This window comes from Ornithinibacillus scapharcae TW25 (assembly GCF_000190475.1).
Taxonomy (GTDB): Bacteria; Bacillota; Bacilli; order Bacillales; family Amphibacillaceae; genus Ornithinibacillus; species Ornithinibacillus scapharcae.
Map to the genome: position 1 here is coordinate 115,344 of NZ_AEWH01000050.1, position 57,671 is coordinate 173,014.

The following is a 57,671-nucleotide window of genomic DNA, read 5'->3' on the forward strand; positions in this document are numbered from 1 at the left end:
AACTAGCAGTTTCTTCATTACTTGCCTCTCCTTTTAATAGATTATAGGTCATACAAATTGGTTTATTTGTTCTTGGATCCTTGCTGATAACAGCATCAATATGAAATACTTTTCTTAGGACATTACTATTAATCACTTCTTCAACCGTCCCTGTTTTAACAATTTCTCCATCTTTTAAGGCAATAATATGGTCTGCAAATCGTGCAGCCTGATTGATATCATGGAGTACCATCACAATGGTCCTTCCTTCATTCTGATTCAGCTGTTGTAATAACTCTAGCACCTCTAATTGATGTGCTATATCTAAATATGTAGTTGGTTCATCTAGGAAGATAATTTCTGTCTCTTGAGCTAATGCCATGGCAATCCACACTCTCTGACGCTGTCCACCTGATAAGGAGTCTATCACTTGATATTTAAAATCAATCGTTCCTGTTTTCTCCAGTGCCCAATCGATCACTTCTAAATCCTTTTTTGTTAATCGTCCAAATCCCTTTTGATAAGGAAAACGCCCGTATGATACCAATTCTCCAACTGTTAATCCAGTAGGAATCGTATTGGTCTGTGGTAAAATTGCTAGTTTCTTAGCTAGTACTCTTGTATTTTCCATTGAGATACTTTTACCATCTAGGATTATCTCTCCAGACTGATGGGAAATAATACGTGTTAAGGCTTTCAATAATGTTGATTTACCACACCCATTTGAACCAATAATGGTTGTGATTTTTTTATCAGGTATCTCAACCGATAAATCTTTAATAATCGTACTATCACCGTAACCAACTGTTATATTTTCAGTCCGTATTCTATTCATAACTCCCCTCCATCCTCAAAAGAATATGTAATCTAAAATCAAGACGAATACATCCTGCCAAAAATTTGTTATCAAATATTAAAAATGTATTGATAATGATTCTCAATATCGTTTACAATGAATAATATAAATGAAAATGATTCTCATTGTCAACTGTATATTTGTAAAATTTAAAATTACATGGCGGGAGTGGTGTAGCATGTCATCAAAGGAATTGTATGATATTACAATCATTGGTGGAGGGCCAGCAGGTTTATTCGCGGCCTTTTATAGCGGATTAAGAAATATGAAGACGAAAATAATCGATTTCCAACCACAGTTAGGTGGAAAAATACATATCTATCCTGAAAAAATGATATGGGATGTTGGTGGTTTAACACCTGTTTCAGGTGCTCAGTTAATCAAACAAATCGTACAACAAGGTCTGACCTTCCATCCAGAGGTCGTCTTAAACGAAAAAATAGAATCCATTGCTAAAACAGTTGATAACTATTTCGTATTAAGAAATTCCTTAGGGCAGGTTCACCTTTCTAAGACCGTAGTCATCGCAACTGGTAGTGGCATTTTAAAACCCCAAAAGATTAACATTGAAGGCGCGGAACGATTTGAAATTTCTAATTTGCATTATACTGTTAAATCATTGAAGCAATTTAAGGACAAAACGGTAATTATCTCAGGTGGAGGCAACACGGCAATCGATTGGGCGAATGAACTAGAGCCAATCGCTAAAAAAGTGTATCTCGTTTATCGAAAGGGACAGGAAGACTTAACTGGACATGAGTCCCAAATCTCCCAGCTGTTATGGAGCTCGGCCACTTGTTATTTCCATTCTTCGATTACTAGACTTATAGCTGGAAGCAACCAAGATAAAATTGTGTCTGTAGAATTAAAGGACGAAAAAACAGATGAATACTTCAAACTAGATGTTAGTGATGTTGTAATTAGTCATGGATTTGACCAGGATATTTCTTTAGTAAAAAATAGTAGCCAACTAAATATAACGTTAATCGATGACTTCTTTATCCAGGGAACCGCCATGAGTGAAACCTCCATACCAGGGCTCTATGCTGCTGGGGACATTCTAAAGCATGAAGGGAAATTGCATCTTATTGCGGGTGCTTTTCAAGATGCTGCTAACGCTGTAAATAAAGCTAAAAGCTATATTGAGCCTGATGCAGGGGAAACAGCGATGGTTTCCTCTCATAATGAAATATTCGATGAACGGAATAAGACATTAATTAGGGAGCTTGTATAGCGTTATATCATAATTTAAAACGCCGAGAATATCTCGGCGTTTTCATGAATTATATTTTAATTTTCTCAATATCTTCTTGAAATCTTTGTGCTAATTTGTATATTCTCTCACTTGTACCAGAATTCTGTAATTACCACCCTTTGATACTTTCTGGCAATTAATAGGCTATGGCTTTTGAAGCCCTATTCGGTTATTAATCGATAGGGCTCTATTGTAACTTTTATATCATTGTTTTTCTATTTGGTTTCTACTTCAAAAATAAAAGAAGCTTCTCCATTTGGCCATTTCGCTACCACTTCATAGATATATATCCCTGCTTCTGATTGGACAGTAATTTTATTATCCTTAATCGTTATTTCTTTAACTTCTCCTACATCATTCCATTCATTAACTGTAAGGGAGGGGTTATCCTCTAAAATAATTTCTATTGATTCGTTCTTTTCAACGTTAAGTGTATCAAATCCCTCAGCAATTTCATAAACTGATTTATCTTCTAGGGTACTAATTTTCATCGTTTCTCCACGATAAGTGTATTTTCCTGGCATCATCTCGTATTCCGTTTTGCCCACTACTATACTTCCTGAGGTTGGTATTTGTTCTTCTATAGAGTTGTTCGTTATACTACATCCAGTTAGAATTAGGACTAAACTCAGAAGTAGTAGCAACATATATTTTTTCAAGATTACTCCTCCCTAACCTATTTTTATTTCGTTAATAAATCTATTTTATTACTAATCTAAAATTAATATAATTATTTTCTGTAAATTCTATAAATAGATTACTGTGTAATGATATAATTTATTTTGTTGGTAAAGTTACAGGTTAAATGTTTGATGGCTTACATACTATATAAAGAATGGGGGAAGCAAATGAAGAAAATCACAATTATGTTTATATTATTTTATCTATTGGCACTGACATTTTATTTCATGCCATCTATCAAGTTTCCAGACGTTACTATGAATTTTACTAACATGTTCATTACTGTACTTTTTTTAGTAACCTTAATAACTCTCTCAGTTTTAGTGAAAAACAAAGGAATAAAGTTATTTTTAATTACTGGCACAATTGAGGGAATATTAGTTTTTCTTATAAACAAACTTGAAAGTTCTTTTTTCGAGAATCTATTTTATGAAGTTATAGCATTCTTACAATATCCTATTTATATAGTATTCATCACACCATTCTTTGGTGGAAATAGCATATTACATGTCAATTATGGTTTATATTCATTGCTAGTTGCAGCTATTTATTTGATTATCTTAATTCTCCATAATAATACATCTAAAGTAATTCAAAAATAATCGAGCAGATTCCCACATTATAGGGATTCTGCCTTTTCAATAGCCTAACTCTTGAGAATTATAGACCTTCTATTTTTAGTTGATTCCCGCATTTGCCCCCCTCGTTTCTTTCACATTACTAACACGTTTAACTGATAGATATGTTACAGTTTTTTGGAAAATATATAAAAAAATAGTTCATGAAAAAGTAAAAGCCGTTTAGCAACCAACTAAACGACCTCTTCTCAAATGAACTAAATGAATAATCTATATAATTATTTCCCTCCTGCTATCCACTTATTTCCGCAATTCATACACCCATTTACAATATCGCTTCTTCCAATAAAACCACGAATGATAGCAACAGGAAAACCGATATAGAACAGGATGAATCCAATAATGTTTAGATTTCCAGGTCCCTCTACATTATCAAGGGAGGGGAAGAAGATAGCTAAAGCAAAACATATTATAATAGTAATAAGTAATGAATTGAACATTTTGCGGAAACTATATCCTCTCTTATTCGCCACAATTTGATTTGACTTACACTTTTTGCATAGGACTTTACCTTTCTGGTTTTTCATATTACGTGTTTGATGTGACTGTTCTAATGCTGTACTCATAATGACCTCCAAATAGTCCAGTTATATTTAATATAGGACTAGTTTACCAGACAATTAGACCTATTTCTATAACCTTTATTTCATAATATCACCTGTACCATTCCCTTAAAAACAACCACCTCTACTTTATAAAAAGTTGTACCATACTAGAAAAGTCCTTTTGGTATTACCTATATTAATTAGAAAAGCCTTCCGATATGGAAGGCTTACACACTTTAAATCTCAATATTTTTTCTTACCAGCATTGCCACACACTCCACATGCATCGTATGCGGGAATAAATCAACTGGCTGAACTTCCACAAGCTCATAGCCAAATGGCTCCAGTTCCTTTATATCAACTGCAAAGGTATCTGGGTTACAAGATACATAGACAATACGCTCTGGTTGTGCACGACCAATACGGCGCATAACTTTACCACCTGCACCAGAACGTGGTGGATCTAGAAGTAATAGTTCCGGTATACCAAAGCTCTCAAGTACTTCATCAATTCCACGACGCGCATCTTTTGCTAGGAAGTAAGTGTTAGATAAACCATTATCCTTCGCATTACGCTTCGCAGATTCAATGGATGTTTCGACGATTTCAATTCCGGCTAGCTTCCCAACTTTACTTGCAAAAGGTAGCGAGAAAGTACCGACACCACAGAATAAATCTATCATTTTTTCCGTTTCTTTTGGTTTACCCATTTCCAGTGCTAATTCCACTAGCTTCTGGGCTTGTGTTGGGTTCGTTTGGAAGAACGTATCAAACCAAATACGATAGCGATAGCCAAGCATTTCATCATAAATGAAATCACGACCTGCAAGTAAATGTGTTTCCTCTGCTTGAGTACGGTCTGCCCAATCTTCATTTTTTAACCAAAGTAAGCTCTTCACTTGAGGAAACTTATTCGTAATCCGCTCAGTTAAATCCTTTGCTGCAGATGCTAGCTCACCATTAGGAGCCTCTGTCGCAAAAAGACCAAGCATAATTTCACCTGTCTCAAATGATTGACGAACCATTAAATGGCGCAGTAGACCTTCATGGGTATCCTTATCATAACCAGAAAGATTATGCTTCTTAGCCCAATCTGCAACTTCCATTGTCGCTTCAACCATTTCCTTACCAGCTATTAAACAAGTTTCCAATGAAATAATTTTTCTAAAGTTTCCTAGTTCGTGAAGACCAAGCTCTCCGTCTTTTGAAAAGGTAAATTCCATCTTATTACGGTAACGCCATGGGTTGTCCATGCCAATCGTGTCATGAACAAGATTGCTATCAAATTCTTGCTCCTCTAAAACTTTCTTTACATGGTTCGTTTTTTCATTTAACTGACCTTGATAACTCCAATGCTGCCATACACAACCACCACAACGTTCAAAATGTGGACAAAGTGCATCTACACGTTCTGGATGTGCTTCCACTATTTCCTCTGGCATCACTCTCGTTCTTCTTTTTTCTGGTTGTCCAACGGTTACACGTACTTTTTCACCAGGCAATGTTTGAGGAATCGTAAGCTTTAATTTACGGGGATTTACCTCCCCAATATCACGCCATACAACCGCACGACCAGAACCTTTTTTATCTAAATCATTAATCGTTGTAACGTATGTTTCACTTTTTACTGTCGTCAAGATTGTCTCCTCCTCCCATAAGTTGCTATCTATATCACTCTATAGTATCAATCTTAACAGTTTTACATCCATGCATACTTTCCTATTATAGCGGAACAAAGTATAATTTGGAATTACCTTATATAGATAATCTATAAATCATGAAATTCTTCAAGATATAAGTCACATACAATTTCAGCTAATTACAAAATAGCCTAATACCCTCCTTACAAGACTGAGGAATTAGGCTAATATTCTTAGAAAATTTTTATACTTTTCTAGCTTCCAATAAAGTAATTTAATTCTTATCAAAGTATTGGATACCTGGATCATTTGTATAGCGTTGGTGAGGAAACAATATTTTTTCTAAATAAGGTGTGGAGATATTATGAAAAAGATAACTTGCTTCCGTTTCTGCCATAAAGTACTTAGCTTCGTCTGCTGTACGTTTTCCAGTCACAATTTCGTGGAATAAATTTATAGATAAAAAGTTCGCTTCTTCTTTATCACAAATAACAGTTACTTCGCCTCTTGTCCGGTCAGGGTAACAACTACCATCAAAACGAGCAATTTCTTCAAATTTTCCGATTGGTGTTCGATAGTCAACCGTTTGTGCTAGAAAATCCATATGATTAACAGGTAAGTTATGTGGTACAGCATCCCTCATTACAACCGTTCGTTTCCATGGTCCATTGTTATACCAAATTAATCTGCTGGCAATGGCCTCTTGAGGATAGCCATACTTTTTTATTATCTTAAGGGCTCCCTCACGTTGTTGCTTATCCCAAGTATTTAATATCTGTTCAATATAATGTTGGTAATCACTATTCATCACATTACCTCCCGATTTTTCCATCTTTAACAATATACACGGGAGCCTATAAATACGTTACACCATAAACTTCACTTTAGATTCCATTCATTTGATATTCTATTTAATTCATCTGCTTCAGACCTATTAAAAATGATTTTATTACTAGATTCAGACTATCATCCTTCTTTAAAGGCATTCCAAATCCACCTTTTTGTTCTAAGGAGGAGAAACCATGGAGAATACTTCTAAATCCTCTTACAGCGTGAAGCGCATTTTCTTCTGATAATTGATACGATCTTAATGCCTCAATAAGAAGATTTATTACTTTGTTACCTTCTTGATCAATTTCCTCGTCCCTTGGCTGAGGTAATGCAATTGTGAACTCATATAGGCCAGGGTGCTCTCTTGTAAATTGAAGATAAGAATTAGCAAGAGCAAAGATGGCTTCATCTCCAATCATTCCATTAGAAGCAACTTGCATGCTTTCATGTAATTTTTTAACTCCATAAAGAGTAAGTTCTCTTTTCACTTGAGCAAACCCTTTTACATGATTAAACAGCGATGGAGGACGGACCGACAGTTCTCGAGCAATTGCTGCCATTGTTACAGCTTCAGCCCCTTGCCGATCTGCAATATCCGCTGCAGTTTGAATTATTTGATTTAATTTTAGTCCTACTCTAGGCATGTATTACGCTCCCTTCATAACATTGTTTAGATTTTCCTCAGCCTCTTTAATTGCCTTTTCAATAGGATCAATAGGTTTTTCAATCATATTTCCGTGTCCCACAGCTAATAAAGAAGGCTTTAAGCTTATTATTCTTCTAGCACTTTCAAGTGAAATTTCCTTATTCCATGTTGCTAGTGCTGGAAACGGAAAGCTTCGGACCAGTTGTCCACTAACTGCTATTCTTCCCCTGGTTTGCAAAGCATCACCGACAATAATGGCGTCATGGTGGGTATCATATAAAGAGATTGACCCTGGTGTATGCCCGGGGGTCGTGTACACTTCTAAAGAACCTACTCGGTCTCCTTCTATTAATAATCGATCGACTTCAATTTTTAAACCTTTTGGAACTCCACCTTTAATAGGTGTTTGGGTTTCATGTGCATCCAAAGATCTGTCACCTTTAAGCAATCTACTATCTCTTTCTGAAATTGAAACGATTACATTAGGAAAAGTTTGTTTCAAATTTTCTAAAGCGCCAATATGATCCCCATGCCCGTGTGTCAAGACTATATTCGTTAATGGCTTATTGATATCCTTAATCATTTGTACAATCCCTTTATAACTACTAGGCATACCAGCATCAATTAATGTTAATTGGTCTTTTTCCTCATAAATATAGCAATTAACCGGAAACAATCGAGGTAATATTGTTAATTGATACAAATTTTGTTTATGAACTATTCTCATAGTTATTCCTCCCACTCTTAAAACTAATACCGTTAGTTTTATTTTAACTAATGGTATTAGTTTTTGCAAGGTAAATTTATTTTCATTATTTCTGTTGACAGATGAAATTCTTTTTACTAATATGGTTATATACATTACTATATAACCATATAAGAATATAACCAAAAGAACAGTGGGCGATAGAATGAGTAAACCTTTTGAGCAAGATAAACCTATTTATATTCAAATTCGTGAAAAAATAGAGGATCAAATTCTCAACAATCAACTGAAGGAGGGCGATCAAGCTCCCTCCACTAATCAACTAGTAAATTTTTATAAGATAAACCATGTCACCGTATCAAAGGGAATTAATCAGTTAGTTGATGAAGGAATTCTCTATAAAAAGAGAGGGATCGGTATGTTTGTAGCAGATGGAGCAAGAGAGAAACTTGTATCGAAACGCAAGGATTCGTTTGTTGAGGATTACGTTGTTAGTCTTGTCCAAGAAGCTGAGAAGCTTGGGATCAGTGAAAGAGAAATTATTGAATATATACAGAAAATAAAAGGAAGTGATATGAGATGAAGCTTAGTATAAAGGATTTGAATTTAACCTATGGTAATCACACTGCACTACAGAATGTATCGTTTGATCTAAGTAGTAATAAAGTGTATGGATTATTAGGTAGAAATGGTGCTGGCAAAACTTCACTATTGTCCATTATTGCCTCATTCCGTGAGCAAACCTCTGGAAGTATAACAATTGATGGGGAAGCACCATTTGAAAATGCTAAAATCACGCAACACATTACCTTTATGTATAACAAAGACTACAAGGAAGAAAGTCAAAAGGTAAAGAGCCTATTGTATGGTGCACAGCGATACCGTCCAAACTTTGATAGAGATTACGCTGAATACTTGGTTAAGCGCTTTAAACTAGATTTAAAGAAACCAATTAAACAGTTTTCGAAGGGAATGCAATCTGCTCTTAATGTTTGCATTGGGTTAGCAAGCAGATCACCGATCACGATATTTGATGAAGTTTATTTAGGTATGGATGCACCCTCCAGAGAAACTTTTTATAAAGAATTATTAGACGATCAGGAGAGACATCCAAGAATCATGATTCTCTCCACACATTTAGTTTCCGAGATGGATTATTTGTTTGATGAAGTTATAATCTTAAATCAAGGTCAGATTCTATTACAGGATGATTATGATTCCCTAATTTCTAAAGGAGCAAAAATCATCGGAATCAAGGAAGATGTTGACCAATTTATTCATACCAAACAGCTTATCCATGAAGAGCAATTGGGTAATACGAAGGCAGCTACTATTTATGGGGAGCTTCGTGATGAAGAGCGTCGAAATGCGAGTGAAATAGGACTTGAAATAGCTCCACTATCACTACAAGAACTATTTGTCCATTTAACAAAGGAGGACACAGATGATGAGACACAACAATAGTCTAAAAGTAGCTACGGATATGTTTTTCGTAAAATTGAATTGGACATTCGGATTTTTGGGGGTTATGTTTGTTATTCAACTAGTTCGAGCTATGATTGCCATTCTGAAAAATTCTGAAGTGGACTCGTATTTTAATGCTGTATTTGTTGCAGCTGGTATCTTTATGTTTGTTGTTGGTATTATATCAACATACTTTTTACCGTACTATGTTGAACATGGTGTAACTCGAATAGATTATTTTAGAGGAGCATTTCTATCTTCCATTGGTTTATCCATTGTGCTACCAGCAATCACATTAATTATTTCTATAGTATGGAAATTCATTCTAGATAACTTTTTAAAACTCAACATTAAGGATGTTGATTTTAATACAGTTGTAGAAGATGAACCAGAATTAATTGGAGGTATCGTACAGTCCTTTATCATTAATCCCTATATTGATCCTACTAGTAATTGGCCACTTGCAATTGCCGCACTTGCTGCTAATATATTCATATTTTATCTAGTTGGTTGGCTAATCGGAGCAGCATTCTACCGTAATCTTCTAACAGGATTTGTCTTTATACTAATTGGCGTAGTTATCATAACAGTAAAAGACAGCTTATTAAGAGTTGCACTAGAGTTACCTTTATCGGATGGAATTATTACGATAGACCAATTCTCACCGACGATTTCCGCATTAGGTGTATTATTATTAATTATCCTAGCGGTGTGGTTGATAAGACAGTTAACAAAGAGAGTATCGATTAAAATGTAGAAAATAGATCCCTTCTTCCTAGTTAAGGAGGGATCTATTTTGTGTATATTATCTATTCATCTAGCAATTCTATATTTTTTTTATAAGACCTTTTAAGCGAAATGGTATCAAAAGTTATGTAAATCAAAACAAAAAATATCGTTGGTAAAATAATATCGATTGCACCACTTAAGCTATTCGGCATTCCTTCAAAAATAAGCATGAAGACTAAAAAGAAAAATCCTACACCTAATCCTTGCTTCACAATACCTTTCTGTTTTTTAGATAATTGTTCCTTCGTCACCACGTTTACATGCTCCATACCTGAGAGCATATATCGAGTAAACGTATAGATTAAAATAAAGAATGTACTAAAAAGTACAAAGCTATATCCTTCTAATGTTCCCCAATCAAACCAACTAGACAAAAGCAATAATGAAAATAAAACTACTGATTGAATTACAGCTGCCTCAGCTATAAAATACACAATACGATTTCGCTTGTATTCATCTTCTGGTAACAAAAAGTTTAAAAAAGACCGCATTATCATAACTCCTCCCAAAATAAATCATTTAAAGTCTTGTTTAGAGCTTTCGCTATCGCAATACATAATTGAAGGCTTGGGTTATACTTTCCTTTTTCAATCAAGCCAATCGTTTGTCGTGTTGCACCCACCTGATTTGCTAGTTGCTCCTGTGTCATTCCCATTTCCATTCGAGCAAATTTCATTTTCTGGTTCATTATGGTCCACCCTTAAAGTCATATATATATTACTTTTGTAATATATATATTACATTTTTCATGTAAATAATGCAACAGTTTGAGATGTCAAACTGTTGCATTACATTACCTTATCTTCCTTTGCTTAAGTAAGCCAATCAGCATTGGCAAGAATACCCCTATGAGGAGTATCGGGATAAACCACTTTCCAAATCCATTTATCCAGTCCATTGCGATAGAAATCGATTCTATCAAAATGGCGGACAAAACGATTAGACTGCTGTTTTTTAATTGGTTTAACATTTTTCTACTATTCAAGTAAAAGGCTTCTGCATTAGATTCATTAAGTCGTTTCGGATAATTATGTGCCTCAGGATGTTTTTCAAGTGCTTGCATCATGAGTAATAAAAATCCCCCAACTACTGGTAGGATGAGCAATTCCCATTTCTTCCCCCACCGGTCCACTTCTCCCAGAAAATTATAATGTGCCGGAACTTCTGAAGGCAGACTGCTCCACACAACTAAGAGGAGAATGATTGAACCAACATAAATTGATAATCCTATCATATCCCATACTCTCTCTGAGGTTGTTTTTTGAATCATTAACTTCGGTCTCGAATAACTCACTGATTTCACCTACCTGATAGTACTTAAGGAATCAATTTCTCCGCTAATGGCATGGACTGCATATTGACAGTCTAACTTTCCACATAGGACAAACTTACGCTGATTCGCATCAAAAACGTAGCGGGGATCCAGCTGCAAGTATGCTTTTAACTTCTTATAGGCTAATTCACGTGTGAGGATTTTACCGACAGTTTTTTCAAAATGTGCAAACATCCCTAACATTGCTTCATTATCCAAGTAATTCACAACGGTAAAATCATCTGGGTCTATAATAATTAGAAGTTTTCTTTGAAAGATAGTACCACTATCCTTATTCATTCTTAAAATAGCATGGATATAGCCCTTATCACGGTGGAGCGTTTTGACGACCCACATTCCACTATCATTCTTATATTCTACGCTTAGAAAATCCCTTATTAGATGGATAGATTTCTTTACCTGTTCCTCCGTGATTGGTTTGGAATCAGGTGAAGGCACTTGATGAAAAGCATCTTCCGGGTTAATGACTTCTTCCCAATTCAGCTCTCTTCTCTCCATCGATTTGCCATGTATCGGCTCTTCCCAGTACATAGTTTCTTCTACTGGTAAATAGGAATTGGCATCCATGTTCAGCTCAAAAGGGATGGTTGATGATACATCATTACGAATAAAAATTTCTTCTATCCCATAAACAGGAATTAGCTTCTCTTGTTCAAACGAAGGGTAATGTATTAATTTTAGCTGTTTCATTACAAGGTCTTCCATTTGTTCAATCGTTAGCGTATATTCCTCCCTTTCTATAACTTCTTCTGTAGGGGCTACGATATTACTTGTAAACATCGTCAATCTAGCTTGTTCATCAAATTGAACGGTGATATAGCCGGATGATAAAGGAATTCCGTCGATGCATTCACTGAATTGAAGATTCCCCTCATCCTCCTTATGTATTAAAAATTGTTTATGATATTGTAGGCCTGTTTCCTGTTCAACCCATTTTATAATGTCATCTGTGGAGTAATCTTGAAAGGATACACCATTGGCAAAGGTCTTCCCTTCCACAAAAATCACACTTGAATATTTTTTACTATCTATTTCCATTTCAATTGATGCTGTTCCCTCTGGATTATAGTCGCCATCATGATTTACTTCGTGATTTGGGAACCATTCCATTGATAACGAATAGATTGTTTCATGAAATAGATTTACTCTTCGGTATAGTTGATGCCTCTTTAAGAAATAACCATCTAAGCCAAACCTCGCTCTTGTATCGTTGATTAATGCTTCTATTCTTTTGTCCATATGATTTCTCCTCCCAAGGCAGTTTTCGTTTCATACTTGGTTAATTACGCAACAAACTAGAGGCACTCTCTATCATTAATACGGAAAAAGTCCCTTTAAAGTTTCACTTGGAGGAGTGGTTTTCTATTTATAACCCTTACCTCTTTTGAGTGTAAGGGTTTATATACATTACATTATTTACATCTCTCGACCTGCGGCACCAGGATTACTGTTAGCCATTTTGCGATTATTGGTACTAGGGTCATTGTTCGTAGTACGTCTTCCGCTTCCGAGATAAATTGGCTTAGCCCTTCTTTGATATTGGACCATCTTATCAAAATCACGTTCAATCATCAGGCTCTACCTCCTTTCTTTTATTAAAATCCCCTGAAGACCGAACAGTATTAATGTAAAAAAATAGCTTAATTAGTTGTACAAGCCTATCCAGATGAATAGAAATAAATAGATAGATTTAAGGAATAGGAGTGTTAACCTTGGGAGTATTTTTCAGTTACATTTTATTAGGGCTATCTCTGGCAGCACCTATAGGCCCTGTAAATGCTGCTCAACTAGATCGGGGAATTAAAGGCGGATTCCTCCCAGCTTGGTTTGTAGGGCTGGGAGCTGTTACAGCTGATGCTTTTTATATGGCTATTGTTTATCTAGGAATTATCCATGTACTTGAAGCACCGTTTATACAGACATTCCTTTGGTTATTTGGCGGATTTGTATTAATTTACACCGGGATAGAGAGCATGGTCAGTGCAAAGGAGATAAAATCCATTGACCAACGCCACAAAGAACCACTACAAAAGTCATTTTTTACGGGATTCATTATGTCGCTTACGAATCCGTTGTCCATCCTTTTCTGGCTAGGAATTTATGGTTCGGTACTAGCAAAAACCGCTCAGAATTACGGATATCAAGAGTTACTGCTTTATAGTGGTGCTATTTTTATTGGATTACTGACATGGGATGTCGTAATGGCAACACTATCAAGTAGTTTCCGGAAACTATTGAACCAGCGTGTGTTAACCTTTATTGCTTTTACTTCAGGATTAATCCTGGTATGCTTTGGACTATATTTTGGATGGCAAGGGATACTACGATTAATCCATTAAGCAGTTTGTTTTTCCTTTTTCCATCTCTTTCTTAGGATTAGGATAAATAAACCGATAACAGCTATAATACCTAGGCTAATAAAGAACCCTGGACGATTTGCTTTATCTAGTAATGTACCGCTTACTCCAACTAGCAAAAGTAAGATACCAATATAATATTTGATTCGTTCTTTACCTGTAACCTCGATTAGTTTGATGGCAGATAGTATAATGAACAACCAATTATATAGAAGCATCAAACCCGCACCTGTTGTTATATAAGTATATATTTTTTCTGGTAAAACCAAGGATAAAATTATGGAAACAGTTATTCCTAGTATCAGTAGAACTAAGGAAGGCAGCGGAACCGCAAGCTTTCCTTTTTTTGCAAACAAAGAAGGAGCATCCCCATCTTCCGCTAACGATACTAGGATAGTCGTAACTCCATAGAATGATCCCACCATCGTAGAGAAACCAGCAATAATTAAAGCGCCATTAAAAATATGTGGAATAAAACCTAAATTAAAGTCTTGAAGCGCTGTTAGAAAAGGACTTTTTTCCGTATTGATTCCATCCCACGGAACAAGTAATAAAGCTAGGATTAAAGCTATCGTATAGATTATGACTATCGTAAAAATCATTACTTTACCAGACTTCGGTGCTTCATTTGGATCCTTAAGCTGTGTTGCCATTAGCCCCATCACTTCAATTCCACCAAAAGCATAAAACGCAAATATAAGACATGTCCAAAATCCAATTACTCCTGTTGGAAAGACATCTCCTATCCTCTTCGGAACTTGAAGATTGTCGGCACCACCCACAATTCCAAACACAAAGGCAGCTGCTATAACGATAAACATTAATATCGCAGCCAGTTTCATGACAGCAAAGATATTCTCAATTTTGCTGAGCTTCTTTGTTCCTACAAGTAAAACAAATAGCCCTAATACCGCGTAAATGATTGCAGATATCCATAAAGGTAATTTCGGAAACCAAAACTGGTTGAAGATGGACAAAGCAGTTAGCTGACTACCCATAATTAATATTTCTACAAACCAATAAATCCAACCAATGCTAAATCCAGCCCAACGACCGTATGCCTGTTTGGCATAAGTGCGAAAAGCACCTTTTTCAGGCTGTTTGGCTGTCATCTTTGCTAACGCATCAAATACAATGTAGGTTGCAATACCTGCAAGAATCATCGCAAATACAATCGATGGACCACCTTGTTGAATTCCAACACTAGAGCCTAAAAAAAAGCCAGTTCCGATCGTACAACCGACACCAAATAAGGATAACTGCCACCATTTCATATTTTTATTATCTTGATTTGATTGAGCCATTGGGTATTCCTCCTGTTTATATGGACAGTATATAAAATCCCCAAATTGGTCTAAAAAAACCTTAAAAAGTAATGGCAGTTCCATCTAATCATAAAATAAAATACCACACTTAAATCAATAATAAGTCGTACTGTGAATATTCACAGTACGACTTATTGCGAGCTTTATAATAGGAGAACCTAAACGGAACATTTATCCTTGGTTGTTATGGTTATATATTAAGGGTGAAAGATTACTTTAACCGACTCTATCTCACGATTAACTATCTTTCTAAAGATATCTGGCCCTTCTTCTAATGTCGGTCGATGAGAGATCATTGGTGACGATACAATTTGTCCTGTACTCATGTAATGTATGGTAGAACTCCACTCTTTACCTGGAAACGGTGTAGAAACCGCATTCCATGAACCATAAACTGTTAATTCATTACGAACAATCTTTTCAAAGAAAAAGCGTTCAATATTAATATCTGCATACGGTATACCTAAAAATACCACTTCTCCACCTTTGCGCGGTAGAGCAAATATTTGCGAAGAGGTAATTGGAGACCCAGCAGACTCAATTGCAATGTCCACACCATGACCATTTGTATATTCCATTATTTCCTCATGAGCTAACTTGTCTAATGAGTTAATTACGACATCCGCACCAAGCTCTTTAGCAATTGCCAATTTATTATCATCAATATCAATTGCATAGACTTTTTTGGCACCAAATATTTTCGCCCATTGTACGGCGAGTAGGCCAATACTCCCCACACCCATAATGGCTACTTCAGCACCTGGTTGAATTTTTGTTCGATAAAATCCGTGTGCTACTACCGCTGATGGTTCTACCATTGCTGCGGTATCATAATCTACGTTATCAGGAAGTGGAATGACGTGAGTTGCTGGAAGCTTAGTATATTCAGCATATGCACCAGGACGATAAGCTCCAATAACTGACAACTTATCACAACGAGAAGGTTCACCTTTCTGACAATAAATACATTCTCCGCATATAAATGCTGGACAACCTGCAACTCGGTCACCAACTTTTACATTCGTTACCTTTCTTCCTACTTCGACAACCTCTCCTGCAAACTCATGACCAAATGTCATTCCTTCCACATATGGTCCAAGTTTTTTGTAACGAGACGTATCAGATCCACAAATGCCTACTGCCTTCACTCGAATAATGACTTCATTTTCGTTTTCAATGGCTGGTTTGGGAGTGGACTCTTCATATCGAAGGTCTTCAATACCATATAAATTTAATGCCTTCAAAACAAACACCCTTTCCCTTGCTGTGTTTAACTAGCTGACTTATTTCCAGTTTTTTTGCTACTAGTATAAATTTTATAAATTGCGATACCAATAACTATCGTGTTAAATATCAATTGATGTTCAAAATAATACGCACTAATAGCTCGAAAAGGTCCTAACATAAAATCTAATAGAGTTTCTACCATAATACTTCCCCCTCATTTCATAACAACCAACGTTATCCTATGCTTAGTAGGTAGATGTTGAGACACCACCATTAACAATTTCAATTGCACCACTTGCACCTATTCGGTTTGCACCAGCTTCAACAATTTTAATAGCGTCATCAAACGTTTTCACACCGCCTGCCGCTTTTACACCAATCTTAGTTCCGGCAACTGAACGTAGTAACCGAACATCTTCTACTGTTGCTCCACCACCATTAAATCCTGTAGCTGTTTTAACAAAGTCTGCTCCTGCAGCAATGATTAACTCCGTTGCTTTTACTTTTTCTTCATCTGTTAATAAAGCTGTTTCGATTATTACTTTTGTTGTTAACCCATTTGACGCTTCCACTACGGCAGCTATATCATCACGTACAATATTGTAATCCCCAGACTTAAGCGCGCCTAAGTTAATTAGCATATCGATTTCTGTAGCACCATTACGGATAGCTTCTTTTGTTTCTTCTACTTTCACATGGGTTGTTGCTCCACCCAATGAAAAACCTATCGGAACGCCTACTTTAATCTCATGTGGCGATAGTAGACTAGCTGCATAGGAGACATAATAAGGATTCACAAATACCGTTTTAAATCCATGCGTAATAGTCTCTTCACAAAAAACCTTAATGTCCTCGTTTGTAGCGGTAGGTTTTAACAATGTGTAATCTATTATGTTAATCAATTCTTGCTTGTTCATTATAACTGTCCTCCTTATCATAGTTCTCTATTATTCTACTGGGGTTAGTAATACCTTAATCGCTTCACCACTTTTAATAGATTGGTATGCCTCTTCCCATTGTGTAATATCAAATACATGAGTTACTAAGGCTTTAGCATTCACTTTCCCTTCGTTCATTAGGGCTAGAGAAGGCTCCCAGTCTGCAGGTTTTTGACTACGACTACCTACGACTCTAATTTCTTTTTGAATGATTTTTTCTAGGTCGAACATGATTTCAGGCTGAGCAAATAATCCAACTTGTGCATATTGACCTTTTTTCCGTAGAATATCTAGGCCTTGTTTTGCAGCAGGGACTGCTCCTGAACACTCGAGTACCACATCTGCTCCGTATCCATTTGTTAATCTATTAACAATTTCTTTTAAATCTTGCTCTTGTGTGTTGACTATATAGTCAATTCCAACTTCTAATGCTTTATCCAATCGCACTTTATCATTGGTTAGTCCAGTAATAATAACAGTAGCTCCATAGCTTTTTGCTACCTGTGCCGCTAAAAGGCCAATGGGACCAGGACCAATAACTACAACAACATCACCTTGATTAATTTCTGTTTTAGAAACCGCATGGTACGTACAAGCTAATGGTTCTGTCATTGCTGCAGATTGATAATCTACATTATCTGGCAGAAGATGTACACTTTCCTTCCGGGCAATTAAATATTTTGCAAATGCTCCGTCTTGCTGCGTACCTAGTCCTTTTCGGTGATTACAAAGGTTATAATCTAACGTATTACAGTATTCACATTCCCCACAAATGTAAAAAGTTGTCTCAGAAGTGACACGATCCCCTACTTTAAACTCGGTTACATTTTCACCAACTTCAACAACTTCCCCAGAAAATTCATGGCCTAACGTTACTGGGACAGCAACTTTATAATGACCTTCATATGTATGAATATCCGAGCCACAAATACCTGCATATTTTACTTCAATTTTCACTTGATCTGGACCAGGTGATGGTATCGGTTTCTCTTGTACTTCTAAATTACCATAGCCTAATTCCGTTTTTACTAGAGATTTCATGGATGTATTCCTCCTTATGCCGTACTACTACTATCAACAGATATTAGTGAGGAATCCCATTCCCCACTAATATTTAGCAAATTAATTAGTTGAACAAATCAAACACTCTCCAGATAATCCAGTTAACTAGGTTACCACCTTGGTCGATACTAGAAACCGACGCTGAACCTTCTGGTAAATTAATCTTTGCATCAACAGCCATTTGAGTAAATACAGGTGCAATATCAGTTGCCATATAAAGAGATAATGCAATCATGATTGTACCAACAATTACGGAGTGAATAATATTTCCTCTTGCAGCACCAACGATGAATGCGATTACAAACGGGATAGTAGCTAAGTCACCAAAAGGCAAGACATTGTTGCCCGGTAGGATTACAGCAATTAATACTGTAACTGGTGTTAAAATTAGTGCTGTTGCAATAACGGACGGGTGTCCTAAAAGTACAGCCGCATCAAGTCCGATTGTAATATCACTCTCACCAAACTTTTTGTTTAACCAATTACGTGCCGATTCTGATACAGGCATTAAACCTTCCATCAGAATTTTAACCATACGTGGCATTAAGATCATAACTGCAGCCATCGACATACCAATGTTGATAATTTTACCAACATCATATCCAGCAAGTGCACCAATTGCCGCACCTAAGATTAAACCAATTACCATAGAATCTCCGAATATACCAAATCGCTTTTGAATAGAATCTGAGTCTGCTTGCAATTTGTTGATCCCTGGTATCTTTTGAAGACCTTTTACTAAGAAGATAAATGGAGCATATGAAATAGTACTACCTGTCGCAACGGAAACACCTGGCATTTCGTAGAAGTCTCGAACCATCGGCGTAGTCCAGTCTGCAATCTTAAGACATACAATTTGGAAAAGTACAGCAGCAATTAAACCTTGAATGATGCTGCCAGAAATAGAGTAAATTACAGCAGCCATAAACGTGTAATGCCAGTAGTTCCAAATATCAACGTTCATAACCTTGGTTGTTTTTGTTAATAGCATGACAACGTTTACAACTAAACCTAAAGGTATAATAAACGCTGCCACAACAGATGCCCAAGCAATGGATGATGTTGCCGGCCAACCGACGTCAATTACGTTTAATTCCACCCCTAGACGATCTACCATGCCCTGCGCTGCAGGTCCTAGGTTGAGTGTCAATAAGTCAATAACTAAGAATATACCAACAAACGCAACCCCGATTGTTAAACCTGAACGAAATGCTTTACCAGGCTTTTGTCCAAAGAATAAGCCGAGTAAAAATATTGCTACTGGAAGGATAACAGTTGCCCCTAAGCCTAAAAATCCTTGTATAAAATCAACGAATGATTCCATCCTTTTCTTCCCCCTATTAAAGCAAATTAGTAGTCCTCATTGTCCTATTAGGCCAGGCGCAATTATATATTGCCTGACCTATAGACAATTTCCTAATTACTATTTTTTAATGCCTCTAAGATTTGCTTTTTAGTATCCTCTACACCAATACCAGTTAAGAAATTACGTGCATTGATAACTGGGAATGGATATTCAGTTTTTGTCATTGCAGTTGTTACTAAAAGATCTGCTGAATCTACATAGCTACCTACTTCTGCAATCTTAATTTGAATTAGATTCACATCGATATTATGTTCTTTTGCCATTTCTTCAATAGCACTATTTACAACAGTAGAAGTGGCAATGCCTGCTCCACAAGCTACTAATACGGTCTTTTTCGCCATTATCTTTCACCTCCTTCAAATGCCCTAAGGTCTAATTTTTCTTCTAGTAGATTTTTAATGTTTGACTTATTTGTTTCTTTAACTAATGCACTTAACGTTTGTTCATCTTGGAAAATTTTCATTAGTTTTTGTAACAGCGTTAATTGAGAATGTGCTTCATCCATCGCCAGCATGAAAATTAGTTGAACCGGTGTAGTTTCACTGTCATCCCCCATGATGACAAAATTTACTGGATGTTCAAGAACTGCAACACTAATAGTCGCTTGATTTACGTGTTCAACATCAGTATGTGGTATTGCAACAGAAACACCTGCAGTCGGTAATCCTGTAGCAAACTCACTCTCACGCTTTAGAATCGCTGAAATAAAACTTTCCTTTACTAGTCCTTTATCTACTAAATTCCTAGCAATGTTCTCCAATACAGTTTCTTTTGTTTCACCTTTTACATTTAATAGAATCACAGATTCATCAAATACTAAGTTCCCCATTGTTGTCACTCCGCTTCTTTTATTTCCCCAGTTGCGTTATTTATTTGTATATTTTTGGATTATTTCATATACAGTGTTAATGGAATCAGCATTTATCAAGCTAACCCGGTCTTTCTCAGATCCTACCATATTCATTAACTGCATTAATGCATGGATATGCTGCTGCTTATCTACTGCAGATATGGCAATAATCAAATGAATCTTATAATCATTGGTATACGATATACCATTCCTTATCCGAAGTAGACTCATCCCAACCTCATTAGCCCCATCCTCTGGTGCAGCATGTGGTATTGCCACGCCCGGTGCGATGACGATATACGAATCCTCTTTACAGTAACGAATCATAGCATCAATATATCGTTCTTCTATCTTCTCCAGTTCCAAGAGGGGCTTTGCACTTAATCTCACTGCTTCATCCCAAGAATCAATTGAATCAACTAATGTAATTGTTTCATGATGTATTAAATCTCCTAATTTCTTGTCATTTCCTGTAACATCCTGACTAACATAGTGCCCGCTTTCGTTTGGCTCAAGATATTTCTTCAACTCTTCCTTTAGTTGACTCCTATTATGAATAGAGGCATGTTTAGAAATAATTTCTAATAGACTATTTACATCTACATCTTCTTGTACAAAACCATGAACACCTAACATTACTTGTTTTCTAAGGCGGTACTTTTCTTCTTTACCAAGGAAAACCTTCGTTACAAATAACTTTTTGTCTGTTTCTAAATTGATTGGAGAAAAAACCACATCATATTCTAATGGGTATCTCAAGAATTGTCGTACTGACAAGTTATCCAGGAATACAAACTCTGGAAACAGTTCTCTTAATTCGTTAAAGAGTAATCTTGAGACCGATACACCTTGTGGACAAACTACAATTGCTTTTACTTTCTTATCAATACTCTCACCATGCTTGTTCATCCACCCGCCTATTAACATTGTGATGTAAGCCGTTTCATTATCTGGTATTTCCACTCCTATTAAATCCTGAAGTGGACCTATCGAACGTTTAACTAAGTGATGCAGCTCTTTGAATTCCTTACTTACTGTTCCTTGAAAGAGGATAGTATCTGTAAGATGATATTTAATTCTATAGTAAGCAGGCTTCATATGTTGCATGAGCTTATCTAGTAGTTGATTACGATCCTGAAGATAAATACAAGCACTTTTTTCAAAAAGTCTTAACATATTATCGATTGCCGGTAATAATTTCGGTATCACACTTTCTTCCATAAACTCTGTTGAAAAGACATTTGTTGTGAGTAAATGAAGCGTGATAAAAAGCCTTTCGGATAATGAAATATCCTTCATATCATATAGAAGCTCTTCTGTTGCTTTATATTCTTTTGTATTGGAAAGCTCCTTATATTCAATCGGAAAGGAGTTCAACTGATGTCCATTTTTAATTCTTCTTAATATAAGAAGGATGATAAATGGCATAGCTCGGATTCTCTCATCAGTGAATTCCAAGCTAAGTTGTTTTTCAACTTCTTCCACGCGCTTCTTAAATTCAGTAACATCGTTATCTTGAATACTAGCAATCTTTTTTAGTAGGTTATCACCGTTAGTCATTTGTAATATGTAAGTGGTCATATGCATAAGTAATTTACGAATATGAAACTCCTCACCCTTGAGTAAATAACCAAACTTTCTCGAATACTTAATAATTAAATCGTAATCTTCCACATATTTTTGTGCCTGCTTCAAATCATTTAAAATGGTGTTTTTACTAACAGCCAGTTCAAAAGTAAAATGATTTAAAGACAACTCCTCTTCTGAACTTAATAGCATCAGGATGATAAGATGAACCCGCTCTTCTTCTCGAAGAACTATTGCATCTGTATCATTTGCAGTTTGTTCATGGTTACCACTAAACTTTGTAAATATTGCTTGGTTTATAACAAAATGCCCTTGTCTAGTCCTCTCAATAACCGGAAAGCCGTTGCTTACCAGCCATTCATTTATCTTTTGAATGCTATAACCAAGTTGTCTACGGGTTAAATTAAATTCCTGTTGAAGATCTGTACTAGTGATACTAGGATTACTAGTTAATTCCTCTAATATATACTTGTGTCTATCACTTAGACTCATTGATATCTCCCCTTGACATCTATATTGTAACACCTATTATACACCATTTGTAATCGTTTTCATCACAATTAATTGAACAATCTATGTTCAATATTGTGATTTACATAATAAATCCTAATAATCACACATGTTGTTCACTTTTATGTACAATTTTACTTTTGTTTTGAATCGATTTTTATAGGAGAGGTTTGGAGTAAATCTCGATAAATTTTGAAAGTCATTTACAATGCAAAAAAACAGCCCCTATCCATCTAAACTGTACCCTGTGTAGTAGACACATTAAAAAAAGTCTGCTGCACAGGGTATTTTTATGTACAATAGATTAAAAACAGTGCGGGAGAGATAGTATGAGTAAAAAATTATTCACGGAAAAAGAGATCGAATTACTAGCTAAAAATCCATATGTAAAATCCGTAAGTCCCAAAGGTATTACCTATTCAGATGAGTTTAAGGAGCACTTTATAACTCAATATGAACAGGGGAAGTTTCCTAGAGAGATATTTGAAAACTGTGGGTTCGATACAGAGGTATTAGGTATTAGACGGATCGAGTCTTCTGGCAAAAGATGGCGAGAAGCATATCGTAAACACGGGATTCTAGGACTCCGTGACACAAGGTCAGGAAACTCAGGTAGACCAAGGGAAAGAGAGCTTTCCACTGAAGAAAAATATGCAAGATTAGAGGCCGAAAATAACCTGTTGAAAGCAGAGAATGAACTATTAAAAAAGATACGATTCGCCGAAAGGGGGATGAAGAAATAAAATTGTCGACTGACCAGAAATTCAACCTTATTCATTCCGTTATCGAAAAATACAATCTAACAGGGATGGTATCTCACCTCTGTAAAGCAGCTGGAGTGTCCCGTCAAGGTTACTATAACTACTTTTCAGCTAAACAAGTTCAGAGAAGGAAGGATCGGGAGAGAAAGGATGCATCCCTCAGAGACCTTGTTTTAAAAGCATACAATTTCAAAAACCGTAAGAAAGGTGCTCGCCAAATTAAGATGGTATTGGCAGGTCAGTTTGGTGTTGTCTTCAATCTCAAGCGAATCAGAAGAATCATGAAGAAGTACGGAATTGAGATTCCTTTTAGGAGAGCGAATCCTTATAAGCGCATTATTAAGGCTACGCAGGAGCACAAGGTCGTCCCGAACTTACTTAACAGGGAATTCAAACAAGGAATCCCACACAAGGTCCTTCTTACGGATATTACCTATCTATATTTTGGAAAGGAAAAAGGGCCTATTTATCAACCATTATTGACGCTTCCACCAATGAAGTCTTAGCTCATCAGGTCTCTGATCGAGTTACTCTTGATATCGCTACGGATACACTTAAGAATTTAAAGAAAAACAGGAGAATCAAAATGGCTAAAGGAGCCTATATACACTCTGATCAGGGAGGTCACTATACCAGCCCTGTTTATCAAAAGCTCGTGAAGAAATTCAGATTGGGACAATCCATGTCTAGGAGAGGGAACTGTTGGGACAACGCCCCACAGGAATCATTCTTTGGTCATTTTAAGGATCTGGCTGGTATAAAATCATGTGAAACCTTAGAAGAGCTTAAACAAGAAGTGAAAGCTGCTATCCACTACTACAATCACTACAGATATCAATGGAATATGAAAAAGATGACCCCTGTTCAATACAGAAATCATCTTCTTAAAGTAGCCTAGCTTTTTTTAAAATGTCCTTTACAAGGGGTACAGATTAATCTTGGGGCTGTTTTTTTATTACCTTGAGTATCGATATTTTATAGCTATACTATTTCCTTAATCTTCCTCTTTCAATAATCTAACCGCTTCATCAAATTCAGCATTAATCGCTGGATTTGGTTTATACGTTAAAAAGCTAACGATAACTGTTACAATTAAACTTAATATAAATCCAGGTACAATTTCATAAAGCATACCAGAGAGATTTTCATTAGTCCCCCAGATAACTACTGTAAGCGCACCTACTACCATCCCAGAGAACGCACCTATACCAGTGATCTTTCTCCAATATAGAGATAATAAAATGACAGGACCAAATGAGGCACCGAATCCCGCCCAAGCAAATCCAACTAAATCCAGAATCGTTTCATTTCTAGTCCATGCGAAGAATAATGCTGCTATCGAAACAACTAAAATCGACACCCTCCCCAAGAATACATATCTTGACTCAGTCGCATCCGTTTTTACTACTGCCTTATATAAGTCCTCAATTAATGCAGATGAGGTCACAATTAGCTGGGATGAAATCGTACTCATAATAGCTGCAAGAACCGCTGCAAGCATGATACCAGCAATAAACGGATGAAACACTACTTGACCGATAGCGATGAAGATTGCTTCCTCATCTACAAGTGTTGCTCCAGGGTTTTGTTGAAAGTATGCAACACCTATTAATGCAACTAGAATAGCACCAATTAGAGAAAGTATCATCCAACCAATGCCTATTCTTCTCGCCTGCTTTGTTTCTTTTACACTCTTAATCGCCATAAATCGAACAATAATATGTGGTTGGCCAAAATAGCCTAATCCCCAGGCAACTGATGAGATAATACCGGCTACAGTTGTACCTGCAAATAGGCTCAACAGTTCAGGATTAACAGCTTTTATGGAATCAGCTGTTTCATCAATTCCACCAGTTAAAAATACTGCAAACGTCGGAACTAGGATAAGTGCCAGGAACATGATCAAGCCTTGAACGAAGTCCGTATAACTAACTGCAAGAAAACCACCAAACAAGGTATATGCAATAACAACTGCAGATACAATTAATAACCCAGAATGATAACTTAATCCAAATGAACTTTCAAAGAACACACCACCAGCTACCATTCCAGAGGATACATAGAACGTAAAAATAATAGTATAATAATACCGGCCGCAATGCGAAGTACCTTCGAATTGTCCTTTAATCGATTATCCAGATAACTAGGAATTGTGATGGAGTCATTAGACACTTGCGTGTATGTCCGTAGACGTGGGGCAACAAACACCCAGTTTAAATAAGCCCCTATCGTTAACCCAATAGCAATCCAAGCCTCACCCAAACCGGAAACATAAATGGCTCCTGGGAGTCCCATCAATAGCCAGCCAGACATATCAGCCGCACCAGCACTAAGTGCAGTAACTGCGGGACCCAGCGATCTTCCCCCTAGCATATAATCATTCAGATTTTTTATTCTCCGATAGGCATACCAACCAATTGCCAGCATTCCTAGCATATAAATAATGATGGCAAGAAGCTGATAAAACTCTTCATTCGACATCCTTTCTCCTCCTTTTTCCTTATTTAATTTATTATAAAGAAAAGTCATGCTATTTGCACTACTTCTTCTCATAACTATGCAGAATACCTACTAATTAAAACAACCTTTTCATAAGAATCATGTTACTAGGCGAAAATATAAAAAAGAGAATGGGATGAACAAATGAATACATTCGTATATTTTTTTCTAGGATTTGGATATCTATTTCTTCTACTATGGAGTATTAGCCTAACTAGAAAGGAGAAACATCTCAAACTTTCTAATATTATCTTGTTAGTCATTATTGGACTTATCTATGATAACTTTATCATTGCTCTTGGAAGTTGTATTGGTGAGGGATCCTTACTAGAAAACCTTAGCTATCCTAGGTATTGGTTACATGCATTATTTACACCAACCCTCATTCTGTTTGCATGGTCTATTTGTATGGAGGCAGAGATTTCCTTGGCAAAGAAGACTTTTGTAAAAGTTATAGCATTTCTACTTACCTTGTGTTTAATAGGATATGAACTTTTTACATCCGTTATAGGAATTGAGCTTTCCGCCAATTGGGAAAATGGCTTATTAACATATGAAAGCAGCAGCCAATCGATGAATGGTGTTATGGTTATTGTTGTAACAACCGTTCTAGTAGGTGTCGGTTTTATTCTCTGGCGAAGGCTTCATTTTCCATGGTTATTTATCGGTACACTCCTGATGATATTTGGGAGTGGAATAGGTTTATGGATGAAAGACTTTCCTGTGATGAATATATTAGAATTTATTTTACTGTTTTCTCTTGTTTTAGCTAAGCGATTTACTAATGAGTAAAAAAACAAACACGTTTCTCAAGGAAACGTGTTTGTTTTAAGTATACAATCTAACAGTACTATTTTATCTCCAGTTCATATTCTTCATGTTCATGTAATCCCTCATCATTTTCAACATGAACCGTCATATGATAAGTACCTGCTTTTGTAAATGTATGATTAACGGTGTACTCTCCTGGATTAACCTCCACAGTACTTACCCATTCTGTTGTTTCATCATCACTTAAGATTTCGTAGCGAACTTGTGCACCTTCTAGTGGTTTTCCATCTAAATGTAGATGTACTGAAAGTTCTGTGTCCGAATTTACTTTTGTGCTCGCCGGTTCGATAAATTCCATTTTAAACCCTTCTGCATGATGTCCATGTTCATGGTCTTCCGAACCGTGTTCATGGCCCTCTGATTCATGTTCATGATCAGCAGCATCATGTTCCGTATTTACACCTTCACCAATAGTAATTGATTTCTTCGGCATCGTGTGCAATTCTCTAGCAGTTGTGTGAGCATACATTTCATATATACCATCTGCATCAAAGGAAACTTCAGCAGTGTAAGTACCATCCTCGTTATTATTAGCCTCAACTGTTATACTATCGTCTTCGTTTCCTTGCAACCAGTATTCGAATTCCACTTCATCTGCATCGACTACTTTCTCATCGCCATAAGTAACGGTTGCTTTTAATTCAACACTCTCTCCAACAGCAGCTTTTTCTGGAACGTCAAATACTACATCAAGGGTTTTTAGTTCTTCTTCTTTTTCTGACTTTTCGTTATCCTCTTCATTACCACAAGCAGCTAAAGCTACTAGAAGAAATAAAGACAACAACAATATATATGTAATCTTTTTCATTTCTTTTCCTCCAACTATTTAGGGTGAACTTTACCATGATTTTAACAGTGGGAGGTAGTAAATTCAATGAAATCCATGTGAAATATATGTGAATCTATTCAAATAGGATTAAATGTTCACGGAATATTCATATGGTGATCAGCAGCAGTTCTCGAGATAAAAATTATCCTTTCATGAAGTTTAAAAAGTCCTCAATCTTTTCCTCTTTTCTACTGGAAGTTACCATATAGACAGAACGTTTGGGAACTTCCGTTGTTGGGGTAAAAGACACTTTAGAAATTAAACCGTCTCTTTCATATTTATCCTTAATGCTTGCCAACATAAATCCGATGCCTTCACCTTTTAACAAAAGTCGCAGTGCAACTCCTACATCATCTACGCGGTACCGCATCGTCTCATGTTTTCCTACCTCCATCTCGAACCAGTCTGAGAATTCATTCCCCCAATTATAATGTATAAATGGGTTTGCGCGCAGATTTTTAGAATTAACCGAAGCTAACTCATTCACTAACCTCGGCTCTCCTACTAGGACTATTCTTTCCTCTCTAACTTTGTACACCTTAAAATAAGCCGATGTTGGTGGGGTATATACAAAACCAACGTCTATTAATCCGTATTGAATTTTCTCAACAATATCCTTGGAATGACCTGTAATTAACCGAAACGAAGTATTAGCATTAGTGGTTTGATAGGTATGGATTCGGTCTAATATCGGTGTCTCCCATAGTGAATTCATCCCTCCGATTACCAAATTATTGCTGAACTTCGATTGGATTCTAACCGTCTTTATCCCATCACTCATTATTTCTAGTGTTCGTATAGCATAAGGTAAAAAGGCTGTTCCTGCGTTGGTAATTTCCACATGACGCGTTTTCCTTGTAAATAGTTCCTCTCCAATTTCCTCTTCCAACAACTTTATTCTCGCTGTGATAGTCGATTGCACGACATTCATTTCTTCCGCTGTTCGAGTAAAGTTTTTACTACTAGCAAGAGATACAAAAGTTCTTAATTGTTCCAGGTCCATTAGTTCACCTACTATTAATTCATTTTATTGATTAAAACTATTAAAATAATTCGTTTTTATTATGAGTATTCCTCCATTACCATTCATTATAGGAGGGGTAAGATGACTAGGCAAACTTATATTCTTGCAATTCTAATTTTTCTACTTTCCACAGGTGGATATATGGCAATGCCCTTGTTTCCTTTGTTAACAGATATACACGATATAACCTTAACAATGGCGGGCACATTAACAGGTATTTATATATTTACACAAAAAGCAACTCCTGTTATTTTCGGACCTCTTGGAGACATCTATAGTCATAAAAAACTAGCTATCTCTGGAGAACTAATCAGAGGCATAGGTTTTATTGGAGTAGGAAGTGTTTCTGATTTCTTCATGCTAATCCTTTTTACTTCATTTGCCGGACTAGGTGGAGGGGTTGCAAGTTCATCCCTACAGTCACTAATGATGCATAGTACTAATCGTGATAAAAGAGCGAGAGTATCCTCATTAAGGTCATGCGCAACCAATGCTGGCTTACTTGCAGGACCAATCTTAGCTGGTCTCGTTATTTGGACTGGACACTTTAATTTTGTTTTTATTACTGCGGGGATTATGTATATACTTGGTGCGGTCTTATTAATGGTGTTCGTTTATTCATCGGTTACAGGATCACGTTTCAAAAAGTTAACATCCTTTCAATTTAAGGAGGTTCTTAACAATAGAGCATTTATGCGTTTATTAGTTTTCATGCTTTTGTTTCATATTGTTTTTGCACAATTATTTGTCACACTTCCAGAATACGCCAAACAATTGACAAATCATATTCAAACAGTGCTTCTATTAAATGGGATAACAGGTTTAGTGTTGCAATATCCAGTTGGAGTTTTAATCAGTAAATTCAACAGGGCAACCATTTTTATTTATATAGGTATGACACTGATATCCTTATCCTTTATTACTTTAGCAATGTGGAACAATAATTGGATTCTATATATAGCTGTTTTCATGTACGCAATCGGCAGTATATTCATCATTCCAATTATGGAAACATCTATAGCGAATCACTCTGATAAGTCGGGCAATATTGGCTTATATTTTGGGATAAGCAATTTATCTGACGGGGTAGGCAGGCCTATAGGAAGTATAATGGGCGGATGGCTTCTATTCACTTTTCAACCTTCAATAGTTTGGTTGATCTTTTCCATATTTTCCATCGTTATACTCATATATTTTTTCTGTTTTTTAAGAAATACCATTTAGGGAAATACTATGAGTCGATGAACAATGAAGGTGGGAGCATATGAGTATTATACTTCTTTTAGCGAGCATCGTAATTCCGATTATCATGTTTGTTATATCCAAAAAACGGAATAAAGTTAAACTTTTCTTTGACGGTGTTGCTTTAGTTTCTGCAATTACTTTTGGAAATATAGCTGCTACTTCTATCTATGAAATACTAAAGGATAAAACAGTGTTCATGACAAATATACACGGTATTTTTCTTAATCCGTTATTTCTTTTAACAGGATCCTACCTAGGGTTATACCTAATTTACCAACTTCCACACATAATCATCAAAAGATAATGGAATGTATAAAATTGTATTTTGAACAGAAAATATACTCAAATCTATAAAGAAGGTGATACAATCATGAGTACTTTAAAACGTATAGCTCTAGCTTTATTGATTATTGGTGGTATAAATTGGGGATTAGTTGGTTTGTTCCAATTTGATTTAGTTGCGCAGCTCTTTGGTGGTCAGGAATCAGGATTTTCACGTGTCGTTTATACCCTTGTCGGCTTAAGCAGTTTAGTTTGCATTCCAATGCTATTTGCTCGTATGGACGAAACGGAAAACACTACAAGTGATCAGACGGTTCGATCTAGAAATCTAAGCTACGGGACAGAATTTGCAGAAGAGAATGACGATTACAAAGTAAAAAACCGCGATGATGATACACTAAGGTAGTTGGACGTATGCCCTCGCTTCATAAAGGCGAGGGCTTTAATGATTGTTAAACGTTTTTATTCGGATTCTGCCCATAGCCTTTTTACTTCTACCATTTCACTACCATTAAATTGAATTCGATAAATATCCGGCTTAGACATTTGCAATAAAAAGTCCAGGTCATACCGTTGATCAAAGAACCTCATCATCAATGTCATAACAAGACCGTGAGTACCTAAGACTATGTGCTTCCCTTTATATTCGACTAATAGTTCGTTCAATACACTTATAGCTCTGCTTTGACAATCAACAATTGATTCGGCTCCCGGTAATGCATAGTCTGTATTAGAGAATGATTTATGAAGCAAAGGATATAATTCTTTATCTGGAATTCGATATTCTTCATTTGAGAAGATTCTTTCCTTTAGATTTTCATGTACTATCACTTCTTTTCCTACATGATTTGCTAAGTCCTGTATAGTAAGTACTGCACGCTTATATGGACTTGAAATTAATACTTCAATTCCCTCGTCTTTTAGAATCTGCGTTACCCGTTCCACATCCTTTTCACCTTTTTCAGTCAAACCCCTAGTTCTTTCCGTTCCGACTGTGTGTGGTGATTCAGCATGTCTAACCATATAAATGTATGTATTCATCCAAAACCCCCTTCAATCTGCATAATGGGACTGTTAAATCCACTTTCAACAACTTTCAGTGACCTTTAATAAGGACGTACTGTCAATATACTTACATAAGTGAAACCATAACAATATCCATGTTTTCTATGATAATATAAAGTTATCAGAAAAGTAAAAACTAAGGTACAAAGGGAGAAGGTCTTGGTCTTGGCTAAATTATTACCTTTTTTGAATATTATCGCTGTATTATTTTCTATTATTATGCAGTACTACATTACAAAAAATAATAATTGGAGTAATAGAAAGAAATATATCATAAGCATAGGAATGTTTCTGCTAATATTGATACTGAACATATTTATTCATATAATCCTTGGTTATCTTCCGGTTGCACCAGTAAGTGGGATAATATTCTTTGTTCTCATAAGTTGGGCTGTCATGGTTTCTCTTATTGCAGGTGTTTTACAGATTATTACTGCTGTAGTGGTTTGGTTGTATCAGAGGAGGACGGAGAAACAATGATTTTTTTGAAGCGACGATAATGCAAGAGATTTAATTGAAAAGAATAGAAAAAGGGAATCCTGTAGTGGAGCCCCTTTTTCTATTCTTTTCATCTTACAAGTTATTTGCCCTTCATATTCTTATTCTTACGGAAGAATAACTTTTCAAATGGAACTAACCCAACTGTACTCAAAGAGATCCCCATTAAATCTTTATGGAATGATGCTTTTTGGTACGTGGAATATAATGGGACAATAATGTCCTGATTAATTAAATCTTTTTCTAGCTGTTTTAGTAGATTAATCCGTTCTTCTTCATGTTTTACTCTCTTCGATTCATCGACCGTTATGTAAACTTCCTCTAAATTACATAGGTTTGAAAACACACTTCTTTCAGAGAGAAACAAATTATTTAAAGAAACCTCTAGGGAGTTCTCTGAAACAAATTCAGATAGAACGAGATCAGCTTGTTTCGACTTTTCAATGAAACTGGAATAAGGCACTTGGATTATATCTAGTTCTATATGATACTTAGCAAGTTCAGACTGTATCCATTTACTATCATCTACATTTGGTGTTAGTTCGTATGTCATTAGAATTAATGGCTCATCAAGTTCTAAGTAGCCTTGGTCATCTAGTGACCTGGTTTCATCATAATATTCTTGTCCAGTGAATGAGTTAGCCTTTTGAAATCTTGGATACCCTAATTCCTTCACCATCTGTTCCTTACTTAGAATAGAAGTTATCCTATTCCTCAATGAAATATTTGATTTAATATTCTCTTTATTCATATTCCACATGAGATACTTTACTGATAAATGATTACGTTGAAGATAATTATATTTACTATCACCATCATCTCTTATCGAAAATGGAATATAAAATAAAGGTTCTTGTAGTACGTTTTTAGCACGAAAATACTTTTCAATTGTTGGTAAAATAAAAATAGAAATCTCGTCAATGAATGCTCTTCCATTAAAATACAACGAATGTGCCCTTAAATTTAATAAGTTTTTATCCTGTTTTTTTACTAAATAAGGACCTGTTCCTATAGGCAATGCAGCAAACTCTTCTTTTGACTTTCCGCCATAATTTTCGGGGACTATTGAGCATTTAGGTGAAGATAATAACATAACCCAACCATACATTGGTTCCGAAAACTCAAATCTTATAGCATGTCTTCCAACACAATTAATGTTCTTTAAATGTCTGATTATCCATTTCGAAGGAGTATGACATAGCCTTTCAAAACTAAATTTTACATCTTTGGAAGTAAGCATTTTATTATCGTGAAAATAAATACCCTTCCTTAAATAAAATGTCCATTCCTTTCCATCATTGGCTTGTTCCCAATAATGTGCTAAACTGGGCAATATTTTCGCATTTCCCTTATCGTAAGTAACTAACGTATTAAATATTTGCTCTACCATATGTCTTTCCGATTGCCTTTCAACTGCAGAAGGATCTAAGGAATTAAAAGAGCGGAAATATGGAATCTTTAAGTGTTCATAATCTTGTTGTTCTTCATTTTCCATCGGTATAGTATGAGTTTTTAACCCAAATAGTTTGGTTAACAAGCTAGAATATACCTGTTCTCTCTCATGATATAACCCATTAGTTTCTAATAGTGATACTAACCTGATAATATCTTCTTGTTTAGGTGAGTCACTATCGAAGTAATCCAGCATTTCTTCCATTGTTTTTAAAAAGATTACTGTGGTTGAATTCCCTCTCCCTTCTCCCTTGTTTCTTTCTATCCACTTTTTATCTTCCATCCTATTTAATACATTCGTTACCGTTCTTTCAGAGCACTGCAATTCATTACTAATTTCTTTTCTAGTTAATTGGACCTTTTGAAAAGTTATACATCTTGAAAATGCAGTAAAAAGATGAAGATAGTATTCTAGTAGTTTCATAATCGAATAATCCCCCTGTAAAAGGTGAAAGTAAGATCTATTATTTTCACTTTTTGTTCTCCTTTAACTAACTATAATTATAACTACAGATTCTGTAAAATTTAGTATTCGGAATCAAGGAAATTAATGTTAGTTTTAGGGAGTTGGCCAAATGAATGGAACACAAAAAGGATATATTTACAATTTACTTTCGGTTTTCATGATGGCAGTGGGACCATTATTATCAAAATTTGGGTTATTAGAGATTTCCCCAGCTAAAGCAGCTGTTATTAACACGATTACTGTTATAGTAGCAAGTTATCTATTAGGCTTGCTACAACGCAAGAAGGTAGTATTTTATTTTGAAAAAGAAATAATATGGTTGGCTTTATTTAATTCCATTGGGGTTATCTTTTTATTTCTTAGCACGAATTTACTATCCCCCGTTGAGATAGGTTTTATTGGGAGATTTTATACTGTATTTGCAGTATTATTGTCTGTTTTAATCCTAAAAGAAAAATTAAGTAAAAACGAAGCCATTTTTATAACATTAGCTATCTTAGGGGCATTCTTGTTTGTAAATAAAGGAGGAGATTTTAATACGAATTGGTTAGGTAGTTTCTTTGCGATTTTATATACGTTCTTTTTCGCATTAACAAATATATTTATAAAGAAGACTATGTCTAAAGAAAGAAATTCAAATTCTATTTTATTCACAAACAATTGTATTACCCTAGTGTTCGTTCTACTGTACGCCACTTTTACAGAAGATTTTTTTAATCGTGATTACTCCTATACAGGAATAGGGTATATCGTGTTATCTTCCCTTTTCACTGGATTTCTCGGTACACTTCTCTTGTATAAAGCATTGGAGCATTTACGTTTCTCCATCGCTAATGTAACCAGAGCATTTAGTCCAATTCTACTTGCTCTTATTTCTTTCCCATTTTTTCCAATAGAGATAACGATTCAAAATACATTGGGAGCTATCGTATTAGTAGTATCCATTCTATTGTTATCATTAGGAAAAGGGACTGAAGACCAACCCCAAAAAGCCAACAGGAAGAGAGAGTAAATTACTTTTGGCGAGGCATGAAAAAGATCCGGTATCGGAAATATTAATTTCCGCCGAAAACCGGATCTGCATAGGTTAGTTTATGTTAAATTAGAAATGTTTATTTCTACTGATTCATGACATAAGGTAATAGATAGTCTTTCACATAATATATAGGTCTTGATGGATCATCTTTAATACTGCTTGTCATAACAACTACCAATTGATATCCAGGTGCAAGAATAATATATTGCCCTTCGAACCCTACCGCCAGTTCAATCCTGCCTATTGGATTGTCGAAATGTTTATTCCACCAGTGGTATGCGTATGAAGTACCATCATCAACTTTGACTATTGGACTTGTAGATTCTTCAACCCATTGCTGAGGCAAGATTTGTTTGGATTTAAATTTTCCTTTATTTACATATAGCGTTCCGATTTTTAACATATCGTCCGTTTTCATCGTTAATCCGAATCCGCCAATGGCTATATCTTGAGGATCACGGTTCCACTTATAATCTGTTATTCCTAGAGGTGTAAATAAATACTTTTTAGCGAGAGCTTCTGTATGTAAGCCGGTTGTCATTTGTAAGATTGCACTTAACAATTGTGAAGAACCACAACTGTAGACCATTTCCTTTCCGGGAGGATGATCCATGTCCTGCCGCAGGACAAAATTGACCCAATTCTTGCTTGGTATCATACTACTATTACCAGGCCAGTGCAGCCCCGAAGTCATTGTCAGCAGGTGCTTGACTGTAATCTTCTGTTTTTCATTATTGTTAGTAAGTTCCGGAAAGTAATTCATTATTGGTGTATTAACATTTTCGATATATCCTTTTTCTATTGCGATTCCAATCAGTGCCGATAAGACGACTTTTGTGACAGAATATATTTTATGTTGTTTTTCTTTCATTTTTTTGTTTCGAAAGTATTCAAATATAATAGTGTTATTCCTCTGTACAAGGACACTATCAATTTTGTCATTTTTTATGATCTTTTCAAAATCCGCTAAAGCTTCCATCTATCTTCCATAACACCCGAGTTTATTTCAGATTATTTCGGTAAGATAAAATTTACGGTATAATATGAATATATAGTCGATATTAAGGTTATATAAACTTTACTAACAGGGGGAGATTGCAATTAGGATTAAACGATTTATCTTTCTATCACTCATATCTGTTCTTTTATTATCTGCTTGTAGCAACAACAACGAATTATCGGGGAAAACTTTTGATATTATTGTGAAATCCTCACCTGTTAGTCCTGAAAAATATCACTCTATCATGTCATTAGAATTTTTAGAGGGAAAAGTAATCACTAATTCTATTGATGGCGAAGAAGGGACATATAAACTGAAAGATGACAAACTTATGATTCAGTGTGAAAATGAAAATGAGTCTTTAGAAATAGAATTCACACTAAATGAAAGTGAAAAAGAATTCAGCCAGTATTCTGCAGAAGTTAGTGACTCAAACTTACATATTGAAGACTCTAAGCAGGTAAGCAAATATAAAGGATTCTACGAAAAATTACCAAGTTCTCATGTTGAATTTATAGAAAATGAAAAAGGTTGAACAAAAAGTGGTATCCACCAATGTTTTGGTGAGTACCACTCTTTTTATGATGAACTTTAGCCTTTGTGACTAATAACAGAACACATGCCCATTTAAAATTGGATAAATATCCATGACAGGAAAATTAGAAGCGATTATGCCATTTATCAAATGCGAGATTTCCTCATATAACTAAATAGAAGGAACCTGCAACCACACAAAAGGGATCCCGAAGAATCCCCATGTTTTACCTCACGCTTTTTTCAAGTTTTTATTATTTAAAAAAGGCTATTTTGTACGTTTATATTGTTACTGTTAAATTTCTATTGTTGGGCTACAAACGCTTTTCCAACCAAGCTACACTTTCAATATGCATACTTTGCGGAAACATATCAACAGGCTGTACTTCCTTCGTTTCATACCCACCATCTTCAAGAATACGCAAGTCGCGAGCAAGTGTTGATGGATTACAGGAAACATATACAATACGTTTTGGTCCCATCTCAATCATGGCATTTAAAAGACCTTCATCACAGCCTTTACGTGGTGGGTCCACAACAATAACATCGGGTCTTAACCCATCTTCTTTCCATTTCGGCATAACTTCTTCTGCTGTTCCTACTTCAAATTCTACATTTGTCATCCCATTTAATTTCGCATTTACTTTAGCATCTGCAATTGCCTCTGGGACGATTTCAACTCCGTAGACCTTCTTTGCTTTTTGTGCCAGGAATAAAGAGATGGTTCCAATTCCACAATACGCATCAATAACGGTATCATTTTCATCAATCGCAGCATATTCCAAAGCTTTATCATATAAATGCTTGGTCTGAGTAGGATTTACTTGATAGAAAGATTTTGCTGAAATAGCAAAGCGAATTGGTCCAATGGAATCATAAATATATTCCTGTCCCCATAACACCTTTGTTTTCTTTCCAAGAATAACATTGGTTCTAGCAGGATTAATATTATGAATAATCGATTTAACATTAGGATAAGTCTCCGTTAGTTCGCGAATAAATTCTTTAGCATGTGGCAATTCATTCGTTCTAGTAATGAGCACAATCATGGTTTCCTTTGTTTCTCTGCCGGAACGAACCATAATATGGCGTAGAACACCTTTATGGCTTTTCTCATCATATGCTTCGATCCCTACTCGGTTAGCGATTCTGCGTACGGCTTCCACCATACGATCATTCAAGTCTTCTTGTACGACACACGTATCCATGTCTTCTATAATTTGATGACTACGCATTTGATAAAATCCAGTTATAAGCTCGCCATTCTTTTCACCAACAGGAATAGCAACCTTGTTGCGATAACGCCATGGATCTTCCATACCGATTGTCGGATGTACCGGAACATGGTCCAAATGAGCAATTTTGCGTAATACATTCTTAACTTGTTGTTGTTTCATAGACAGCTGTAAGTTATAGCTCATGTGCTGAATTTGGCAACCACCACATTTATAGAAAACGTCACAAGGTGGTTCAACACGTTCAGGGCTTGGATTTTTAACCTCTATTAATTTTCCAAAACCAAAGTTTTTATTCACTTTTATTACTTTAACTACTGCTTCTTCACCTGGCAATCCATAAGGAACAAATAATGGATAGCCGTCAATTTTGCCGACACCATTACCTTCATGGGTTAAATCTTCAAAACGAAGGGTAATCTTTTCATTCTTTTTTACTGGTGCAGATTGTTTTGGCATATATGTATCTTCCTTTTCGTACGATTTGCTGGGTACTATCTTATCATAACTAGATGGGAGAAAGCTAAAATTGTGCTGGGTGGGCGGTGATGCGGACACTCGCGCGGAGTTTATCTGTAGTCGCGCTAGAAACTTCTAAAGGCACGCGAGATTTGGCAATTCTTACAAGATATCTAATAAAGTTACGCGAAGATGTAGGAACTTGCGCGTACAAGAAGGAGTCGCGCGACTTTTATTTACCTCCCCGTGACTTTCTCTTACTCCCGCGGCACTTTTTACACGCTCGCGCGACTTTCTCTTAATACCGAGGCATTTTCTCTCATTCGCGCGACTTTCTGTCACTCTCGCGCGACTCTCTCACTCACTCTCGCGACTTTCTTCCACTCCCGTGGCATTTTCTACTCATTCGTGCGAATTCCTTCCACCCCGCGCACTTTCTTCTCACTCGCGCGACTTTCTTCCACTCCCGAGGCATTTTCTACTCATTCGTGCGAATTCCTTCCACTCCCGCGCCACTTTCTTCTCACTCGCGCGATTTCCGCCCAATCCCGCTCCACTCTCGCACTTGGAATCTCTCAACCACTCCATATAAACAAAAGAGACTACCCATTAATTAGTAGTCTCTCTATTTAAGTAGGATTCCGGAACAAAGAATTCAATATGTTGTTGGAGATTACGGAATTCACCTGGTAATAGACCACCATATTCCCCATCAATATTTAATTCCATCTTATCTTCTGGTGTTACTTTTATATGACTAGCTTTTGTATATATGACATGTTTATCATCTAGATGTGCGCCTCTTAGCGCTAAGCTAGCGATACGGATAAATTCAGCTAGATTAGCTTTGCGTAAGATGAGTAAGTCAAATAGCCCGTCATTCAGACAAGCATCTGGTGCAAGCTTTTCAAAGCCACCAACTGAATTTGTATTGGATATTAGAAATAGCATGATGTCTTCTTCAATTATATTCCCATCATACTCTATCTTTACCCTAGCTGGTTTTAACGATGGTAGCATTTCGATACCTTTAACATAATAGGCAAGTTGACCTAACATCGTCTTCAGCTTGCTTGGTACATCATAGGTTAATTCTGTCAGTTTTCCTCCACCAGCAATATTGATAAAGTATTGATCGTTTACTTTTCCGATATCCAGCAGCATGGATTGTCCCTCTATAATGACATCAACCGCTTTTTGGATACTATCTCGTGGAACGGATAACGCTCTTGCAAAGTCATTTGTAGTGCCGACTGGTATGATTCCTAGCTTTGGTCGATATTCCTGCTCAGCTAGTCCATTAATAACTTCATTAATGGTCCCGTCTCCACCAGCAGCCACAACAATATCGTATTTACGTTCAACAGCAATTCGAGCTGCTTGGACGGCATCTCCTTCTCCAGTAGTAGCATGTGCCGATGCCTCATATCCTGCCTTTTCTAACTTTTCTAGAACAGCTGGTAGTTCTTTTTTAAATGCTTCTCGGCCAGAAGTTGGATTATATATAATACGGGCTCTTTTCACCTGACATGTCCCCTCTCTCCAGTGATAGATTATGCATTATATGTGTTTATTAGTAGTTTAATTTGTGATTTGGATAATTTTACATGCATATCTATCATAGCCATATTTCTTAACTTTGAAAAGTTTTTTAGTTAGAAAAGCACTTCCTACAATTGTTTAAAATGGGAAGTATCAATGGTTTCCTGTCCATTACAAATTTTTATGTTCGATAAAAGCTTGCACATAAAAAAATGCCATAAGGGGGTTCCCCCCCTAAATGGCATCTTATCGTTTGTTCATTTCTTCAACTAAAATTTTATTAACCATTGGTGGATTTGCTTGTCCTTTTGTTGCTTTCATCACTTGTCCTACTAGGAAACCAAGTGCACGGTCTTTACCGTTTTTAAAGTCAATGATTGACTGTTCATTTTCATTCAGTATTCCTGTAATAATTTCTCGTAATTGGCCTTCATCCGAAATTTGAACAAGCCCTTGTGCTTTAACAATTTCTTCCGGATCTCCACCTTTTTCCACTAATTCTGCAAAGACTTTCTTGGCAATCTTAGAAGAAATGGTTCCATCTTCTATTAGCTTAATCATTTTACCCAATGATTCTGGTGTTAGAGCAAGCTCATGTAGTTCTTTATAATGCTTATTCATGTAACCGGAAACTTCACCCATTAACCAGTTGGAGGCTTGCTTAATATCCGCGCCATGCTTCACGGTATCCTCAAAGAAATCAGCCATTTCCTTGGAGTTTGTTAGGTTAGCTGCATCATATTCTGATAATCCAAGTTCATCCATATAGCGCTGCTTACGTGCGTCTGGTAACTCAGGAATTTCACTGCGAATGCGTTCCTTCCAGGCTTCATCAATATAAAGTGGAACTAGGTCTGGTTCAGGGAAGTAACGATAGTCATCCGAACCTTCTTTCACACGCATCAGAATAGTTTCTTTCGTTTTCTCATCAAAACGACGTGTTTCTTGTAGGATCTCTCCACCTGATAAAAGAACCTTCTCTTGACGTTTTTCTTCAAACTCTAGTCCCTTTTGAACAAAGGCAAAGGAGTTTAGGTTCTTCAATTCCGTTTTCGTTCCGAATTTATCTTGACCATATGGTCTTAACGAGATGTTGGCATCACAGCGTAGTGAACCTTCTTGCATCTTCACGTCAGAAACACCTGTATATTGAATGATTGTCTTTAGCTTTTCAAGATATGCATAAGCTTCCTCCGGAGTGCGCATATCAGGCTCCGAAACAATCTCAATTAATGGTGTTCCTTGGCGGTTAAAGTCTACATAAGAATACCCATCATCACCATGAGTCAGCTTCCCAGCATCCTCTTCTAAATGCACACGAGTAATACCGATTTTCTTCTTCTTGCCACCAACCTCAATTTCAATCCAGCCATGCTCACCAATTGGCTGGTCAAATTGTGAGATTTGGTATGCTTTTGGATTATCCGGATAGAAATAGTTTTTTCTATCAAATTTAGTATCCGTTGCGATTTCACAGTTTAAAGCCATGGCAGCTTTCATAGCAAAGTTTACTGCTTCTTCATTTAACACTGGAAGAACACCAGGATATCCTAAGTCAATAGGGTTTACATTCGTATTTGGATCTGCCCCAAATGCGTTCGGACTAGGACTAAATATTTTTGACTTTGTTTTCAGTTCAACGTGAACTTCTAGACCAATTATTGTTTCAAAATTCATTAATTTGCACCTCCGATTTGAGGTCGTTTCTTATGATGATCAGTAGCTTGTTCAAAAGCATGTGCTGTACGATATACTGTACGTTCATCAAAGTGTTTTCCAATGATTTGTAAACCAATTGGAAGTCCCTCAGCTGATAAACCGCATGGGATTGAAATTCCTGGTACACCTGCTAGGTTAACCGGGATCGTTAAAATATCGTTTGCATACATTGTTAATGGATCTTTAATCTTTTCTCCTACCTTAAATGCAGGTGTTGGAGTCGTAGGTCCAATTACAACATCATACTCTTCAAATATTTTATCGAAGTCATTTTTGATTAATGTACGAACCTTTTGAGCCTTCTTATAGTATGCATCATAGTAACCTGAGCTTAGTGCAAAGGTTCCAAGCATGATACGACGTTTAACCTCTTCCCCAAAGCCTTCGCTACGGGATTTCTTAAACATATCAATCATGTTCTCTGCATTTTCAGAGCGCACACCATACCTAACACCATCAAAACGAGCTAGGTTTGCTGAAGCCTCTGAAGATGAGATTAGATAGTATGTAGCAACTGCATACTTTGAATGTGGCAATGAAACTTCTTCCCATGTTGCTCCAAGTGATTCGTAGACTTTTAGTGCCTCTAGAACTGCTTCTTTTACCTCTGGGTTAACACCTTCAGCTAGATATTCTTTTGGTACGGCTATTTTTAATCCTTTAACATCCCCAGTAAGTGCTTCTGTATAAGAAGGAATATCCACATTTGCACTAGTGGAATCCATCTTGTCATGTCCAGCGATTACTTCCAATACTCTAGCATTATCTTCTACACTACGAGTTAATGGACCAATTTGGTCTAAAGATGATGCAAATGCCACTAAACCGAAACGAGATACTAAACCATATGTTGGTTTTAGTCCAACCACTCCACAAAATGCGGCTGGTTGACGAATAGAACCACCAGTATCTGAACCAAGGGAGAAAAGAACCTCTCCAGCAGCTACTGCAGCTGCAGAACCACCACTTGATCCTCCTGGAACATAATCCGTATTCCACGGGTTACGTGTTGGAGTGAAGCTAGAGTTTTCATTTGATGAACCCATTGCAAATTCATCCATATTTAATTTCCCAATAGTAACTGCCTTTTCAGCATGTAACTTATCTACAACTGTCGCATCATATAATGGATCATCGAAGTTACGTAAAAACTGACTCGCACAAGTAGTACGCAAACCTTTCGTTACGATATTATCCTTGATCCCTGCAGGAATACCGAATAGCTTAGCAGTAGTATCTGTCTCTCCATCTAATTCTTTTGCTTTTGCTCGTGCACTTTCTTCATCTAGTGTTAAAAATGCATGTACCTTATCATCTACTTCATGAATTCGTTTATAAGAAGTATCAACAAGATCACTTACAGTAATTTCTTTATTATGTAATTTTGCTTCGATTTCTTTTATACTATGATCGAACAATGACATCTATTTCCCTCCTTATTCTTTAACAAAGTTTATTCTGACAGAATAGACGGCACTCGGAATTGCCCATCTTTTTGATCAGGAGCATTCTTTAATGCTTCTTCTCTTGTAATCCATTGTCTCGGCTCGTCCTTACGCATTATATTTTTCAAGTCTAATACGTGTGTAGTCGGTTCGATTCCATCTGTATCCACTTCATTTAGTTGTTCAGCAAATTGGATGATAGAACTTAGATTATCCGTGAACATTTCTGCTTCCTCTTCAGATATCTCTAAACGTGCTAAATTTGCTACGTGTTTCACTTGCTCTTTTGTAATTTCTGCCATCTCTTGCACCTCCATATATAGTCCATGTTTATTAAAAATTAGGGCTTCATAAAAATACATACACCGAAGATTGGTTATTTACCAGTCAACATATTTTGACTCTCTTTCTATATATAAAAAAAGCATTCACAATACTATTGATAATAGCAGAATATCCCTTCACTAGGCAACTTATCCAACATTTCCAAGCAAAAATAAAAATAAACAAAAAAAAGACCTGAAGCAGTTTCCACACTACTTCAGGCAAATCTATCATATAGTAATAGGGTAAAAAACATAGATTTACTGACAAGCTTAAGTAAATTGATTCAAATTAGAATAGATTGATAGGAGAAGTAAATGAAGCTCTTAATACGCTTGGTTCTGCTTCTCCATGTGCTAATTCAGTCGATTGATTGTCTTGCATGAATAAAAATCCTCCCATAAGAAGTGTTCCTAAAGCTACTGAAGCAAATAGTTTTTTCAAGTTTATCCCCCCTTTACAAATTAACAATTTCCTCATAGGTGAGGTTTGCTAGTTTATAATATTTAACAGAGTCCTTATATCTACCTACTTCTTCAAAATGCTTTGCTAGCATATTAGTAAATAGAATCAAATTTCCATGATCCTTATGCTTTTTCAAGTAGGGTATAAGGTTCTCTATTACTAATGTGGTAAACTGTTCATACTCATTATTAATTGCATATACATAGGAGTGAATGATATAGTAATATACCTCGTAAAAAACGTTGTTTTTCGCTAACTCCAAAATTTTCTTTGCTTTTTCAATTACTTCCAAAGCTTTCTCAAAATTGCCTGTTTTATAATATTCCTTTATAAGGTTTGTTATCGCTATTAATCTTTCATTTAAACCAACTGATTCATCATCTATAGCTCCAAGATAATGCTTAATTGCTTCTTTCGAGTCACCTATCGATGAATATAAATAACCTAAATTTTGATTGGTCAACTGTATAATAGTATTATTTTTATTCAATTCACCTAGATGTCTAGCTAGGTTATAATGTTTAATTGCCTTTTCATACATTTTTATTCTTCTATAAGAAATTCCTAAGAGAATATGACATTGAGCGCAACGAATAAAATTATACTCTCTTTGAAAAATATCAATAGCTTTATTGGAATACTCAATTACCTCTAATGTATTGAGCAATTTGCTGTGCGTAACAGCTATTGTATATTGAAGATCTGCAATCTCAGAATCCGATAAATGAATCTGACTGATTTTATCTTCTGCTAGCTTATACATATTCATTGCTTGATTATACTCATTATTCAATGTTGCATAATTACCTTTAAACTTGTACCAATAGAATAAGTGCAAATTATCAAATGTACCAGAAACCTCATTTAGACTATTAATTTGCTCTAATGCGTTATCATACTGTCCTAGAACAAGATAGTATCTTATCTTATGAATCTCGAACAACATCATACTATCAGAGCGAACTACTGATAATAATTCATTTAGCTCATTGTATTTCTCGATAATCATTTCTTTATCATTAACGACATAGAGCATATTAAACCACTGTTCACATTTTTCCTTAATCGTAATATCCTTCTCACTATTTAACTCAATTCCTAGTCGAGTACAAAGCATGCTTACTACTTCAGGACTTGCTTCGGTGCGAAGGTTTTCAATTTTTGACAAATAGCTCATAGAAACAATTCCATCTGCTAGTTCTTCTTGTGTCATTCCTTTCTTGACACGTTGCAATTTGATAAAGGAGCCAATTTCCATAAATTCCTTCCCTCCTAGTAAAAGTTGTTTCTATTTCTATTTGTTAACTATATGATAGCATATTTTTTGAATATTCATATTGGGAAAGTTGGGGGTAAAAAGTACTAATAAAGCCCAAAAAACTTTCCTACTTTCCTAAAATGAGGAAAGTAGGAAAGTTTTGTTCAAATTATAACCTTTATACTGTAAAATAATGTCGAAAATTGTAGTAAATCCTATTTAAACGAGACTGTTTTTTCCTAACTTTCTTCTGTTAGAAAAACACTTTCACATTTTCCTTATAAATGAGTAGGATTTCTTATAAGCGATCAGTATATGTTTCACCTAACAAATAAAAAACCTCTTTCAAATATGAAAGAGGTTTTTATATTTTTACAGGGCTTCTGACGTTGTCTTACCTTGCATATGTTGGATCAAATAATCTGGACCACCAGCTTTTGAATCTGTTCCGGACATGTTAAATCCACCAAATGGCTGGTATCCAACGATAGCACCAGTACAGCCACGATTGAAGTATAAGTTACCTACATGGAAGTCTCTTCTTGCTTGTTCTAAGTGCTCACGATTATTGGTGATAACTGCACCAGTTAAACCAAATTCCGTGTTGTTCGCAATCTCAATTGCTTCTGTGAAATCTTTTGCTTTCGTTAAACCAACAACTGGTCCAAAGATTTCTTCTTGCATAATTCTTGCTTTTGGATCAAGATCAGCAATTACAGTTGGATGAACAAACCAGCCTTTTGAATCATCACCAGTTCCTCCAACTAGTAAAGTTCCCTCTTCTTTACCAATTTCAATATATTTCATAATCTTATCATAAGATCCTTGGTCAATTACAGGTCCTACAAATTTGTTTTCAGTCGGATCACCAACGGTTAATTCCTTCGTTAATTCAACAACACGATCTTTTACCTGATCATAGACATCCTCATGAATAACTGCACGAGAACATGCAGAACACTTCTGTCCAGCAAAACCGAATGCGGATTTCACTATAGATTGTGCAGCTAACTCAAGGTCTGCTTCTTTATCCACTACGATAGTATCCTTACCACCCATTTCAAGGATGGTACGTTTTAACCAAAGTTGACCTGGATGAACTTTTGCTGCACGTTCAAAGATACGTAGTCCCACTTCACGAGATCCTGTGAAGCTAACAAAACGAGTACGTGGATGATCAACTAAATAGTCCCCAACCTCACTACCAGGTCCTGGAATGTAGTTCACAACACCAGCAGGCATTCCCGCTTCTTCTAATACTTCCATGAACTTATAAGCAATAACAGGTGTTGCACTTGCAGGCTTCAATAACACTGTATTACCTGTTACCATAGCTGCTACAGTCGTTCCTGCCATAATAGCAAATAAGAAGTTCCAAGGCGAAATGACCAGACCTACTCCCAGTGGAATATAGTCAAAGCGATTATGTTCAATTGGACGGCTATTTACTGGCATACCATCTTTAAGCTTCAACATTTGACGGCCATAGTACTCAAGGAAGTCAATTGCTTCTGCAGTATCAGCATCTGCTTCATTCCATGGTTTTCCGCCTTCTTTAATTAGAAGTGCAGAGAATTCATGTTTACGACGACGTACAATTGCTGCTGCACGGAATAGAATATCCGCACGCATTTTCGGATCAGAAGTTCTCCAGTAATTTTGGAATGTTTCATCTGCAACTTTCATTGCCTTTTCAGCAAGTTCTTTGTTCGCTTTTGATACATAACCAACAATCTCGCTTTTATTTGCAGGGTTAACAGAAACAATCTTATCTTCTGTTGTAATTCTCTCACCACCAATAATTAGTGGATATTCTTTACCAAGTTCTGCTTCTACCTTTTTAAGAGCATCTAACATAAGTTGTTTGTTTTCTTCTACTGAGAAATCAGTGAATGGCTCATGTTTGTATGGTACAACCATTAATAAAACCTCCCTATAATTAATATGTAATATACTGCGTATGGCTCCGCTTTCATTTCGTCTAAAATTTGTGAGTCCGTGTTACATGACGCTTTGGACTAGAAATCTTTAGACTAATAGTTTTTCGTATTAGAAAAACTCGCATTCGCTCGTTCTTTACGAATGTACTAGTTTTTTCTTATGCAGGCGAGAAAAATTTTAAACTTTCCTCTCTGCGAAAAAAAACGGAGCGGAATATATCTCCACTCCTTATTCTAACTTAATATAGAAAACTCTTCAAACAATCTATATAGATTAATCAAATAGATGTACTATTGGATTTTCTTCCCCTGCCTTACGATAAATATATCCTTCTAGTTGATGGCTGGAAGTGATGTTTATTTCAATATCGTAATTATTCGGGAACTTATCTTTTACTAATCCATACGTATATTGAGCAAAACCAATAATTTCTGCTTTTCCATTAAATTCAATTGGAACTTCAATGGTTAATTTTTGAAGCTCTTCATTCACGTAGAATCCTTCTCCAATATAACCCACATAGTTGGGGAAAAACTCTGCTATTTCCACACCAAATGTATTGACAATTTGAGCATCGTCAAAATATTTTTTCTCTGCTTCATTGGAAGGAAATAGAATATAATCTTCTTCAATCGTATCCCAATCATCAATGCTCATGTCACTATCTTTCACATAAGTCCTAGCAACAAAATTTCCTGGAACTGCAGATCCGCGCTTTTCCTCGCGATAGATAGCAAACATAATCGGTACCTTTTCTAGCCCTTCAATTTTGCGGATACGCTCTAATATCGTTTGGGCCATTTCCTGACCCTTTTCTAACATTTCTTTTTCAGAAATAGGTTCATAATAATAAGCGCCGCCAACTTCTGTTTGGAATCGATATTGAGATTTTAATGCTAATCCTATTGATACCCCTGCTAATTCAACCGAATTATCTTCATTTCTCTTGATATAATTCTGCTCTAAAATATGTGACAGGTAGCGTGGGTTTTTACGATAAACATCCTCGTCTGCTTCCTTTTCCACCTGTGGATTTAATTCGTCAATCCAGCTAAATATAGTTGTCTGGTCTAAATACTGACCTTCCTCAAAATATAGCTTCTTCGGATCAAAAAATTCTTTTGAATGACGCATCAATCCTTGTTCAAGTTCATCAATATCTAATCGATTATCACCAAGCTGATTCGTAGTTGCTCCTCTTGCTTTACTAGTTCGATAAGGCAAAATTACTCGATAATCTTCCTCAGATAATTTATATGTCGGTACAATAGATGGCTGACCTGTTGGTTCCTCCTCGTTTTGAACCAGTTCATCCTCACCTTCATCAAAACTAGGGGCACAGCTAGCAAGCATAAGGAGGATTATCAAAAGTAAGCCTATTCGTTTTTTCACAAAATTCCCTCCTAGCCCTCTAACATTTTTATAAATTCTTCTTCATTCCAAATCGTTATACCAAGCTCAACCGCTTTGTCATATTTCGAGCCAGCATCTTCCCCTGCAATAACGATATCGGTTTTCTTACTAACACTTCCAGTTACTTTTCCACCTAAGGATTCAATCTTTTCTTTTGCTTCTGGACGAGACATCTTCTCCATTTTACCAGTTAATACAACGGTTTTCCCCGCAAATGGGTTAGAATCAACAGCAACAGTTGCTCGCTTAGGTCCTTTATATTCCATGTTCAATTGTAGTTCTTTTAATTCTTTTATTAAGTCGGTAACTTTATCTTCTGCAAAATATTGAACAACAGAATCTGCCATCTTATCACCTATCTCATCAATTGCGATAAGTTCTTCATAAGTTGCTTTTTGTAATTTATCCATTGTTTCAAATTCAGTTGCAAGTGTTTTGGCCGCTTTTGCTCCGATAAAGCGGATTCCTAAACCAAACAGTAAACGCTCTAGCGAGTTCTCTCTAGATGATTCAATTGCACTTAAAAGATTATCGACTGATTTCTCTCCCATACGTTCTAGTTTTAATAATTCATCACGTTCTAGCCGATAGATATCTGCAATCGTATGAATGAGACCTTCACTAAATAGCTGATTGATTACTTTTTCACCAAGTCCCTCAATATTCATAGCGTTTCTCGAAACAAAATGAATTAACCCCTCTTGTAGCTGAGCTGGACAATTCGGATTAATACAGCGTAACGCAACCTCTTCTTCTAAACGCACTAGTTCACTACCACATGCAGGACATTCTTCTGGCATGTGGAATGGCTCCTCACTGCCGCTTCGTTGTTCAGTTAGGGAACGAACAACCTCTGGAATGATATCTCCAGCCTTTTTAATAACAACCATATCACCAATTCGAATATCTTTGGCACGGATTAAATCCTCATTATGCAAGGAAGCACGCTGAACAGTTGTTCCAGCCACCTTTACAGGCTCTAATATTGCTGTTGGAGTTACTACTCCAGTACGACCCACGCTTAATTCAATGTCCTTCAGTTTCGTTACAACCTCTTCTGCTGGGAATTTATACGCAATCGCCCATCGAGGACTTTTTACGGTGAAACCTAATTCTTCCTGCGTTTGTAAGTCATCTATCTTGATGACAATCCCGTCGATTTCATAAGGTAGGTTTGGACGTTCCTTTGTCCAATATTCAACATATTCGAGTACCTCTTCAATTGAGTTGCACTTTTTCCATTCTGGATTGGTACGAAATCCTAACTTTTTCAATTGAGTCAAACGCTCACTATGTGTCGGTACAGTATCAGCTTCCCATTCACCAATTCCGTATAAGAACACATCTAAATTTCGAGATGCTGCTATTCTAGGATCTAGTTGTCTTAAGGAGCCTGCTGCAGCATTTCTCGGATTAGCGAAAAGCTCTTCCCTATTTTCTTCACGTTGCTTATTTAAAGCAAGAAATGATTTATGTGGCATATACGCCTCTCCGCGCACTTCAATCTTACGTGTTTCCTGTATAGAAAGAGGTATACTTTTTATCGTTCGTAGATTACTCGTTATATCCTCTCCTGTTGTACCATCCCCTCTGGTAGCTCCACGGACAAACTTCCCATTTTCATAAGTAAGGGTAATGGCAAGTCCGTCTATTTTCAGTTCGCAGACAAAAGCCAAATCCTTATTGGTTCCTTGGCTCGCACGACGAGCAAAATCCCGAAGATCTTGCTCGTTAAATGCATTACCTAAGCTTAGCATTGGAATGCTATGCTGTATTTTTCGGAAGCCTTCTAACGGTTCTCCGCCAATACGTTGTGTTGGAGAGTCATTTGTAATAAGTTCTGGATATTGATTCTCTATTTTTTTTAATTCCTCTAGCTTCTGATCATATTCAGAATCCGGAACCGATGGATGATCCAAGACATAATATTCATGAGCATATTGATTTAATAATGCTTTTAAGGACTCTATTTTTTCTTGTGCTTGTGCTTTATCCATGCGGCAAGCACCTCCTATTGTTGTTTCGTTATTGGTGCAAACTTTGCAAGCAAACGTTTAATGCCTGTTGGAGCTGGAAAGGCAACATCTAGTTCCATTTTATCGCCTTCACCTTGTACCTTCACAACCGTCCCAACACCCCATTTTTTATGTTCTGCCTTATCTCCCGCTTTCCAAGTTTCATTTTCTGCACCTGTTGTAGATGATACATGTTGGGCACTACGACGTGGCTGGGGTTGTGACTTAGCTTGTAAAGGGACTCCTGTTGATGTAGAACGTGACGAATCTCCAAATGGACTTCTCTTAGGTTCCTTGCTACCAAAGTTGCTTCCAAATGAAGAGGAACCAAACATGGATGTTCTTGCTTGTTCAATGCCATCTATCAGTTCTTCTGGAATCTCATTAATAAATCGACTAATAGGATTCATGTTAGTTCTACCATACAGTGTACGCATCTTAGCATTGGTTAAATATAACTGTTTCTCCGCTCGAGTAATCCCAACATACGCAAGTCTTCTCTCTTCTTCCATTTCTTCCTCATCAAACATGGCACGACTATGCGGGAAAACATTCTCTTCCATTCCGATTAAGAATACTACTGGAAATTCTAGACCTTTTGCTGCGTGAAGAGTCATTAAAGTAACTTTTTCTTGATTGTCTGGATCTTCTTCATCCACACGATCAATATCCGCAATCAGTGCTAAATCAGTTAAGAAGGCAATCAACGATTTATCTTCACTTGCTTCTTCAAAATCTTTTGTTACTGTCATAAACTCTTCTAAGTTCTCTAAACGACTCTGCGCTTCAATGGAACGCTCATTTTTAAGCATTTCCTCGTATCCTGATCGCTCTAGCACTTGAGCAACCATATCGGTAGCTGTTAAAAATTCCTGTTGCTGATGTAATGTTTTTATTAAATTACCGAATTCGGCTAAAGCATTAGCTGCTTTTTAGTAACGCCTGTAAAATCAACCACTTCTACTGCTTGGTAAAAAGACATTCCATTCTCTGCAGCATACGCTCTCAAGCGGTCAATAGATGTCTTACCAATTCCTCGCTTCGGTTCATTGACGACACGCTCAAAGCTTAAATCATCATCTGGGTTCGTAATGAGACGAAGATATGCAATCATATCTTTAATTTCTTTTCGATCGTAGAATCGCATCCCACCAACCATTTGGTAAGCCATTCCTGATTTCATTAGTGTGTCCTCAACAGCACGTGACTGTGCGTTGGTACGGTATAAAATAGCTATATCACTTGGCGAGAATCCTTCTTCACGAACTAAATCACGAATTTTATCGGTAATATAAAGTGCCTCATCTTGCTCTGTTGCACCTTGATAATAGTTAATCTTCTGTCCATCGGGATTTTGCGTCCATAAGTTTTTCGGTTTACGACCTGGATTATTTGCAATAACTTTATTTGCCGCTTCTAAGATAGACTTTGTTGAACGATAATTCTGTTCGAGAAAAACCGTTCTTGCAGTAGGGTAGTCTTTTTCAAAAGATAGGATATTCGAAATATCCGCTCCACGCCAACGATAGATCGATTGATCTGAGTCCCCAACAACACAAAGATTTTGAAAACGATTCGCTAGTTGTTTTACTAGTATATATTGTGCGTGGTTTGTATCCTGATACTCATCCACATGAATATATTGGAATCTTCGTTGGTAATATTCCAATACCTCAGGTACACGTTTAAATAGGTGAATGGTTTGCATGATTAAATCATCAAAGTCCAGTGACTGATTTTTACGGAGAATCTTCTCGTAACCTTCGTATACTTTTGCAACTTGCCGATCATAGAAATTCCCAGCCTTGCTCGAGAATTCTTCTGGTGAAATCAATTCATTCTTAGCACTACTGATTTGTCCTTGCATCGCACGTGGTTCAAATTGCTTCGTATCGATATTTAAATCTTTTAGTACTTGTTTTACTACAGACAACTGGTCACCACTGTCTAAAATCGTGAAATTACGATTATATCCAATACGATCAATATCCCTCCTTAGGATACGAACACACATAGAGTGGAAAGTAGAAACCCACATATCCGCACCAGCTGGCCCCACTAGCTTACTAACACGATCCTTCATTTCGCGGGCAGCCTTATTCGTAAACGTGATGGCCAGTATACTTCGTGGTGAAACATCCTTCTCTTCCATTAAGTAAGCAATCCGATGTGTTAGCACACGAGTCTTACCACTACCTGCTCCAGCCATAATTAATAATGGCCCTTCTGTATGTTTAACAGCTTCCTGCTGTTCTTTGTTTAAACCTTCTATTAATTCATCGATTGTACGACTCATGTTACAAGCACCTTCCTTAGAATACTTCTGATACAGATAGTCACTATCTGTAGTCTTTAACAGCTTGAACTGTCTTTAACGCTTCCTTTAAATTGGTGTAGACACTATTACCAACCACAATTACATCGGCATGTTCCTTCATTTCTTTCGCCTGTTCAGCAGTTTCAATCCCACCACCATAGAAGAGTAATGTTTCTTGTAGCTCAGCTTTTACATGCTTGACCAGCTCGGGATTACCGTACTTCCCGCTATATTCCACATAAAAAATCGGGAGATGGAATACTTTTTCAGCCATATAAGCATAGGCCACAACATCTTCTTCCGATGGTAGCTTGCAATCTGTATGTTTAAAAGCTTTTGCCTCTTCATTTAAGATACAATATCCTTCGACAAAAATTTCGTCCCAATTCATAATGTCCTTATATTCTTTAATAGCTTCATGTTGAATATCCAACATCCACTTTTTTTGATTACTATTCATTACCATCGGGATATGGTAATAATCGAATCCTGGAGTAATTGCCTCCATATTTGAAATTTCCAGTACAACTGGAACAGTGTATCGACGTATGCTAGAGAGTAAATCCAAAACACCATCAAGTGTAACATCATCTGTTCCACCTACAATAATGGCATCTGTACCTGATTCACATACTAACTCTAAATCTTCATCTGAAATTTCCTTTGCAGGATCTAACTTAAATACATGCTTCCATTCTTTCATATTTGTATACAAAGGTCTAATCCTCCATCACTTGTTTTCCATTAGTTTATTATAGCAAAAAAAGAGGCGTGGATTTAGTGATATGACAAGAAAATTTAAAGTGTCTTTTTCTCGTAAAAAATAGAGCTCATTTTCTATCTATCTAGATAAAATGGGCTCTATTCTTACTATCCTTATTTCCCGTTCACTTTGCGAATGAAAACGACTTTTAAATAATTTCCCTCTGGATATTCCCGAATCGTACGGTAATCCTCGGGAAGTGAGAATTCTTCTAATAGCTGATATTTGTAACCCGTCTCGGCAAATGCTTGTTGGATGAAGCTTTTGAACTTTTTCATCCCAAATGCACTGCTATTTGTAGATGCTACGATAACCCCATTATCCTCTGTAATTGCAACAGTTTCTATCAGAAGCTTTTTATAGTCCTTCTCCGCACTAAATACTACCTTCTTCGACCTAGCAAAGCTTGGTGGATCAAGTACGACAAGGTCAAATTTTAACCCTTTTCTTCCAGCATATTTAAAATATTGGAAGACATCCTCCACAATGATATCCTGTGCTTCATAATCAATTGCGTTCAGACTAAACTGTTCGATTGTCTTTGGCTTACTGCGATTTGCTAAATCGACACTAGTAGTTTTCGTTGCTCCACCTAGAGCAGCAAATACGGAGAAAGCTCCTGTATAAGAGAATGTATTTAACATATTAGTGTCTTTAGCATACTTATCCCGTATAGTCTTCCTTACTTCCCTTTGATCCAGAAATACCCCAACCATTGCTCCTTCGTTGAGATAGACCGCAAATTGAACTCCATTTTCTTTTACAATAAGTGGAAATTCGCCACGTTCTCCTGTTACAAAGTCATCATCCTCGACATATTGCCCTTTGGCATCAAAGCGCTTTTTCTGATAGATTCCTTTATAGTCAACAGACTCCTGTAACGCCTCAAGGATCTCATTTCGGAATCGGTAAATCCCCTTACTATACCAGTTAATTAAGTAAAAATCAGCAAAGAAGTCAATGGTTAAACCGCCGATTCCATCCCCTTCTCCATTGAATATTCGGAACGCTGTTGTACTATCGTCAGCATAAAATTGTTCTCTTCTATTGATAGCCGCGATAATTTTATTTTTAAAGAACCTCTTATCGAAATTCTCTTGTTCATTCTTACTTAAAACCCAACCGTAACCTTTATTTTGTTTACCAAAGTATCCTTTCGCAATAAAGGTATTTTTTTCATCCACTAATCTTACAATTGTTCCTTCTTCTTTTAATTCTTTCACGTTTACTACAGCATCTGAGAGAATTAAAGGGAAACCACTTTTATATTTATTTACAAAGTTCGCTCTTACTTTTAGTCGTAACTCTTGCACTTTTTCCAATCCAATCATTAGGTATTTTTATTTAGGTTACTCTTGATTGTATCACATCATACTTAGGTCATACTTGGAATTATAAAAAGCCTGTATCTAATCTAGAAGTATACAGACTTTTCAACTCAACTTATGTAGATAATCACTTATCTTTTTTTGCCACCCTATCTAATACTAGCTTGTACCCCTCACTACCATAATCAATGCACCGTCTTACTCTAGATATAGTTGCGGTAGACGCTTTTGTCTCTTTCTCAATGGTTTTATACGTATAACCCTCGGTAAGCATTTTGGCCACTTGGAGTCTTTGGGAAAGGGATTGAATCTCACTCATCGTAGCAATATCATCGAAAAAGCGGTAGCACTCTTCACGATTTTTCAATGATAATATAGCGTCAAATAAATGATCTAATTCTTCCCCACGTAATTTATCAATTTGCATGATGTTACCTCCTAATCCCTACTCACCTGATATCATAACAGAATTTTCCATACCAGGGCTAGTTGGGACAACATTAATCCATGTTTTTCCTGGTACAAAGCCCACAACTTTACCATCTTTTACTGGAACAATCTGCCCAGAACGGTTTTCCCATTTCAGCTGTTGTACCTTTCCTTTCTGGATAAGATAAGCATCTCCACCCGTATAAAAGTCAATAGCACGCCGACCAACATCATCAATTACCTCGTGATGGGTCTCCACTATGAAAATATTATCTACTTGGACTGGTTCACCCGTTTCAAGCTCTACTGTCATTTCTCTATCATTATAACGGGTATATTTCTCGTTATCTATATCATACGTATATTCCACTATTTCCATTGGATTATCGGAATAGACGATTTCAATATGGCTAGCAGAACTACCTACAATTGTTTCCGCATCATCTTCTGTTAAAAATGACAAAGCGTTGTGTTCTGTGTTCATTTCGTAACCAAGATCGTTGGCTACATTCGTGACATTATCATATAACAGATAGGAATTATGTGGTGCAACTCGAAACGATTCTCGTTTAAATAATTTCCCATCATTATCATAGATAGCCCCATCTATATGGTCAATCCCGCGATTATCCAGCATCTCGTTTACAAAAGGAGCGGCCCCGTGGTAAACATATAATGCGCCATAACGGTTAGACAAATCAAAATAATATTCGCGAGCACTTCGAACTGGTCCGATCATCTCAGGATGTTCACTATGATAGATTGCTAAAAACCTTGTAATCATACCTTCCGCTAAAATCTCAAACACAAGATCTGCCTGTGATAATCCAGTTTGTGGCCGAGCACTTCCATGATTATTAATCATAACACCAATTGCCCGGTGATCTATGGAATCATTAGTCCCAATTCCAGTGAAGGGAAAGATATTTTCGAATAGTTCTTCAGGCTCTACGTTATCATTTTTTTCCTTATTTGCAACTTCTACATTTTCCTCAGGCTCTTCGTGTGGCTTTTGGACTTCCGTTTCGTCGTCACTGCAAGCAACTAATAGTATAGTTATGGCAAGAATGAATAATAGTCTTTTCATAGCCCCAACACCTTTTTCTACGATTTTTACTACCGTGCCTACGTCTTTTCTTTATGAGCGCATAGTTGCTGGAAAGAGGACTTCTCGTTTTTTGATATCCATAATCCCTTCCTGTGTGATACGAATATAAGGTAAGTGTGTGGATGATAAAAATAAAATACTATAGATAGGATCATTGTATGAATAACCAAACTCAAGCAGTTTATCTCTTAACTGCTTTTCCATTTCAATCAAATCATCCATTTTGCCAGCAAATAGTTTCCCACCTAGTAATAAGGGAAGTTCTGCCACTATTTCACCATCATGAACCAGGACAATCCCACCGCCTAATTCTTTTAGACGTTTCCATGCAAGTAACATATCTTGTTTGTTCTTCCCAATAAAAATTAAGTCTCCCGTTTGCGAGAAAGAACTTACTAAGCCGCCAAGATTCTTGGTAAACCCACAAAGTGTCGTATTAACTCTCCATTCTCCATCTTTATCCAATAGAAGTAAGAATGCGTCATTACGATTTTCAGGCAATTGTTCTACCGTGATATCGGTTTGGATTGGATATGGCTTTATAATAACGTCATTCACCATTTCTAAGCCTATCGGTATCGAGAACTGCAGGTCATTCATTCCCATCTCCCAATCAAACTTCATCGGCTCCAATTGATACTTTTCCCAGTTAATGTAAGCCGGTAATTCTTGTACTTCACCGTGCTTTACAATCCACTTTCCTTTTGCTAAAACACTATCTGGATGCGGATTATCTTTCGTATGTAATATATTAATATTAGCAATTCGCCCCGGTGCTATACATCCCAGCTGCTCCTCTAGTTGAAAGTGCTTTGCTACATTAAACGAAGCCATTCGATATGCATCCTCAATTGGAACACCTTTTTGAATTGCAATATCAATACAAACATTTATAAGACCATTTTCATAGAATGTCGGGGTTCCTCCATCTGTTGTCATCGTTAATTGATCAAAGTTCGTTAATCCCGCTTCAAGAATTTCTTCTAACAGTTGTGGTAAATCTGGTCGTATGGAAGAATAGCGCAATCCAACTTGATAACCAAGTTTTAATCGATTAATAACATCTTCCCCACTGATAGATTCATGATCAGCAGAAACACCGAGTAGTTTCATTTTGGTAAGCGTGTTCTCGGAAGCTCCCGGCAGATGCCCCTCTACTGGTTTCCCCTTTCGCTTCGTTTCTTGTATCCAATATAGTAATCTGTCATCACCCGACATTAGACTCGGCCAGCCGGTCAATTCCCCTCCTTGAACAACACTTGGATGGGATAACCAATCCAACATATCCTTTGTATTAAATAGCTTCTCTTCATTTAGTAATCCCGTTTGGGAATCATAACGGCTCCACCAATACATCGATATTGGCATTTTATCGAAATCAGCTATAATGGAAAACGCTTTCTTTTTATTTAATAGAAAAAGCCATGATAAATTATCATTCACTAGTGTAGTTGTTCCGAATTTTGCGGCATGTGTCGCTAAACTCTCAGGGTTATATAACTGGAACGGATGAGCATGTGGCTCCATATATCCTGGAACTACAAACTTTCCAGTACAATCGATAATTTCTGTTGATTGTTCCGGGAGCCTATCTCCAACGTAAACAATACGTTCATTATATATCCAAATATTTGCCTTTAGCCATTGCTTTATATACATATTTAAATAAGTTGCTTTCTTTAGTACGATGGTCGGTGCAATCTTTCCTTCTACTACTTTTACATGTTTTCGCAGCTCAAAATTTCTCCATTGACCTTTTTCTAGCATAAGACAACTCTCCATAGTTTATGTTTTTCTAATTGT

55 protein-coding genes and 3 pseudogenes (2 of these 58 cut by a window edge) are annotated in these 57,671 nt (G+C 36.5%); 14 read left to right on the plus strand and 44 right to left on the minus strand.

From position 1 onward, the window contains the following. Positions 1 to 18 carry the 5' portion of an iron-hydroxamate ABC transporter substrate-binding protein gene (locus tag G5W_RS0113150; RefSeq protein ID WP_010097339.1) on the minus strand. Its footprint begins 933 nt before the window's first position, so the window shows 18 of its 951 coding nt (coding positions 1-18); the start codon lies at positions 16 to 18; its stop codon lies beyond the left edge, outside the window. Then, positions 1 to 814: the 5' portion of an ABC transporter ATP-binding protein gene (locus G5W_RS0113155; protein WP_010097340.1), read on the minus strand. It extends 35 nt beyond the left edge of the window; the window shows 814 of its 849 coding nt (coding positions 1-814); it begins with the start codon at positions 812 to 814; its stop codon lies off the left edge, out of view. The genes G5W_RS0113150 and G5W_RS0113155 overlap by 53 nt, the downstream gene beginning before the upstream one ends. 199 nt (positions 815 to 1,013) lie before the next feature. Between G5W_RS0113155 and G5W_RS0113160 the strand changes: the two genes are divergently transcribed. Continuing rightward, complete coding sequence (locus G5W_RS0113160) at positions 1,014 to 2,069, plus strand: NAD(P)/FAD-dependent oxidoreductase (RefSeq protein WP_010097341.1); 1,056 nt, start codon at positions 1,014 to 1,016, stop codon at positions 2,067 to 2,069. Positions 2,070 to 2,305: 236 nt separating this feature from the next. Here G5W_RS0113160 and G5W_RS0113165 read toward each other — a convergent pair whose 3' ends face one another. Then, on the minus strand, positions 2,306 to 2,749 hold the full coding sequence (locus G5W_RS0113165; RefSeq protein WP_010097342.1) for a lipoprotein: 444 nt from the start codon (positions 2,747 to 2,749) through the stop codon (positions 2,306 to 2,308). A gap of 189 nt (positions 2,750 to 2,938) precedes the next feature. On the opposite strand from G5W_RS0113165, the gene G5W_RS0113170 reads away from it, so the two are divergent. Continuing rightward, positions 2,939 to 3,373 carry a hypothetical protein gene (locus tag G5W_RS0113170; protein ID WP_010097344.1) on the plus strand — a complete coding sequence of 145 codons (435 nt, stop codon included), beginning with the start codon at positions 2,939 to 2,941 and terminating at the stop codon, positions 3,371 to 3,373. A 254-nt stretch (positions 3,374 to 3,627) separates the two neighbouring features. Here G5W_RS0113170 and G5W_RS0113175 read toward each other — a convergent pair whose 3' ends face one another. From G5W_RS0113175 to G5W_RS0113195, 5 genes are all read right to left on the minus strand, one after another. Further along, entirely contained in the window at positions 3,628 to 3,975 is a 348-nt protein-coding gene (locus G5W_RS0113175; RefSeq protein WP_010097345.1) for a hypothetical protein, read from the minus strand. A 215-nt stretch (positions 3,976 to 4,190) separates the two neighbouring features. Beyond that, positions 4,191 to 5,591, minus strand: a complete 1,401-nt coding sequence (gene rlmD, locus G5W_RS0113180) for a 23S rRNA (uracil(1939)-C(5))-methyltransferase RlmD (protein WP_010097347.1) — start codon at positions 5,589 to 5,591, stop codon at positions 4,191 to 4,193. A 277-nt stretch (positions 5,592 to 5,868) separates the two neighbouring features. Further along, on the minus strand, positions 5,869 to 6,402 hold the full coding sequence (locus G5W_RS0113185) for a hypothetical protein (RefSeq protein ID WP_010097348.1): 534 nt from the start codon (positions 6,400 to 6,402) through the stop codon (positions 5,869 to 5,871). Positions 6,403 to 6,505: 103 nt separating this feature from the next. Next, positions 6,506 to 7,069 carry a TetR/AcrR family transcriptional regulator gene (locus tag G5W_RS0113190; protein WP_010097349.1) on the minus strand — a complete coding sequence of 188 codons (564 nt, stop codon included), beginning with the start codon at positions 7,067 to 7,069 and terminating at the stop codon, positions 6,506 to 6,508. Positions 7,070 to 7,072: 3 nt separating this feature from the next. Further along, positions 7,073 to 7,798: an MBL fold metallo-hydrolase gene (locus G5W_RS0113195; RefSeq protein WP_010097352.1), complete on the minus strand. Its 726-nt coding sequence runs from the start codon at positions 7,796 to 7,798 to the stop codon at positions 7,073 to 7,075. A 184-nt stretch (positions 7,799 to 7,982) separates the two neighbouring features. Here G5W_RS0113195 and G5W_RS0113200 point away from each other — a divergent pair, with 184 nt between their 5' ends. The 3 genes from G5W_RS0113200 to G5W_RS0113210 are packed head-to-tail and all read left to right on the plus strand — an operon-like array spanning position 7,983 to position 9,998. Then, positions 7,983 to 8,360, plus strand: a complete 378-nt coding sequence (locus G5W_RS0113200) for a GntR family transcriptional regulator (protein WP_010097355.1) — start codon at positions 7,983 to 7,985, stop codon at positions 8,358 to 8,360. Next, positions 8,357 to 9,241, plus strand: coding sequence for an ATP-binding cassette domain-containing protein (locus G5W_RS0113205; RefSeq protein ID WP_010097357.1), 885 nt, complete (start codon positions 8,357 to 8,359; stop codon positions 9,239 to 9,241). Before G5W_RS0113200 ends, G5W_RS0113205 begins: the two co-directional genes overlap by 4 nt. Further along, entirely contained in the window at positions 9,222 to 9,998 is a 777-nt protein-coding gene (locus tag G5W_RS0113210; RefSeq protein WP_029191132.1) for a hypothetical protein, read from the plus strand. Before G5W_RS0113205 ends, G5W_RS0113210 begins: the two co-directional genes overlap by 20 nt. 52 nt (positions 9,999 to 10,050) lie before the next feature. Here G5W_RS0113210 and G5W_RS0113215 read toward each other — a convergent pair whose 3' ends face one another. The 5 genes from G5W_RS0113215 to G5W_RS23795 all read right to left on the minus strand — a co-directional run bounded on the left by G5W_RS0113215 (position 10,051) and on the right by G5W_RS23795 (position 12,935). Continuing rightward, on the minus strand, positions 10,051 to 10,521 hold the full coding sequence (locus tag G5W_RS0113215; RefSeq protein WP_010097360.1) for a hypothetical protein: 471 nt from the start codon (positions 10,519 to 10,521) through the stop codon (positions 10,051 to 10,053). A 2-nt stretch (positions 10,522 to 10,523) separates the two neighbouring features. Beyond that, complete coding sequence (locus G5W_RS0113220) at positions 10,524 to 10,718, minus strand: helix-turn-helix transcriptional regulator (RefSeq protein WP_010097361.1); 195 nt, start codon at positions 10,716 to 10,718, stop codon at positions 10,524 to 10,526. 105 nt (positions 10,719 to 10,823) lie between these two features. Beyond that, a complete protein-coding gene (locus tag G5W_RS0113225; protein WP_033445692.1) occupies positions 10,824 to 11,300 on the minus strand; it encodes a DUF1648 domain-containing protein in 477 nt (158 codons plus the stop codon). Positions 11,301 to 11,333: 33 nt separating this feature from the next. Then, positions 11,334 to 12,602 carry a hypothetical protein gene (locus G5W_RS0113230; protein ID WP_010097365.1) on the minus strand — a complete coding sequence of 423 codons (1,269 nt, stop codon included), beginning with the start codon at positions 12,600 to 12,602 and terminating at the stop codon, positions 11,334 to 11,336. A gap of 177 nt (positions 12,603 to 12,779) precedes the next feature. Next, positions 12,780 to 12,935 (minus strand): hypothetical protein, encoded by a 156-nt coding sequence (locus tag G5W_RS23795; RefSeq protein ID WP_010097367.1) that lies wholly within the window; start codon positions 12,933 to 12,935, stop codon positions 12,780 to 12,782. A 140-nt stretch (positions 12,936 to 13,075) separates the two neighbouring features. Here G5W_RS23795 and G5W_RS0113240 point away from each other — a divergent pair, with 140 nt between their 5' ends. Further along, complete coding sequence (locus tag G5W_RS0113240; RefSeq protein ID WP_010097370.1) at positions 13,076 to 13,702, plus strand: LysE family transporter; 627 nt, start codon at positions 13,076 to 13,078, stop codon at positions 13,700 to 13,702. On the opposite strand, the gene G5W_RS0113245 is transcribed toward G5W_RS0113240, so the two are convergent. From G5W_RS0113245 to G5W_RS0113285, 9 genes are all read right to left on the minus strand, one after another. After that, positions 13,699 to 15,024, minus strand: a complete 1,326-nt coding sequence (locus G5W_RS0113245; RefSeq protein ID WP_010097372.1) for an amino acid permease — start codon at positions 15,022 to 15,024, stop codon at positions 13,699 to 13,701. The genes G5W_RS0113240 and G5W_RS0113245 overlap by 4 nt on opposite strands. A gap of 218 nt (positions 15,025 to 15,242) precedes the next feature. Then, entirely contained in the window at positions 15,243 to 16,289 is a 1,047-nt protein-coding gene (locus tag G5W_RS0113250) for a galactitol-1-phosphate 5-dehydrogenase (RefSeq protein ID WP_010097373.1), read from the minus strand. Between the two features lie 26 nt (positions 16,290 to 16,315). After that, on the minus strand, positions 16,316 to 16,474 hold the full coding sequence (locus G5W_RS23980) for a hypothetical protein (RefSeq protein ID WP_010097374.1): 159 nt from the start codon (positions 16,472 to 16,474) through the stop codon (positions 16,316 to 16,318). Between the two features lie 43 nt (positions 16,475 to 16,517). Next, complete coding sequence (deoC, locus tag G5W_RS0113260; protein ID WP_010097375.1) at positions 16,518 to 17,189, minus strand: deoxyribose-phosphate aldolase; 672 nt, start codon at positions 17,187 to 17,189, stop codon at positions 16,518 to 16,520. A gap of 30 nt (positions 17,190 to 17,219) precedes the next feature. After that, entirely contained in the window at positions 17,220 to 18,251 is a 1,032-nt protein-coding gene (locus tag G5W_RS0113265) for a zinc-binding dehydrogenase (protein ID WP_010097376.1), read from the minus strand. A gap of 85 nt (positions 18,252 to 18,336) precedes the next feature. Beyond that, positions 18,337 to 19,596 (minus strand): galactitol-specific PTS transporter subunit IIC, encoded by a 1,260-nt coding sequence (locus G5W_RS0113270; RefSeq protein ID WP_010097377.1) that lies wholly within the window; start codon positions 19,594 to 19,596, stop codon positions 18,337 to 18,339. A gap of 92 nt (positions 19,597 to 19,688) precedes the next feature. Then, a complete protein-coding gene (locus G5W_RS0113275) occupies positions 19,689 to 19,979 on the minus strand; it encodes a PTS sugar transporter subunit IIB (protein WP_010097378.1) in 291 nt (96 codons plus the stop codon). After that, the gene (locus G5W_RS0113280; RefSeq protein WP_010097381.1) at positions 19,979 to 20,467 is read right to left on the minus strand and encodes a PTS sugar transporter subunit IIA; all 489 of its coding nucleotides are present in this window, start codon (positions 20,465 to 20,467) and stop codon (positions 19,979 to 19,981) included. Before G5W_RS0113280 ends, G5W_RS0113275 begins: the two co-directional genes overlap by 1 nt. Positions 20,468 to 20,503: 36 nt before the next feature. Continuing rightward, positions 20,504 to 22,567, minus strand: coding sequence for a BglG family transcription antiterminator (locus tag G5W_RS0113285; protein WP_010097383.1), 2,064 nt, complete (start codon positions 22,565 to 22,567; stop codon positions 20,504 to 20,506). A gap of 347 nt (positions 22,568 to 22,914) precedes the next feature. On the opposite strand from G5W_RS0113285, the pseudogene G5W_RS23355 reads away from it, so the two are divergent. Beyond that, positions 22,915 to 24,244, plus strand: a pseudogene (locus G5W_RS23355) (IS3 family transposase). Between the two features lie 96 nt (positions 24,245 to 24,340). Here G5W_RS23355 and putP read toward each other — a convergent pair. Further along, positions 24,341 to 25,827 (minus strand): annotated as a pseudogene (gene putP, locus G5W_RS22280) (sodium/proline symporter PutP). Between the two features lie 162 nt (positions 25,828 to 25,989). On the opposite strand from putP, the gene G5W_RS0113305 reads away from it, so the two are divergent. After that, on the plus strand, positions 25,990 to 26,637 hold the full coding sequence (locus G5W_RS0113305) for a hypothetical protein (protein ID WP_010097388.1): 648 nt from the start codon (positions 25,990 to 25,992) through the stop codon (positions 26,635 to 26,637). 58 nt (positions 26,638 to 26,695) lie between these two features. On the opposite strand, the gene G5W_RS0113310 is transcribed toward G5W_RS0113305, so the two are convergent. Both G5W_RS0113310 and G5W_RS0113315 read right to left on the minus strand, forming a co-directional pair. Continuing rightward, complete coding sequence (locus tag G5W_RS0113310; RefSeq protein WP_010097390.1) at positions 26,696 to 27,484, minus strand: FixH family protein; 789 nt, start codon at positions 27,482 to 27,484, stop codon at positions 26,696 to 26,698. 163 nt (positions 27,485 to 27,647) lie between these two features. After that, positions 27,648 to 28,508, minus strand: a complete 861-nt coding sequence (locus G5W_RS0113315; RefSeq protein ID WP_010097391.1) for a LysR family transcriptional regulator — start codon at positions 28,506 to 28,508, stop codon at positions 27,648 to 27,650. Positions 28,509 to 28,610: 102 nt separating this feature from the next. Here G5W_RS0113315 and G5W_RS0113320 point away from each other — a divergent pair, with 102 nt between their 5' ends. The 3 genes from G5W_RS0113320 to G5W_RS0113330 all read left to right on the plus strand — a co-directional run bounded on the left by G5W_RS0113320 (position 28,611) and on the right by G5W_RS0113330 (position 30,462). Beyond that, complete coding sequence (locus tag G5W_RS0113320) at positions 28,611 to 29,753, plus strand: MFS transporter (RefSeq protein WP_010097393.1); 1,143 nt, start codon at positions 28,611 to 28,613, stop codon at positions 29,751 to 29,753. Positions 29,754 to 29,793: 40 nt separating this feature from the next. Further along, the gene (locus G5W_RS0113325) at positions 29,794 to 30,078 is read left to right on the plus strand and encodes a hypothetical protein (protein WP_010097395.1); all 285 of its coding nucleotides are present in this window, start codon (positions 29,794 to 29,796) and stop codon (positions 30,076 to 30,078) included. Positions 30,079 to 30,144: 66 nt separating this feature from the next. Continuing rightward, a complete protein-coding gene (locus G5W_RS0113330) occupies positions 30,145 to 30,462 on the plus strand; it encodes a DUF378 domain-containing protein (RefSeq protein ID WP_010097397.1) in 318 nt (105 codons plus the stop codon). A 56-nt stretch (positions 30,463 to 30,518) separates the two neighbouring features. Here G5W_RS0113330 and G5W_RS0113335 read toward each other — a convergent pair whose 3' ends face one another. Then, entirely contained in the window at positions 30,519 to 31,097 is a 579-nt protein-coding gene (locus G5W_RS0113335; RefSeq protein ID WP_010097400.1) for a histidine phosphatase family protein, read from the minus strand. A 189-nt stretch (positions 31,098 to 31,286) separates the two neighbouring features. Here G5W_RS0113335 and G5W_RS24320 point away from each other — a divergent pair, with 189 nt between their 5' ends. Next, entirely contained in the window at positions 31,287 to 31,601 is a 315-nt protein-coding gene (locus tag G5W_RS24320; RefSeq protein WP_010097402.1) for a hypothetical protein, read from the plus strand. 100 nt (positions 31,602 to 31,701) lie between these two features. Here G5W_RS24320 and G5W_RS0113345 read toward each other — a convergent pair whose 3' ends face one another. Then, positions 31,702 to 33,495: an ABC transporter substrate-binding protein gene (locus G5W_RS0113345; protein ID WP_010097404.1), complete on the minus strand. Its 1,794-nt coding sequence runs from the start codon at positions 33,493 to 33,495 to the stop codon at positions 31,702 to 31,704. A 151-nt stretch (positions 33,496 to 33,646) separates the two neighbouring features. Here G5W_RS0113345 and G5W_RS0113350 point away from each other — a divergent pair, with 151 nt between their 5' ends. After that, on the plus strand, positions 33,647 to 34,549 hold the full coding sequence (locus tag G5W_RS0113350; RefSeq protein ID WP_010097406.1) for a DMT family transporter: 903 nt from the start codon (positions 33,647 to 33,649) through the stop codon (positions 34,547 to 34,549). Between the two features lie 106 nt (positions 34,550 to 34,655). On the opposite strand, the gene G5W_RS0113355 is transcribed toward G5W_RS0113350, so the two are convergent. Further along, positions 34,656 to 35,552: a serine hydrolase domain-containing protein gene (locus G5W_RS0113355; RefSeq protein ID WP_010097407.1), complete on the minus strand. Its 897-nt coding sequence runs from the start codon at positions 35,550 to 35,552 to the stop codon at positions 34,656 to 34,658. Between the two features lie 265 nt (positions 35,553 to 35,817). Between G5W_RS0113355 and G5W_RS0113360 the strand changes: the two genes are divergently transcribed. Continuing rightward, positions 35,818 to 36,108, plus strand: a complete 291-nt coding sequence (locus G5W_RS0113360; protein ID WP_157998050.1) for a hypothetical protein — start codon at positions 35,818 to 35,820, stop codon at positions 36,106 to 36,108. A gap of 313 nt (positions 36,109 to 36,421) precedes the next feature. Here the strand turns inward: G5W_RS0113360 and rlmD (G5W_RS0113365) are convergent, their stop codons facing one another. From rlmD (G5W_RS0113365) to G5W_RS0113440, 16 genes and pseudogenes are all read right to left on the minus strand, one after another. Next, entirely contained in the window at positions 36,422 to 37,801 is a 1,380-nt protein-coding gene (gene rlmD, locus G5W_RS0113365; protein WP_010097409.1) for a 23S rRNA (uracil(1939)-C(5))-methyltransferase RlmD, read from the minus strand. Positions 37,802 to 38,410: 609 nt separating this feature from the next. Then, positions 38,411 to 39,325: a diacylglycerol kinase gene (locus G5W_RS0113370; protein WP_010097410.1), complete on the minus strand. Its 915-nt coding sequence runs from the start codon at positions 39,323 to 39,325 to the stop codon at positions 38,411 to 38,413. A gap of 264 nt (positions 39,326 to 39,589) precedes the next feature. After that, positions 39,590 to 41,020 (minus strand): Asp-tRNA(Asn)/Glu-tRNA(Gln) amidotransferase subunit GatB, encoded by a 1,431-nt coding sequence (gene gatB / locus G5W_RS0113375; RefSeq protein WP_010097412.1) that lies wholly within the window; start codon positions 41,018 to 41,020, stop codon positions 39,590 to 39,592. Beyond that, positions 41,020 to 42,486, minus strand: a complete 1,467-nt coding sequence (gene gatA, locus G5W_RS0113380) for an Asp-tRNA(Asn)/Glu-tRNA(Gln) amidotransferase subunit GatA (RefSeq protein WP_010097414.1) — start codon at positions 42,484 to 42,486, stop codon at positions 41,020 to 41,022. The genes gatB and gatA overlap by 1 nt, the downstream gene beginning before the upstream one ends. Positions 42,487 to 42,515: 29 nt before the next feature. Next, positions 42,516 to 42,809, minus strand: a complete 294-nt coding sequence (gatC, locus tag G5W_RS0113385; protein WP_010097416.1) for an Asp-tRNA(Asn)/Glu-tRNA(Gln) amidotransferase subunit GatC — start codon at positions 42,807 to 42,809, stop codon at positions 42,516 to 42,518. Positions 42,810 to 43,122: 313 nt separating this feature from the next. Beyond that, positions 43,123 to 43,275: a hypothetical protein gene (locus tag G5W_RS23800; RefSeq protein ID WP_010097419.1), complete on the minus strand. Its 153-nt coding sequence runs from the start codon at positions 43,273 to 43,275 to the stop codon at positions 43,123 to 43,125. Between the two features lie 13 nt (positions 43,276 to 43,288). Next, on the minus strand, positions 43,289 to 44,554 hold the full coding sequence (locus G5W_RS0113395) for a helix-turn-helix domain-containing protein (protein WP_010097422.1): 1,266 nt from the start codon (positions 44,552 to 44,554) through the stop codon (positions 43,289 to 43,291). 372 nt (positions 44,555 to 44,926) lie between these two features. Then, entirely contained in the window at positions 44,927 to 46,474 is a 1,548-nt protein-coding gene (pruA, locus tag G5W_RS0113400) for an L-glutamate gamma-semialdehyde dehydrogenase (protein WP_010097424.1), read from the minus strand. A gap of 294 nt (positions 46,475 to 46,768) precedes the next feature. Then, a complete protein-coding gene (locus tag G5W_RS0113405) occupies positions 46,769 to 47,887 on the minus strand; it encodes a CamS family sex pheromone protein (RefSeq protein ID WP_010097427.1) in 1,119 nt (372 codons plus the stop codon). An 11-nt stretch (positions 47,888 to 47,898) separates the two neighbouring features. Then, entirely contained in the window at positions 47,899 to 49,905 is a 2,007-nt protein-coding gene (ligA, locus tag G5W_RS0113410) for an NAD-dependent DNA ligase LigA (protein ID WP_010097429.1), read from the minus strand. 14 nt (positions 49,906 to 49,919) lie between these two features. Beyond that, positions 49,920 to 52,219 (minus strand): annotated as a pseudogene (gene pcrA / locus G5W_RS22285) (DNA helicase PcrA). Between the two features lie 43 nt (positions 52,220 to 52,262). Next, a complete protein-coding gene (gene pcrB, locus G5W_RS0113420; protein ID WP_081472470.1) occupies positions 52,263 to 52,943 on the minus strand; it encodes a heptaprenylglyceryl phosphate synthase in 681 nt (226 codons plus the stop codon). Between the two features lie 173 nt (positions 52,944 to 53,116). Continuing rightward, the gene (locus G5W_RS0113425; protein ID WP_010097433.1) at positions 53,117 to 54,334 is read right to left on the minus strand and encodes a class I SAM-dependent rRNA methyltransferase; all 1,218 of its coding nucleotides are present in this window, start codon (positions 54,332 to 54,334) and stop codon (positions 53,117 to 53,119) included. Between the two features lie 124 nt (positions 54,335 to 54,458). Continuing rightward, entirely contained in the window at positions 54,459 to 54,758 is a 300-nt protein-coding gene (locus tag G5W_RS0113430) for a YerC/YecD family TrpR-related protein (RefSeq protein ID WP_010097434.1), read from the minus strand. 18 nt (positions 54,759 to 54,776) lie between these two features. Then, positions 54,777 to 55,847, minus strand: coding sequence for a DUF3048 domain-containing protein (locus G5W_RS0113435; protein WP_010097435.1), 1,071 nt, complete (start codon positions 55,845 to 55,847; stop codon positions 54,777 to 54,779). A gap of 51 nt (positions 55,848 to 55,898) precedes the next feature. After that, positions 55,899 to 57,635 carry an adenine deaminase C-terminal domain-containing protein gene (locus G5W_RS0113440; RefSeq protein WP_010097437.1) on the minus strand — a complete coding sequence of 579 codons (1,737 nt, stop codon included), beginning with the start codon at positions 57,633 to 57,635 and terminating at the stop codon, positions 55,899 to 55,901. Positions 57,636 to 57,671: the final 36 nt, after the last annotated feature.

Bases quoted from the DNA above. Each gene is read 5' to 3' on its own strand.
- G5W_RS0113195 (WP_010097352.1), bottom strand. From the start codon at position 7,798: ATGAGAATAGTTCATAAACAAAATTTGTATCAATTAACAATATTACCT.
- G5W_RS23795 (WP_010097367.1), bottom strand. From the start codon at position 12,935: ATGATTGAACGTGATTTTGATAAGATGGTCCAATATCAAAGAAGGGCT.
- G5W_RS0113170 (WP_010097344.1), top strand. From the start codon at position 2,939: ATGAAGAAAATCACAATTATGTTTATATTATTTTATCTATTGGCACTG.
- G5W_RS0113395 (WP_010097422.1), bottom strand. From the start codon at position 44,554: ATGGAAATTGGCTCCTTTATCAAATTGCAACGTGTCAAGAAAGGAATG.
- G5W_RS0113315 (WP_010097391.1), bottom strand. From the start codon at position 28,508: ATGGACCTGGAACAATTAAGAACTTTTGTATCTCTTGCTAGTAGTAAA.
- G5W_RS0113440 (WP_010097437.1), bottom strand. From the start codon at position 57,635: ATGCTAGAAAAAGGTCAATGGAGAAATTTTGAGCTGCGAAAACATGTA.
- G5W_RS0113335 (WP_010097400.1), bottom strand. From the start codon at position 31,097: ATGAATACATACATTTATATGGTTAGACATGCTGAATCACCACACACA.
- G5W_RS0113355 (WP_010097407.1), bottom strand. From the start codon at position 35,552: ATGGAAGCTTTAGCGGATTTTGAAAAGATCATAAAAAATGACAAAATT.
- pcrB (WP_081472470.1), bottom strand. From the start codon at position 52,943: ATGAAAGAATGGAAGCATGTATTTAAGTTAGATCCTGCAAAGGAAATT.
- pruA (WP_010097424.1), bottom strand. From the start codon at position 46,474: ATGGTTGTACCATACAAACATGAGCCATTCACTGATTTCTCAGTAGAA.
- G5W_RS0113215 (WP_010097360.1), bottom strand. From the start codon at position 10,521: ATGCGGTCTTTTTTAAACTTTTTGTTACCAGAAGATGAATACAAGCGA.
- G5W_RS0113345 (WP_010097404.1), bottom strand. From the start codon at position 33,495: ATGAAACTACTAGAATACTATCTTCATCTTTTTACTGCATTTTCAAGA.
- G5W_RS0113210 (WP_029191132.1), top strand. From the start codon at position 9,222: ATGATGAGACACAACAATAGTCTAAAAGTAGCTACGGATATGTTTTTC.
- G5W_RS0113190 (WP_010097349.1), bottom strand. From the start codon at position 7,069: ATGCCTAGAGTAGGACTAAAATTAAATCAAATAATTCAAACTGCAGCG.
- G5W_RS0113325 (WP_010097395.1), top strand. From the start codon at position 29,794: ATGAGTATTATACTTCTTTTAGCGAGCATCGTAATTCCGATTATCATG.
- G5W_RS0113305 (WP_010097388.1), top strand. From the start codon at position 25,990: ATGAATACATTCGTATATTTTTTTCTAGGATTTGGATATCTATTTCTT.
- G5W_RS23980 (WP_010097374.1), bottom strand. From the start codon at position 16,474: ATGGTAGAAACTCTATTAGATTTTATGTTAGGACCTTTTCGAGCTATT.
- gatB (WP_010097412.1), bottom strand. From the start codon at position 41,020: ATGAATTTTGAAACAATAATTGGTCTAGAAGTTCACGTTGAACTGAAA.
- G5W_RS0113200 (WP_010097355.1), top strand. From the start codon at position 7,983: ATGAGTAAACCTTTTGAGCAAGATAAACCTATTTATATTCAAATTCGT.
- G5W_RS0113220 (WP_010097361.1), bottom strand. From the start codon at position 10,718: ATGAACCAGAAAATGAAATTTGCTCGAATGGAAATGGGAATGACACAG.
- gatC (WP_010097416.1), bottom strand. From the start codon at position 42,809: ATGGCAGAAATTACAAAAGAGCAAGTGAAACACGTAGCAAATTTAGCA.
- G5W_RS0113350 (WP_010097406.1), top strand. From the start codon at position 33,647: ATGAATGGAACACAAAAAGGATATATTTACAATTTACTTTCGGTTTTC.
- rlmD (WP_010097409.1), bottom strand. From the start codon at position 37,801: ATGCCAAAACAATCTGCACCAGTAAAAAAGAATGAAAAGATTACCCTT.
- G5W_RS0113225 (WP_033445692.1), bottom strand. From the start codon at position 11,300: ATGATTCAAAAAACAACCTCAGAGAGAGTATGGGATATGATAGGATTA.
- G5W_RS0113160 (WP_010097341.1), top strand. From the start codon at position 1,014: ATGTCATCAAAGGAATTGTATGATATTACAATCATTGGTGGAGGGCCA.
- G5W_RS0113285 (WP_010097383.1), bottom strand. From the start codon at position 22,567: ATGAGTCTAAGTGATAGACACAAGTATATATTAGAGGAATTAACTAGT.
- G5W_RS0113265 (WP_010097376.1), bottom strand. From the start codon at position 18,251: ATGAAATCTCTAGTAAAAACGGAATTAGGCTATGGTAATTTAGAAGTA.
- deoC (WP_010097375.1), bottom strand. From the start codon at position 17,189: ATGAACAAGCAAGAATTGATTAACATAATAGATTACACATTGTTAAAA.
- G5W_RS0113425 (WP_010097433.1), bottom strand. From the start codon at position 54,334: ATGATTGGATTGGAAAAAGTGCAAGAGTTACGACTAAAAGTAAGAGCG.
- G5W_RS0113320 (WP_010097393.1), top strand. From the start codon at position 28,611: ATGACTAGGCAAACTTATATTCTTGCAATTCTAATTTTTCTACTTTCC.
- G5W_RS0113245 (WP_010097372.1), bottom strand. From the start codon at position 15,024: ATGGCTCAATCAAATCAAGATAATAAAAATATGAAATGGTGGCAGTTA.
- ligA (WP_010097429.1), bottom strand. From the start codon at position 49,905: ATGGATAAAGCACAAGCACAAGAAAAAATAGAGTCCTTAAAAGCATTA.
- G5W_RS0113230 (WP_010097365.1), bottom strand. From the start codon at position 12,602: ATGGACAAAAGAATAGAAGCATTAATCAACGATACAAGAGCGAGGTTT.
- G5W_RS0113185 (WP_010097348.1), bottom strand. From the start codon at position 6,402: ATGAATAGTGATTACCAACATTATATTGAACAGATATTAAATACTTGG.
- G5W_RS0113275 (WP_010097378.1), bottom strand. From the start codon at position 19,979: ATGGCGAAAAAGACCGTATTAGTAGCTTGTGGAGCAGGCATTGCCACT.
- G5W_RS0113280 (WP_010097381.1), bottom strand. From the start codon at position 20,467: ATGGGGAACTTAGTATTTGATGAATCTGTGATTCTATTAAATGTAAAA.
- G5W_RS0113430 (WP_010097434.1), bottom strand. From the start codon at position 54,758: ATGCAAATTGATAAATTACGTGGGGAAGAATTAGATCATTTATTTGAC.
- G5W_RS0113360 (WP_157998050.1), top strand. From the start codon at position 35,818: ATGTCATTAGAATTTTTAGAGGGAAAAGTAATCACTAATTCTATTGAT.
- G5W_RS0113330 (WP_010097397.1), top strand. From the start codon at position 30,145: ATGAGTACTTTAAAACGTATAGCTCTAGCTTTATTGATTATTGGTGGT.
- G5W_RS0113435 (WP_010097435.1), bottom strand. From the start codon at position 55,847: ATGAAAAGACTATTATTCATTCTTGCCATAACTATACTATTAGTTGCT.
- gatA (WP_010097414.1), bottom strand. From the start codon at position 42,486: ATGTCATTGTTCGATCATAGTATAAAAGAAATCGAAGCAAAATTACAT.
- G5W_RS0113270 (WP_010097377.1), bottom strand. From the start codon at position 19,596: ATGGAATCATTCGTTGATTTTATACAAGGATTTTTAGGCTTAGGGGCA.
- G5W_RS0113175 (WP_010097345.1), bottom strand. From the start codon at position 3,975: ATGAGTACAGCATTAGAACAGTCACATCAAACACGTAATATGAAAAAC.
- G5W_RS0113310 (WP_010097390.1), bottom strand. From the start codon at position 27,484: ATGAAAAAGATTACATATATATTGTTGTTGTCTTTATTTCTTCTAGTA.
- G5W_RS0113205 (WP_010097357.1), top strand. From the start codon at position 8,357: ATGAAGCTTAGTATAAAGGATTTGAATTTAACCTATGGTAATCACACT.